Annotated in this window: 32 protein-coding genes (1 of these 32 running past the window's edge); 27 read left to right on the top strand and 5 right to left on the bottom strand. The window is 73.6% G+C overall.

Features of this window, described 5'->3' with window-relative positions; translation table 11 throughout:
• The 11 genes in view from AB0D32_RS00160 to AB0D32_RS00110 are tightly spaced (at most 30 nt apart) and all read left to right on the top strand, a layout consistent with a single transcriptional unit that may run on beyond the window.
• Positions 1-3,023, top strand: the 3' portion of a protein-coding gene (locus AB0D32_RS00160; RefSeq protein WP_357082337.1) for a beta-ketoacyl synthase N-terminal-like domain-containing protein. It extends 2,434 nt beyond the left edge of the window; 3,023 of the gene's 5,457 nt are visible here — the last part of the coding sequence; its start codon lies beyond the left edge, outside the window; the stop codon is at positions 3,021-3,023.
• Complete coding sequence (locus tag AB0D32_RS00155; RefSeq protein WP_357082333.1) at positions 3,020-9,346, top strand: AMP-binding protein; 6,327 nt, start codon at positions 3,020-3,022, stop codon at positions 9,344-9,346. Before AB0D32_RS00160 ends, AB0D32_RS00155 begins: the two co-directional genes overlap by 4 nt.
• Positions 9,343-15,897 carry an amino acid adenylation domain-containing protein gene (locus tag AB0D32_RS00150; RefSeq protein WP_357082330.1) on the top strand — a complete coding sequence of 2,185 codons (6,555 nt, stop codon included), beginning with the start codon at positions 9,343-9,345 and terminating at the stop codon, positions 15,895-15,897. Before AB0D32_RS00155 ends, AB0D32_RS00150 begins: the two co-directional genes overlap by 4 nt.
• Positions 15,894-20,429, top strand: coding sequence for a condensation domain-containing protein (locus AB0D32_RS00145; protein ID WP_357082327.1), 4,536 nt, complete (start codon positions 15,894-15,896; stop codon positions 20,427-20,429). The genes AB0D32_RS00150 and AB0D32_RS00145 overlap by 4 nt, the downstream gene beginning before the upstream one ends.
• Entirely contained in the window at positions 20,416-20,631 is a 216-nt protein-coding gene (locus tag AB0D32_RS00140; RefSeq protein WP_357082324.1) for an MbtH family NRPS accessory protein, read from the top strand. Before AB0D32_RS00145 ends, AB0D32_RS00140 begins: the two co-directional genes overlap by 14 nt.
• Positions 20,628-22,928 (top strand): lantibiotic dehydratase, encoded by a 2,301-nt coding sequence (locus tag AB0D32_RS00135; RefSeq protein ID WP_357082321.1) that lies wholly within the window; start codon positions 20,628-20,630, stop codon positions 22,926-22,928. The genes AB0D32_RS00140 and AB0D32_RS00135 overlap by 4 nt, the downstream gene beginning before the upstream one ends.
• Positions 22,925-23,680 (top strand): alpha/beta fold hydrolase, encoded by a 756-nt coding sequence (locus AB0D32_RS00130; RefSeq protein ID WP_357082318.1) that lies wholly within the window; start codon positions 22,925-22,927, stop codon positions 23,678-23,680. Before AB0D32_RS00135 ends, AB0D32_RS00130 begins: the two co-directional genes overlap by 4 nt.
• A gap of 30 nt (positions 23,681-23,710) precedes the next feature.
• Positions 23,711-24,658 carry a zinc-binding dehydrogenase gene (locus AB0D32_RS00125; RefSeq protein WP_357082315.1) on the top strand — a complete coding sequence of 316 codons (948 nt, stop codon included), beginning with the start codon at positions 23,711-23,713 and terminating at the stop codon, positions 24,656-24,658.
• A 5-nt stretch (positions 24,659-24,663) separates the two neighbouring features.
• On the top strand, positions 24,664-29,583 hold the full coding sequence (locus tag AB0D32_RS00120) for an amino acid adenylation domain-containing protein (RefSeq protein ID WP_357082312.1): 4,920 nt from the start codon (positions 24,664-24,666) through the stop codon (positions 29,581-29,583).
• On the top strand, positions 29,580-30,875 hold the full coding sequence (locus AB0D32_RS00115) for a hypothetical protein (RefSeq protein WP_357082309.1): 1,296 nt from the start codon (positions 29,580-29,582) through the stop codon (positions 30,873-30,875). The genes AB0D32_RS00120 and AB0D32_RS00115 overlap by 4 nt, the downstream gene beginning before the upstream one ends.
• A complete protein-coding gene (locus AB0D32_RS00110) occupies positions 30,872-32,152 on the top strand; it encodes an ATP-grasp domain-containing protein (RefSeq protein ID WP_357082307.1) in 1,281 nt (426 codons plus the stop codon). Before AB0D32_RS00115 ends, AB0D32_RS00110 begins: the two co-directional genes overlap by 4 nt.
• A gap of 8 nt (positions 32,153-32,160) precedes the next feature.
• On the opposite strand, the gene AB0D32_RS00105 is transcribed toward AB0D32_RS00110, so the two are convergent.
• Positions 32,161-33,243, bottom strand: a complete 1,083-nt coding sequence (locus AB0D32_RS00105; RefSeq protein ID WP_357082304.1) for an Lrp/AsnC family transcriptional regulator — start codon at positions 33,241-33,243, stop codon at positions 32,161-32,163.
• 96 nt (positions 33,244-33,339) lie between these two features.
• Between AB0D32_RS00105 and AB0D32_RS00100 the strand changes: the two genes are divergently transcribed.
• Genes AB0D32_RS00100 through AB0D32_RS00075 form a run of 6 tightly spaced genes read left to right on the top strand, consistent with a single transcriptional unit; the run spans position 33,340 to position 41,400 of the window.
• A complete protein-coding gene (locus tag AB0D32_RS00100) occupies positions 33,340-34,677 on the top strand; it encodes an alkaline phosphatase family protein (protein ID WP_357082301.1) in 1,338 nt (445 codons plus the stop codon).
• Between the two features lie 33 nt (positions 34,678-34,710).
• Positions 34,711-36,084: an extracellular solute-binding protein gene (locus tag AB0D32_RS00095; RefSeq protein ID WP_357082298.1), complete on the top strand. Its 1,374-nt coding sequence runs from the start codon at positions 34,711-34,713 to the stop codon at positions 36,082-36,084.
• Positions 36,081-37,037: a sugar ABC transporter permease gene (locus tag AB0D32_RS00090; protein WP_357082294.1), complete on the top strand. Its 957-nt coding sequence runs from the start codon at positions 36,081-36,083 to the stop codon at positions 37,035-37,037. Before AB0D32_RS00095 ends, AB0D32_RS00090 begins: the two co-directional genes overlap by 4 nt.
• Positions 37,034-37,894 carry a carbohydrate ABC transporter permease gene (locus tag AB0D32_RS00085; RefSeq protein ID WP_357082291.1) on the top strand — a complete coding sequence of 287 codons (861 nt, stop codon included), beginning with the start codon at positions 37,034-37,036 and terminating at the stop codon, positions 37,892-37,894. The genes AB0D32_RS00090 and AB0D32_RS00085 overlap by 4 nt, the downstream gene beginning before the upstream one ends.
• Positions 37,895-37,914: 20 nt before the next feature.
• The gene (locus tag AB0D32_RS00080) at positions 37,915-39,249 is read left to right on the top strand and encodes a Gfo/Idh/MocA family oxidoreductase (protein ID WP_357082288.1); all 1,335 of its coding nucleotides are present in this window, start codon (positions 37,915-37,917) and stop codon (positions 39,247-39,249) included.
• 3 nt (positions 39,250-39,252) lie between these two features.
• Positions 39,253-41,400, top strand: coding sequence for an alpha-N-acetylglucosaminidase TIM-barrel domain-containing protein (locus AB0D32_RS00075; RefSeq protein WP_357082285.1), 2,148 nt, complete (start codon positions 39,253-39,255; stop codon positions 41,398-41,400).
• Positions 41,401-41,529: 129 nt separating this feature from the next.
• Here the strand turns inward: AB0D32_RS00075 and AB0D32_RS00070 are convergent, their stop codons facing one another.
• Positions 41,530-42,921, bottom strand: coding sequence for an MFS transporter (locus AB0D32_RS00070; protein ID WP_357082282.1), 1,392 nt, complete (start codon positions 42,919-42,921; stop codon positions 41,530-41,532).
• Between the two features lie 93 nt (positions 42,922-43,014).
• Here AB0D32_RS00070 and AB0D32_RS00065 point away from each other — a divergent pair, with 93 nt between their 5' ends.
• The 9 genes from AB0D32_RS00065 to AB0D32_RS00025 all read left to right on the top strand — a co-directional run bounded on the left by AB0D32_RS00065 (position 43,015) and on the right by AB0D32_RS00025 (position 53,996).
• Positions 43,015-43,599 carry a TetR/AcrR family transcriptional regulator gene (locus tag AB0D32_RS00065; protein ID WP_357082279.1) on the top strand — a complete coding sequence of 195 codons (585 nt, stop codon included), beginning with the start codon at positions 43,015-43,017 and terminating at the stop codon, positions 43,597-43,599.
• A 102-nt stretch (positions 43,600-43,701) separates the two neighbouring features.
• Complete coding sequence (ispH, locus tag AB0D32_RS00060) at positions 43,702-44,646, top strand: 4-hydroxy-3-methylbut-2-enyl diphosphate reductase (RefSeq protein ID WP_357082276.1); 945 nt, start codon at positions 43,702-43,704, stop codon at positions 44,644-44,646.
• A gap of 172 nt (positions 44,647-44,818) precedes the next feature.
• Complete coding sequence (locus AB0D32_RS00055) at positions 44,819-45,682, top strand: helix-turn-helix transcriptional regulator (protein ID WP_357082273.1); 864 nt, start codon at positions 44,819-44,821, stop codon at positions 45,680-45,682.
• Positions 45,683-45,923: 241 nt separating this feature from the next.
• Positions 45,924-48,935 carry an amino acid adenylation domain-containing protein gene (locus tag AB0D32_RS00050; protein ID WP_357082270.1) on the top strand — a complete coding sequence of 1,004 codons (3,012 nt, stop codon included), beginning with the start codon at positions 45,924-45,926 and terminating at the stop codon, positions 48,933-48,935.
• Positions 48,935-49,693, top strand: coding sequence for a hypothetical protein (locus tag AB0D32_RS00045; protein ID WP_357082267.1), 759 nt, complete (start codon positions 48,935-48,937; stop codon positions 49,691-49,693). Before AB0D32_RS00050 ends, AB0D32_RS00045 begins: the two co-directional genes overlap by 1 nt.
• Positions 49,694-49,711: 18 nt before the next feature.
• On the top strand, positions 49,712-50,452 hold the full coding sequence (locus AB0D32_RS00040) for an N-acetyltransferase (protein WP_357082264.1): 741 nt from the start codon (positions 49,712-49,714) through the stop codon (positions 50,450-50,452).
• On the top strand, positions 50,452-51,501 hold the full coding sequence (locus AB0D32_RS00035; RefSeq protein ID WP_357082261.1) for a methyltransferase: 1,050 nt from the start codon (positions 50,452-50,454) through the stop codon (positions 51,499-51,501). The genes AB0D32_RS00040 and AB0D32_RS00035 overlap by 1 nt, the downstream gene beginning before the upstream one ends.
• Positions 51,502-51,635: 134 nt before the next feature.
• Entirely contained in the window at positions 51,636-53,360 is a 1,725-nt protein-coding gene (locus tag AB0D32_RS00030; RefSeq protein WP_357082258.1) for an acyl-CoA dehydrogenase family protein, read from the top strand.
• A 3-nt stretch (positions 53,361-53,363) separates the two neighbouring features.
• Complete coding sequence (locus AB0D32_RS00025) at positions 53,364-53,996, top strand: hypothetical protein (RefSeq protein ID WP_357082255.1); 633 nt, start codon at positions 53,364-53,366, stop codon at positions 53,994-53,996.
• Between the two features lie 27 nt (positions 53,997-54,023).
• Here AB0D32_RS00025 and AB0D32_RS00020 read toward each other — a convergent pair whose 3' ends face one another.
• On the bottom strand, positions 54,024-54,509 hold the full coding sequence (locus AB0D32_RS00020; protein WP_357082252.1) for a pyridoxamine 5'-phosphate oxidase family protein: 486 nt from the start codon (positions 54,507-54,509) through the stop codon (positions 54,024-54,026).
• A gap of 44 nt (positions 54,510-54,553) precedes the next feature.
• Positions 54,554-55,417: a 3-hydroxybutyryl-CoA dehydrogenase gene (locus AB0D32_RS00015; protein ID WP_357082249.1), complete on the bottom strand. Its 864-nt coding sequence runs from the start codon at positions 55,415-55,417 to the stop codon at positions 54,554-54,556.
• Between the two features lie 242 nt (positions 55,418-55,659).
• Between AB0D32_RS00015 and AB0D32_RS00010 the strand changes: the two genes are divergently transcribed.
• On the top strand, positions 55,660-56,892 hold the full coding sequence (locus AB0D32_RS00010) for a cytochrome P450 (protein ID WP_357082246.1): 1,233 nt from the start codon (positions 55,660-55,662) through the stop codon (positions 56,890-56,892).
• Between the two features lie 163 nt (positions 56,893-57,055).
• Here AB0D32_RS00010 and AB0D32_RS00005 read toward each other — a convergent pair.
• Positions 57,056-57,671: AfsR/SARP family transcriptional regulator (locus AB0D32_RS00005; protein ID WP_357082243.1), on the bottom strand; the 616-nt coding region annotated here is incomplete at its 5' end.

Below are 57,671 nucleotides of genomic sequence, written 5' to 3'. Positions count from 1 at the left end.
CCCCGGACTGGGCCGGAAGCCTGCCGACCGTACGCGCGGGCACCGACGAGCGGGACCATGTGCTGACGACCACCGGGACGTTGTGGGCCGCCGGGGTGCCGGTCGACCTGGCCGCCGTCCGCACCGGGCCGGCGCCCCGCCGGGTCGAGCTGCCCGGGTACCCGTACGAGCGGCGGCGGCACTGGGTCGACCCCGACCCGACCGCCCGGACCGTGGTGGCCGAGGCCGAGCAGATCCCGAACGAGCCGTTGCAGACCCCGTTCTACGTGCCGGTCTGGACCCAGGCGCCGCGCACCGCCGGGCCCACGGAGATATTCGGCGAGCACTGGCTCGTCCTCGGGACCGACCCGACCTTCACCGCCGCGGTCGCCACCGCGGCCCTCGCCCACGGCGCCACCGTGACCCGGCTCGACGCTGGCCCGGCGCTGACCGAGGACTTCGGCGTCTTCGAGGCCGACCCGGAGGACCCGAGCCAGATCCGGGCGGTCGTCGAGCAGCTGTGGGACAGCGGCCGGGTGCCGGACCGGGTGGTCGTCGGGTACGACGTGCCGGGCCCGCAGGGGCACCCGACCGGCACCGACCCGACCCCGGCGCACCAGTCGTACCGGCGGGCCGCCGTCCTGGCCCGCGCGCTGCTCGACGTGGTCCGCGACCCGGTGGAGCTGGTCGTGGTCACCAGCCGGCTCTTCTCCGTGGCCGGTGAGGAGGCGGTGCCGTTCAGCGCGACCGCCCTGGGGCCGTTCGGGGCGCTGCCGCGGGAGGCCTCGCGGGTGACGGTGCGTCACATCGACCTGGACGGCAACGGTTCGGCAGGGGTGCTCGCGACCCGGCTGATCGACGAGATCCGGCACCCCGCCGACGAGGTGGTCGCGCTGCGCGGGCACCGGCGGGCGGTCAGGTCGTACGCCACCCTGCGGCACGGGCCGGTCGAGCGGTCGGCCCTGCGCCCCGGTGGGGTCTACGTCATCACCGGTGGTCTCGGCGGCATCGGCGTCACCATCGCCGAGTCGCTGGCCGGGACGGAACGGGCCCGGCTGGTCCTGGTCGGCCGGACCGCCCTGCCGGAGCGGAGCCGGTGGGTGGAGTTGTCCGAGGCGGCGGAGACCGACGCGGCGGTGCGCCAGCGGATCGAGGCGGTGCTGCGGATGGAGCGCCTCGGCGCCCAGGTGCGGGTGGTCGCCGCCGACGTCGCCGCTCCCGGCGCCCTGGCCGCGGTCCTCAGGGACACCGTGGCGGAGTTCGGTGCCGTGCACGGCATCGTGCACGCCGCCGGGCTGTCCGGTGGACAGTTGCTCGCCCTGCACGACGAGGAGAGCGCCGCGAGGGTCCTACGCCCGAAGGTGGACGCGGTCCTCGCGCTGCACGACGAACTCACCACCGGGGACTATCCGGAGTTGGACTTCGTCGCGCTCTGCTCGTCCATCATCGCGATCACCTCCGCGTACGGCCTGTGTGACTACGCCGCGGCGAACCTCTTCATGGACGCGTTCGCGAACTCGGTGGCCGGCCGGCCGGGCCCCCGGGTCGTCTCCAGCAACTGGGTGGGCTGGCGCGAGGTCGGCATGGTGTCCGACCAGGGCGCAGCCCAGGGGGTGCAGGCGCTGCGGGCGATCAGCCAGGGCGGTCGCACGGAACCCCTCGACCACCCGTTCCTCCAGTCGGTCACCGTGAAGGCGGACGGCACCCATCGGTACCGGGGGATGCTCAGCCCGGACGGACACCGCGCCCTCATGGAGCACCGGATCGCCGGTGCGGCGGTGGTCCCGGCGACGATGCTCCTGGAGTCCGTCCGCGCGGCGGCCCACCACGCCCTGGGCGAGGTGCCGGTACGGATCGAGGACCTCCTCTTCAGCGACCCGATCGTGGTCACCGCCCCGCTCACCCTGGCCCTGTCGTTCGCGCCGGAGCGCGCCGCCGAAGGCGCCCCGTTCGAGATCACGGTCGGCGTGGACGACGCGGGCCCGAGGACGGTGCACTGCCAGGGTGTGCTGCGGACGATCGACAAGCACACCGGTGAGGCGGTCGACCTGGACCGGGTCCGGGCCGCGCTGCCGGCCGTCGACATCCGCCGGAAGTCCTCCGGGATGGTGGCCTTCGGTCCGTACTTCGACGTGGTCCGGGAGTACTTCCGCGCCGGGGACGCCGGGCTCGCCCGGCTCGTGGCCGACGACGCCGAGCGCCGGCTCTGGCTGCACCCGGCCCTGCTGGACCAGGCCGCCCACGGCCTGTCCGGCGCCGCGGCCAGCTACCTGCCGTTCTCGTACGCGGGAGTGCGGGTGTACGCGCCGATCCCGGCCGAGGCCTGGGTGTTGCAGACGCACCGCCAGGACCCGGACCGGCCCGAGTTCATCGAGGTCGACGAGACCATCGTCGACCGTGACGGGCGGGTCTGCGTGGTGGTGGACAGCTACGTCCTGCGCGCCCAGCCCGCAGCCGGGGCAGCCTCCGCCGCCGCGTCACCGGCCCAGCCGACGGCGGGTGAACCGGCGTCGGCCGGTGGGCCGACCGGGTCGCCGTCGGGCGGGTCCCGGATGCTGATCAGCAGCGAGCACGGGATCGAACTGTTCCGGCGGATGATCGCGGTGCCGGACCAGCCGCAACTGATCACCTCGGTGGGGCCGCTCCAGGCGCGGATCGACGAGATGCGGTCCTTCTCCTCCGACGCGGTCGCGACCCACCAGGACAGCACGGCCGGCGCGGAGACCGCCCGCTCGGCCAGCCTCGGCACGTACGTCCCGCCGGAGACCGACGTGGAGCACGCCGTCGCCGAACTGTGGTCACAGGCGCTCGGCGTCTCCCCGGTCGGCCTCGACGACGAGTTCCTCGTCCTCGGCGGCTCGTCGTTGACGGCGGTCCAATTGTCCTCCCGGACCCGGGAGCGGTTCGGCATCCAACTCTCCGTCGCCGAACTGTTCGAGCACGCCACGGTGCGCCGGCTCGCGGTCCTCGTCGACGCCCGGGTGGACGCCCTGCTGGACAGGCTCGTCGACCAGACCCCAGGCCCCGAGGACGGTTGGGCGTGAGCGGAAACCGGCCCACCCGGGCGGAGCTGCGGGCCCAGATCCTCGCCGGGCGCCGGTCGTCCATGGCGCCGGCCCCGTCGCGGCCGGCGCCGCGTTCCGGGTACCCGGACCTGTTGCCGATGACGGAGGCACAGCGGCGGCTCTGGTTCGCCGACCGGCTGGCCGGCCCGTTGCCGGTCTTCACGCTCAGCACGGAGATCGAGATCCGGGCGGACCGGGACGTGGTCGCGGCGGCCTGCCGCACCCTGCTCGACCAGCACGCCGCCCTGCGCAGTGCCGTCGTGGTCGAGGCGGGGGTGCCCTCGATCCGGCTGCGTCCCGCCGCCGACTTCCCGGTCTCCTACGTCGACCTGAGCGACCTTTCGGCAGCGGCGGCACAGGCCGAGCTGGCCCGGTACCGCGCCCGGGCCGCCGGGCACCGGTTCGACCTGGAGCACGAGCCGCTGATCCGCTTCACCCACCTGCGACTGCCGGGCGGGAAGGGTCGGCTGCTGATCTGCGTGCACCATCTCACCTGCGACGGAGAGTCGCTTTCCCTCCTGGTGGAGACGCTGAGCACGGGCCGGCCCACGTCGGAACGGATCGACTACCCCGACTACGCGCTCTGGCGGGACTCGGCGGAACAACGCGCCGCGCTGCGAGCCGAGGTCGACCGGGCGGTGGCGGCACTCGGCGACGCCCCCCATCCCGTACGGATCCCGGCCGATCTCGTCCCCGCCCTGGCGGACCCCGCGCCGGCCGACGCCTTCGAGCACGACGTCGCGCTGCCGGCGGAGCTGTACGACGCGGTCCGGAGGGCCGCGCAAGCCCGCCGGACGACCGACACGGTGCTTCTCTTCGCCGCGTGGGCCCGGGTGGTGGCGGCCTGGACCGGCCGTACCGACCTCGTCCTGGGCATGCCGGTCTCGTTACGCGACCACGAGGACGTGGCCCGGATCGTGGGGCTGTTCGTCAACACCGCCCTGGTCCGGGTCACGGTCGACCCGCACGCTCCCGTCGACGAGGCGGTGGCTGCCTGCACGGCAGCGGTGGCGAGGGCGCTCGGCACCGTCCAGGCCCCTCTCGAGGTGGTCCGGCGGGGCGTCTACGGCCCGGCCGCCAACCCGCTGACCGGTTTGGGCGTGTGCTTCAACAAGTTCTCCCTCGACCCGCGTCTGATGGATCTCGTCCCGCGACCGCCCTCTCCGGGCGCCGCCGAACTGCCGGTCGTGCTGGAGATCGCCGACGACAGCCGGCGCTACCACACCAAAATCGTCTTCGACCCGACCCTCTACCGCCCCGCCACGATCGCCAGCCTGGCCCGGGCGTTCCACGCCCAGTTGGCCGAGCTGACCGGCTCGACCCCACCCCCCGCCCTGCCCGACGAGGGCCGGCCCGCTCCGGCCGCGCCCGGCACCGGGACGTCCGACGTGGAGCCGGCCGGCTCCGAGCGGCCGACGGTCGACCCGGCCGGCGGGGCGGAACTGCTCGACGTCCTGCGCGGGCACGCGGTGGCCGACCCGACGCGTACGGCCGTCGACTCCGAGACCGGGACGCTGACCTGGCAGGAGTTGCGGGACGCGGTCGACGACCTCACCGGTCGGCTGCGGGCGGCCGGGGCGCGACCCGGCGACCGTGTGGTGGTGGACACCGAGCGGGGCGTGCCGGCCCTGCTCGGGCTGCTGGCATGCCTGGCCGCCGACGCGGTGTACGTGCCGCTGTCGCGGCGGCTGCCAGGTCCGCGCCGCGCCGCCGTCGCACAGCAGGCGGCGGCCACCTGGGAGATCACCGACGTGGGCGGCGACGGGCCGACGGTTCGACCGCTGCCGGGCCGAACCGGTCCGGAGCTGCCGACCGCCCCCGGATACCTGATCTTCACCTCGGGGAGCACCGGGGTGCCGCGCGGGGTCCACGTCGCGACCGGCACCCTGCTTAGCCACGCCCGGGGAATGGTCGACCGGCTCGCCGTCCGCCCCGCCGACCGGTACCTCCAGTTCGCCGAGCACGGCTTCGACGCGGCCGTCGAGCAGGTCGTCGTGCCACTCCTGGCCGGCGCCACCCTGGTGCTGCGCGGCGAGCAGCCGTGGGATCCCGCCCACTTCGGCCGGATCTCCCGGCGGCTCGGGGTGACCGTGGCGAACCTGCCCACCCCGTGGTTCGTCCAGTTCACCGACGCGCCGCAGGCGACCTGGTCGGACCTCGCCGGCAGCGCCCTGCGGATCGTCCTGGCCGGCGGGGACGCCCTCACCCCCGAGGCGGTCGCCCGGTGGGCGGCGTCGGCGCCGCAACACATCGCCCTGCTCAACGCGTACGGCCCGACGGAGTCGGTGATCACCGCGACCGTCGGCACGGTCTCCGTCGCCGCGGGCGGGGCGGTGCCGGCGTACCCGTCGATCGGCGCGGCCGTACCCGGCCACGAGGTCCTCGTCGTCGACGCCCGGCTGGGCGCGGTCGCCCCCGGGGAGGTCGGCGAGCTGCTCGCCGGCGGGCCGCTCGCCACCGGCTACCTCGCCGACCCCCGGGCCACCGCGTTGGCCTTCGTCCCGCACCCGACGCGACCGGGGCAACGGCTGTACCGCACCGGCGACCTGGTCCGCCACTCGCCCGCCGGCGGTGGGCTGGAGTTCCTGCGCCGCGCCGACGACCAGGTGAAGGTCCGGGGGGTCCGGATCGAGCTCGGTGACGTCGAGGCCGCGTTGCGCGCCCACCCCGACGTCGTCGAGGCCGTGGCCACGGTCACCGACGGCCCCGACCGGCACTTCGTGGGTTGGGTGGTGCTCCGCCCGGGCCGCGCCGTCGGGGAAGCCGAGCTGCGTACTGCGGCGTCCGGCCGGCTGCCGCAGGTCGCCGTGCCCCGCCGGGTGCACGTCCTGGACCACCTGCCGAGGGGCGCCGGGGAGAAACCCGACCGGCAGGCCCTGCGGGAGCGCACCACCGACCCGGCCGCGCCCACCGCCGCCGTGCCCGCCGCCTCCGCGCCCGCGCCCGCCGACGGCGGCGCCGCGACGGTGGCCGCCCTGGCCGGGGAGCTGCTGGGCACCAGCATCGCGGTGGACGGCGACTTCTTCGCCTGTGGCGGGGACTCGCTGAGCGCGGCGCAGCTCGCCGCCCGGTGCGCCGAGGCCTTCCACCGCGACGTCGACCTGGCCACGGTCTTCGCCCATCCCACGCCGGAACGGCTGGCCGCGGCGATCGGCGCGCTACCGGATGCCCCCTCCGGCGACACCGCCGCCAGCCGGCCGGTGCCCCGCCAGCCCGAGCCCGGCACCCGGACGGCGCTGACCCCCACCCAGCAGCGGTTCTGGTTCGCCGTACGGCTCCAGGGACCGGCCGCCCAGGTCGTGCCGATCCCGTTGCGGCTGGCCGGCCCGCTCGACGCGGACGCGCTGCGCGCCGCCCTGGTCGCCCTGCTCAGTCGGCACGGGGTGCTCCGTAGCCGGATCGCCGGGTGGGGCGACGGGGTGCGCGCCGAGGTGCACGACGTCGACGAGGCCGTTCTCGCCGGTCACCTCACCCTCCGCAGGGCCCGGGACGCGGCGGACGCCGACCGGGCCGTGGCCGCGGAGATCCTGCGGTCGTTCGACCTGCGCGAGTCGTGGTTCCGGCCGTACCTGACCGCGCTCGACGGCGGTGAGCACGTGCTGCACCTGGCGGTGCACCACATCGCGGTGGACGGCGACTCGGTCGGCATCCTGGTCCGGGAACTCCTCGACAACTACCAGCGGGCCCGCCGGGGCGAGCCGATCCAGCGGGACCCGGCGATCCAGTATCCGGACGTCGCCTGGTCGCAGGAAGGGACCCGGCGGGCGTCCGACCGGCTGCCCGACGCCGTACGGGCGCTGGCCGGCACGGTCGACCTGGACCTGTCGGCGGCCGACCCGGACCCGGGTGACGCAGCCGCCCGGCGGCTCACGGTGCCGGTCGACGCGCACCTCGCCGACACGGTGGCCCGGCGGCACGGCGTCACCCCGTACTCGGTGGTGATGGCCGCCTGGCAGCGGGCCCTGGCCCGGTGGAGCGGCTGCACCGGCTTCGCCGTCGGGCTGCCGGTGTCGCTGCGCGACGCGACGGGCACCGACATCCCGGGGCCGTTCCTCAACACGGCAGCCGTCCGCGCGGTGCCGGTCGACGGCACCCGCGCCGAGCATCTCGCCCGGGTACAGGAGAGCCTGACGGCGGCGTACGCGTACCGCTTCGTGCCCTTCGACCGGGTGGCGGCGCTCGCCGGCCAGCGGCGGGACCGGGCCGTCCCGGTGTTCCGGACGATGGTGGGCTGGGAGCAGGACCACGAGTCGGCGACCGTGGGTGGCCTGCGGGTGGACTGGTTCGAGCCCACCCCGCTCGGCCTGCCGGCGCCGCTGGTGCTCACCGTCACCGCCAACGGCCGGGCGCACACCCTGGCCGTCCGGTTCGACACCGGCCAGGTGGGCCGGCGCCGGGCCGCCGAGCTGGTGGACCTGCTGGTGGCGGAGCTGGGTGACGAGCCGGGCGTCGAGACCCACGGGGGATGGGCCGGGGTGGTCGACCGGTTCGCCGACCAGGTGGCGCGGCAGCCGGGCGGGCCGGCCGCCGAGCAGGGCGGGCGGGCGTACGACTTCGCGGAGCTGGACCGGCAGGTGGGCGCGGCGGCGGCCGGGCTGCGGGCGTCGGGTGTCGGGCGTGGCGACCTGGTGCTGGTGTCGCTGTCGACCCGGCTGGACACGCTGGTCGCGGCGTACGCACTGTGGCGGCTCGGCGCGGTGTACGTACCGCTCGGCCCGAACCCACCGGTGGACCGGGTACGCCGGATCGCCTCGGTCAGCGCCGCCGGATGGCTCGTCGCCGACGGGGACGCCGGGGAGGTCACCGCCACCGGGGGCGACACCGGCGGGGCGGAGCCGACCCGGATCGCCTGGCCGCTCGACACCCCCGCCGACCCGTCGGACCACGTCGGGTCGGGGCCCACCGGTCACCGCCCGCTGCCGTCCGAGGCGGCGTACGTCATCCACACGTCCGGCTCGACCGGCGAGCCGAAGGGCGTCGTGGTGGAGCACGGCCAGCTCGCCGCGTTCCTCGACGCCTTCGGCACCTACGCCCCGTGGGCGCAGGCCCGGTGCCTGGTCGGGCTCGCCGCGCCGACCTTCGACGCGAGCGTGCTGGAACTCTGCTGGCCGGCCCTGCGCGGCGGCCCGGTCGTCTTCCCGGCCGAGTCGGTCACCTTCGACCCGGCCTCGGTGGTCCGGGCACTCGGCACAGGACGGGGACACGGCTGGCCCACCGCGGCCTTCGCCACCCCCAGCCTCTGGCACGAGGTGCTCCGCCTGGACGGCGACGCCGTGCGTGACGTCGTCGTCGGCACCGGTGGCGAGCCGGTGTCAGCCGATCTCCTGTCCGCGCTGCACACGGCCGGCGCCCGGCCGAGCGTCTTCTACGGCCCGGCCGAGGCGACCGTCATCTGCACCGCCGTCCAGGCCGGTGTCGAACCCGGGTCGGCGATGGTCGGTGCGGCACTGTCGCAGGCCCGGATGCACGTCCTGGACGACGACGCCCGTCCGGCCGCCGAGGGCGAGGCGTACGTGGGCGGGCCACAGGTCGCCCGGGGCTACCTCGGCGCCCCACGGGACACCGCCCTGCGGTTCGTGCCCGACCCGGAGGGCACCGGGGCCCGGATGTACCGCACCGGTGACCGGGTCCGTCGCCGGGCCGACGGCGTGCTGCTCTTCGTCGGCCGCCGCGACGACCAGGTGAAGGTGCGCGGGGTACGGATCGAACTGGGGGAGGTGCAGGCGTGCCTGACCGCCCACCCCGGGGTCGAGGCGGCGGCCGTCGTCCTCGTCGGCGGGGGCGGGACCGCACGGCTGGCCGCCGCCGTGGTGGCCCGTGATCCGGCCGCCGTGCCCGGTGACCTGGCCGTCCAGGTGCGTTCCTGGGCCGAGTCGCGGCTCGTCCCGCAGGCCGTGCCGGTCGTCGTGCCGGTTGCGGCCCTGCCGGTGTCGGAGAACGGCAAGATCGACCGGAAGGCGTTGCTGGCCCGGCTCGGTGAGGAAGCCGCCGAGCCCGACCGGCCCACCGCTCTGGGCGACGACCCCGTCGTCCGGCTGGTCGCCTCGGTGTGGCAGGCGCACCTGCACGCCCCGGTCGCGTCGGCCACCACCGACTTCTTCGAGGCCGGTGGGCACTCGATCGCGCTCCTGCACGTGGTGGAGACCCTCGAGCGCATCTTCAGCATCGACTTCCCGGTGGCGCGGGCGTTCGAGGTGCGGACGGTCACGGCGATGGCGGACGAGATCCGCGCCATCGCCGGCGACAGTGCCGGGCCGACAGCGGGCATCGCGCTGGAGGTATTCGGAGGCAGCCCGCAATGACGTTGCAGCTCAACGACCCGGAGCGGATGGCCGAGTTCCAGCGCCGGTTGGCCGCCGCCGGGCTCGCGCCCCCGGCGAACGGGCCGGCCACGCCCGGCCCGTCGGCCCCGTCGCCCCGGCCGGCCGCCGAGGTCCCTCCTCCCGCCGCCGGGACCGGTGCCGGGCGGCGGACGTTGCAGCCCAGCGAGGCCGGGCTGTGGTTCCTCGACCGGCTGCACCCGGGCAGCCCCGAGTACATCGTGGCCGCCGCCGTCGCCATCCGGGGTGACCTGGACCCGGACCGGCTCGCCGCCGTGTTCGCCGGGCTCGTCGCCCGGCACCCCACGCTGCGTACCCGGTTCGCCGACTCCGACGGCACGGCGTACGCCGAGGTGATGCCGGAGCCGCAGCTCGCGGCCCCGGTCGTCGAGACCGCGCCGGACCTGGACACCTGGTTGTCCGTCGCGGCGGCGGAGCCGTTCGACCTGCGTACCGCCCCGCTGGCGCGGCTGCGGTTGGCCGGTGACGGCACCCGGACCGTCGCCCTGCTGACCGCCCACCACATCGTGGTCGACGGCGCCGCACTGGACACCTTGCTCACCGAGCTGTTCGCCGGGTACGCGGGCGTTCCGCAGGGCGCCGCGCCGGTCGTGCCCCGCGAGCGCCCGGCGCTGTCCCCGTCGCCGGAGAGCGCGGCCTGGTGGCGGGCCAACCTGGACGGGGTCGAGCCCGTCGACCCGCCCACGGTCGGCGCCCGCCCGGCCGGTCCCCGCCGCGGCCGGCGCGTCGGCCACCGCCTCGACGCCGACCTGAACGACGGGATCGACGCCCTCGTGCGGCGCTACGGGGTGACCCGGCCGGCGGTCTTCGCCGCCGCGTACCGGATCCTCCTGCGGGCCGTGTACGGCCACGACGACATCCTCGTCGGCGTCCCGGTCAGTCTCCGCGCGAGGCAGGACGCCGGGGAGCTGGGGAACTTCGTCAACCTGGTCTGCCTGCGCAACCCGACCCGGGCGGCGACCACCGTCGCCGACCTGCTGCGCGCCGAGCACCGGGCGCTGATCGAGGCGATCGCCCACCGGGACACCCCGTTCGACGAGGTGGCCGACCACCTCGCCGGAGGGGCCCGGGGCGGCGACCGGACGCCGGTCCGGGCGGCGTTCAGCCACCACCGCACGCAGGAGCGGGAGGCGGCCCGGGTGGCCGGGCTGGTGGTGGAACGGCTCGACGTCGACCTCGGTACGGCGAAGTTCGACCTGACCCTGCAGGTGGAGGACGCCGGTGCCGGCTCCCGGCTGTGGCTGGAGCACGACGTCGCGGTGCACCCCGCCGACATCGCCCGTTCCCTGCTGGACAGCTACCGGCGGGCGCTGGCCGCGGTGGTGGCCCGACCGGAGGCCACCCTGTCCGCGGTCTGCCTCGACGAACGCCGCCCGGCCGTCGCCCCCGGATGGACCGGGCGCGGGAACCGGGGCGTGGTGGGCTGGTTCGAGGAGACCGCCGCCCGCCACCCCGAGCGGATCGCGGTCGCCGATGGGACCACCTACGGCGAACTCGACGCCTGGGCGGACCAGATCGCCGCCCGGCTGGGCCCGGCCGGCCCGGACGCCCCACCGGTGGCCATCCTCACCGGTCGCACCACCGGGATGCTCGCCGCCATCGTCGCGGTGGCGAAGGCGGGCCGCACCTACGTCCCGCTGGACGCCGAGCACCCCAGGGACCGGATCCGCCAGGTCCTCGACCAGGCGAGGGTCGACACCGTGATCACCGACGCGAGCATCACCGAGGTGCCGCCCGTCGGGCAGGTCGTGGACGCCGACGACTGCCGGCGGTCACCGTGGCCGGGCACCGGAGGGGAGCGGGCGCCGATCCCGTGGTCCGCCCCGCTGTACCGGATCCACACGTCCGGTTCGACCGGCGCCCCGAAGGGCGTCGACGTCACCCACGCCAACCTCGGCTCCCTGATCGACGGGGCGCGGAGCCTGCTCGACCTGCGCCCCGACGACCGGTGGAGCGTGTTCCACTCGGTCGCGTTCGACTTCTCGGTGTGGGAGATCTGGGCGCCGCTGGTCGACGGCGCCACCGTCGTCCTGGTCGACCGGGACACCGCGCGAACGCCCCAGCGGTTCCTCCGGCTGCTCCACGAGGAACGGGTAACCGTCGTCAACCAGACGCCGACCGCGTTCGGGTCGCTGACCCAGGCGGTCACCGAGGACGCCCTCGGGGCGCCGGACTCGCTGCGGCTGGTGGTGTTCGGCGGCGAGGCGCTGCGGCCGGCCACCCTGGCGGGCTGGTTCGACCGGTGCGGTGACCGGACCCCCCGAATGGTCAACATGTACGGCATCACCGAGACGACCGTGCACGTGACGTGGCGGGACATCACCCGCGCGGACGTCGGCGTCGCGAGCCCGATCGGTCGCCCGTTGCCGACCCTGGCCACGGTGGTGGTCGACGCCGACCTCAACCGCCAGCCCGTCGGGTGCGCCGGGGAACTCATGGTCGCCGGCGCCGGCGTGAGCCTCGGGTACGCCGGTTCCCCGGCCCGTACCGCCCTGCGCTTCGTCCCCGACATCACCGGTGGCGGTGGCCGGATGTACCGCACCGGCGACCGGGTCCGGGAGCGCGCCGACGGCGACCTCGACTACCTCGGCCGCGTCGACGCGCAGCTCAAGGTACGCGGATTCCGGATCGAACCCGCCGAGGTCGAGCACGCCCTGCTCGCCCACCCGGACGTGACGGACGCCGCCGTGACCGTCGCCCGGGTCGGGCGGGCCGGCGTCGGGCTGATCGGTTTCGTGCAGGCCGGCGCGGCGGCCGACCCGGATGAGATCCGCGCCTTCGTCGCCGCCCGGCTCCCCGACCACATGGTCCCCCGGGTGCACCGGCTCGACCGGCTGCCCCGCACCGTCAACGGCAAGCTCGACCGGCGGGCCCTGCGGGACCTGGCCGCGGATCTGGCCCCCCAGCGGTCCGGCCCGGCCGACGGCGGCCACCCGGTCGACGACCGGGAACGGGCGGCCGTCGCGGTCTGGCAGGACCTGCTCGGCGTCGCCGACGTCCGGGTGACCGACAACTTCTTCGCCCTCGGCGGGGACTCGATCCTGGCGGTCCAGGCTGCCGCGGCGATGTCCGGCCGGGGACTGCCGGTCACCGTCGCCGACATCTTCGACCACCAGTCGATCCGGAACCTGCTCGCGGCCGTACCCGACACGACCGTGGAGCCGACGGAGGCCGGGACCGGGCCGGCCGCCCCGGCGGACCACCGGCACCTGCTCGCCCCCGCCGACTCCGACCGGCTGCCCGCCGGGGTGGAGGACGCGTACCCGCTGACCCTGTTGCAGCAGGGGATGCTCTTCCACCAGCTGGAACAGAACAGCTACCTGAACGTCACCACCACCCTCGTGCGGTGCGCCGCCTTCGACGGTGAGCTGCTGCGCCAGGCCTTCGACCGGGTCGTCCAGCGGCACCCCGTGCTGCGCAGCGGATTCGACCTCGCCACCTGTTCCGAGCCGCTGCAACTGGTCTGGCGGCACGTCGGCGTCGACCTGCCCGTGGTCGACTGGCGGGGCCGGGGCGACGCCGAGGTCCAACGGGACCTGCGGGCGTGGATGGCCGAGCAGCGTCTCCGGCCGTTCGACCTGACCCGCCCGCCCCTGATCCGGTTCACCGCCCATCGTGTCTCCGACACGGACTTCTGGTTCAGCGCGGTGGAGTGCCACGCCATCCTGGACGGCTGGAGCTTCACCTCCACCCTCACCGAGGTCCTGGAGGAGTACGACCGGGTGTGCGCCGCCGCCCGGGACGACCGGCCACTCGCCCGGCTCGTCCCGCCGCCGGACTCGTTCGGCGACCACGTCTGGCGGGAGCGGCGTGCCCTGGCCGACCCGGCGGCGGTCGAGCTGTTCCGGGACGTCATCGCCCGGGCCCGGCCGGTGCGGATCCCGAACCGGGCCGAGGGGGGCGCGTCCGGGCACCGGCAGCGGGCCCTGCTGCCGCTCGACCCCGAGGTGAAACGCGGGCTGGAGGCGGCGACGACCCGGCTGCGGCTGCCGATGAAGAGCCTGCTGCTGGCGGCGCACGCGGTGGTGATGTCCGTCCTGTCCAACGCGGACGTGATCACCCTGGGGATGGTGACCAACGGCCGGCCGGAGACGGCCGGCGGCACCCAGACCCGGGGCCTGTACCTGAACACCCTGCCGGTGACCGTCACCGTCGGTGGACGCGACTTCGCCGACCTGGCCCGGGCCTGCCTGGCCGAGGAGAGCCGGCTGCTGCGCTTCCGTACCTACCCGGGGGTGGCGACGGAGCTGGCGTTCGGCCGGCAGCCGCTGATGACGACCGCGTTCAACTACACCCGGTTCCATGCGATGAAGCGGGTGAGCAGCGGCGGCGACGTCCGCCGGGTGGGGCACCTGGAGGAGGACGCCCCCACCAACTATCCCCTGTACGTGTCGTTCGACCACGGCGCCGCCGACGACAGCGACCACCTGGCCCTCATTCTGATGGCCTCCCCGCAGCACTTCACCGATGCCGCCGTGGCGTCCCTGATGGCCTGCTACCGCACGGTGCTCACCGCGATGGCCGCCGACCCGAGCCTGTCGGTGGCCGATGTGACATGGTCGACGGGGAACACCCCGGCCGTCGCCCCGGCGCCGGATCCGGGCACCCTGGCGGGGCTGCACGAGACCGTCCTCGACCGGGCGACCCGCTGGCCGGACCAGGTCGCGGTGCGCGACGCCGGTGACGCCGTGCTCACGTACCGGCAACTGGCCGACGCGGTCGGGCGGGGCGCCGGTGGGCTGCGGGCGGCCGGCGTCGGGCGGGGCGACACCGTCGGCGTGTGCCTGCCGCGCGACCACCGGCTGGTGGTGACCATCCTCGCCGTCCTCAGCGTCGGCGCGGTGTACGTCCCGGTCGATCCCGACCTGCCGGTGGCCCGCCAGCGGGTGATCCGTGACCGGGCGGCCCTGCGGTACGTGGTCGCGGCCACCCCCACCCGGTCCCACCTGGACCCGGAACTCCCGGTCCTCGACGTCGACGACCTGGCGGCGCACCCCACGCCGGCCGGGCCGCCGGTCGCCACGCACCCGGGGGAGCTGGCGTACCTGATGTTCACCTCCGGGTCGACCGGGGAGCCGAAGGGCGTCATGGTCCCGCACGGCGCGTTGGCCGCGTTCGACGCCGCGATCGGCGACCGGTACGCACAGGGTGCGGTGATGCTGGCCGCCACCAACGCGTCGTTCGACATCTCCGTCGCGGAACTGCTGATCCCGCTGGCCCACGGCGCCGGGGTGGTGGTCTTCGACCGGGGCGGGCGCTTCGACCCGGACGACTTCGCCACGGTGGTACGCCGCGCCGGGGTGACCATGGTCCAGGCCACCCCCTCGCTCTGGACCGAGCTGCTCGCCGGGGACGCCGACCTCAGCGGGATCGAGGCGTGGACCGGCGGTGAGGCGTTGACCGCCCGGCTGGGACGGTTGCTGCGAGACCGGGCCGGGGCGGTGCACAACTGGTACGGGCCGACCGAGACCACCATCTGGTCCACCGTCCACCCGGTGACCCCGGACGACCTCGACCCGGCGGTGGTGCCGGTCGGCCGGGCGCTGCCCGGCGAGGCCGTCCACGTCCTCGGGTCGGGGCTGCGGCAGGTGCCCGACGAGATGGTCGGTGAGGTGTTCGTCGGCGGTGCCGGCCTGGCCAGGGGCTACCTCGGCGACCCGGCGCGGACCGCCCTGCGGTTCGTCCCCGACCCGTTCGGGGCGCCGGGATCGCGGATGTACCGCACCGGGGACCGGGCCCACCGGCGGGCCGACGGGGTGCTCCACTTCGCCGGCCGCGTCGACGACCAGGTCAAGCTCAACGGGTACCGGATCGAACCGGGGGAGATCGAGGCGGTGCTGGCCGGGCTCGCCGAGGTGGCCCGGGTGGCGGTCGCGGTACGACACGACCAACTCGTGGCGTTCGTCGTCCCGAGGCAGGACGAGCTCGACCTCGCCGCCCTGCGGGGGCGGCTGCGGGACCTGCTCCCCGCCCACCTGGTGCCCCGCCTGGTGCGTGCCGACGATCTGCCGCTGAACGCCAACGGCAAGGTCGACCGGGGGCGGTTGCCGGACGTCGTGTTCACCGAGGACGTGTCGACGGCGACGTTCGTCCCGGCGTCCAGCGCCGCCGAACGGACCCTGGCCGAGGTGTGGCGGGAGGTCCTCGGCGCCGACCGGGTCGGGGTCCACGACAACTTCCTCGACCTCGGCGGGGACTCGATCACCGCGTTGCGGACGGTCGCCCGGGTCAAGGCGCGGGGACTCCAGGTCGCGGTCGCCGACATGCTCGGCCCGCGGACCCTGGCGGAGGTGGCTGCGGGGGCGACCCCGGCTGCCGTCGCCGCCCCGGCCGGTGGCGGGGTGCGGGAGAACGCGGGCGGGGTCGTCGACCCGGCCGGCGAGCCGGAGCGGGCGGCCCGTCCCGCCACGTCGCTCGACGGCGTCGACATCAGTCTGGCCGGTCTCGACGAGGAGACCGCCCGTGCCCTCGTCGCGCGGCTGAGCAGCAACGGAGAGGAGCTTTCCCGATGAGCGGCCCGAGCCCGGTCGAGGCGATCTACCCGCTGACCCCGCTACAGGAGGGGATGCTGCTGGAGTCCCTCGACGCCGGCGATGCCCGTGCGTACCTCAGCCAGGTCCGCTACACCCTGCGCGGGGCGGTGGACGCCGAGGCGCTGCGCTCGGCGTGGACCGCGGTCGCCGCCAAGCACCAGGCGCTGCGGGCCTGCGTGGCGTACACCGGGCTGACCGCCCCGGTGCAGGCTGTGTACCGGCAGCCGTTCGACCTGGTCGAGGTCGTCGACGGGGTGCACGACGACGACGCCCTCGACGAGCACCTCCGGCGGGACCTGGACGCCGGGTTCGACCTGGAGCGTGCGCCCCTGCACCGGGTGCGGCTGCTCGAACGCGCCGACGGCACGTGGGAGATGGTGTGGACCTCCCACCACATCATGATCGACGGATGGTCCATCCCGATCGTGGTCAGTGACGTCTTCGTCGCGTACGGCCAGCGGTGCTCCGGGGTCCCGATCGATCTTCTCCCGACGGCCGACTACCGCGACTACCTGCGGTGGACCGCCGGACGCGACCGGGGGCAGGTGCTGGAGCACTGGCGGCGGGCGCTGCGGGGGTTCACCGAGCCGACGCCCCTGCCGGCGCCGGCGCCGGGTGCGGTCGCCCGGGGCCGCCAGGTCCTCGCCGCGACCCTGCCGGCCGCGGACTCGAGCCGGCTCGTCCAGCGGGCCAAGCAGGAACGAGTCACCCTCAACACCCTGATCCAGGCCGCGTGGACGGTCGTCCTGGCCCGGTTCAGTGGCCGCGACGACGTGTTGTTCGGCGCGACCGTCTCCGGCCGGCCGGCGGCCGTGCCCGGCGCGGAGACGATGGTCGGCCTGTTCATCAACACCCTTCCGGTACGGGTCCGGCTGCCCAGGCGGGTGCCGGTGGCGACCTGGTTGCAGGACCTCCAGCGGCGTTTCCTGGCCAGCCGGGAGTACGAGGAGGCGTCGCTGCGCGACATCCGGTCGGTGGCCGAGGTGCCCCGACAGCGGAGCCTCTTCGAGTCCATCGTGGTGGTCGAGAACTACCCGCTGATCACCGACGACCGGTTCGGCGACCGGCGTCCCCCGGTGGACATCGTCGCGGCCACCTCCCGGGAGGAACTCGCCCACCCGCTCGTACTCAGCGTGACCGGCGGCGGGGAGACGGCGGTCGAGTTGTTCCACGACGACGCCAAGGTCCCGGCTCTGGCGGCGCAGGCGATGCTCGACGGGTTCGTCGCGGTGCTCCGGACCCTGGCCGACGGCAGCGCGGCCGGCGTGTCCGACCTGCTGGCGGCGGTGCCGGCGGCGACGCCGCTGACCGGCGGGACGCCGGCCGTCGCAGAGCCGCCGCTGGTCCCGGCGGTCGTCCGGGCCATGGCGGCGGCGTCCCCCGACGCGGTGGCGGTGGTCGACGGTCCCCGTCGGGTGAGTTACGCGGCGCTGGTCGACGCCGCCGACCGGGGGGCCGGACGGCTGCGCCGGCACGGTGTCGTGACCGGCGCGACGGTCGCCCTGCTCGCCGATCGTGGCGTCGACCGGGTCGCGGCGACCCTGGCGGTGTGGTTCGCCGGGGGCCAGTTCGTGCCGCTGGATCCGGCCTGGCCGGCGGCCCGGACCACCGCGCTGCTGGCCCAGGTCGAGCCCGCCGTGGTGCTCACCGACGATCCGGCGCTTGCGGCCACCGACGCCCCGGTGCTGTCCCTGACCGGCCTCCTCGCTGACCCCGACCCCGATACCGGCCACGCGGCCGGGGCGGTCGCCGACGTCGACGCCGATGCCGGCAGCCGTGGCGGTGCCCACCGCGCCGTCGTGCCGGCCGAGCAGGCGTGTGGTCCGGTGGCGGCGGGCCGCACCGACGCGGCGTACACGATCTTCACCTCGGGGACCACCGGGCGGTCCAAGCCGGTCGTCGTCGAGCACGGGGCCCTCGCCGTCGCGGTGGCGGGGTGGGAGACGGCCCACTCGTTCGCCGCCCGCACCCGCAACCACCTGCATCTGGCCAACCCGGCCTTCGACGTGGCGATCGCCGAGGTGCTCCGGGCACTGTGCGCCGGCCGGACGGTGGTCGTGGCCTCCCGGGCGGCCGGGGAGGATCCGGCGGCGCTGCTCGACCTGATCCTCGACGAGCAGGTCGACGTCGTGGACGTCCCGCCCAGCCTGCTGCGTCCCCTGATGGACGAGGTCGAGCTGTCCGGGCAGCGCCTCGACCAGCTCAGCGCCGTCCTGATCGGCGGGGAGTCCTGGTTCGCCCGCGACTACGTCCGCCTCGCCGAGGTCGCCGGCGCGCGGACCCGGGTCGTCAACGCGTACGGCATCACCGAGACCAGCATCGACAGCGCGTACGCGGTCCTCGGCACCGTCGCCGGCCAGGCCGAGACGCTCTGGCTGGACGCCACGTACCCGGGGGTGGACGCGCTCCTCGTGGACGGCGCCGGCAGGCAGGTCCCGGTGGGGGCCCGGGGCGAGGTGTGGCTCAGCGGCCCCACGCTCGCCCGCGGATACGACCGGGATCCCGCCCGCACCGCCCTGCGGTTCGTTCCCGACGCCCGCCCCGGCCGCGTCGGCTCGCGGGCGTACCGCACCGGTGACCTGGGCACCGTCGACGGGCGGGGACGGCTGCACCTGCTGGGCCGGGTCGACGCGCAACTGTCGGTCAACGGGCACCGGATCGAGCCGCAGGAGGTGGAGGCGGCCCTCGTCCTGCACCCGGACGTGGCCGGCGCCGCGGTCACGGTGCGCGACGGACACCTGGTGGCGTTCGTGACCTCCCCGACGGCAGCCCTGGACACCGAGCAGGTCCGGGCCCACCTGCGCGCCCTGCTGCCGTCGTACGCGGTGCCGATGCTGGTCCGGATCGACGCTCTGCCGGTCACCGCGAACGGCAAGCTGGACCGCGCGGCGCTGCCGGCCACCGTGGACGGCTCCACCGCTGTCACCGGCCACGTCGAGCCGTCCACCCCGACCGAGCGGATCCTGGTCGACGTGTGGCGGGAGGTCCTCGGGGCCGAACTGGTCGGTGTCCGGGACAACTTCTTCGACCTCGGCGGCGACTCGATCGCCGGGCTGCGGGTCAAGGGCCGGGCCGCCGGGCAGGGCATCGACCTGCAACCGCGCGACGTGTTCACCTACCAGACGGTGGCCGAACTGGCCGCGTACGTGGACAGCCGGGAGTCCGACACCGCCGTCGCGACCCTGCACCACGAGGGCGAAGTCCCGCTGCTGCCGATCCAGCGGCTGTTCCTGGACCACGCCGGTGCGGATCCGGCCCACTTCGACATGGCCCAGGGCGTACGGGTGGACCGGGTCCTCGACCCGGCGACCGTCCGGGCGGCGCTGGAGGCGGTCGCCCGCCGGCACGGCGCCCTGCGGACCCGGTTCCGGCGCACCTCCGACGGCTGGCGGCAGTGGGTCGAGGCGGACCCCGACCCGCTGGTGACCTTCCAGGTGGTGGACCTGCGGGGGCGGCCCGACGACCGGGCGGCCACGCACCAGGCCCTGCTCGCCGGCCACCGTTCCGGCCACGACCTGGCCGGCAGCCCGCTCTGGTCCTGCCTGACGGTGCTCGACGACCAGGAGACGACCCTCTACTTCGCCGTGCACCACCTGGTCATGGACATCTACTCGTGGCGGTTGGTGGTCCAGGACTTCCTCGGCAACTACGCCGCCCTGACCGCCGGTGAACCACCCCGGGACACGCCGATGCCCGGCTACCCCGAGTACGCCCTCGCGGCGGCCGCGCAGATCGGCTCCCTGCGGGAGTCGGAGTCGGCCTGGCTGTCGACGATCGGCACCCCCCGGCCGGTCCCGACCACCCTGTCCGGCGGGGAGAACACCCTGGCCGGGGTCCGCAGCGTCGAGGGGGCGGTGTCCCCGGCGGCCACCGACACGCTGCACCGGCTGCGGGCCGGCGGCGGCACCGCCAGCCCGGTCCTGGTCACCCTCCTGGCCGGGTTCTCCCGCGCCTACAGCCGGTGGTCGGGGGAGGACCTGTACCTGTTCGTGGAGACCCACGGCCGGGACACCGCCCTGGGCGGGGTGGACACCAGCGCCGCCGTCGGGTGGTTCACCGCGCTGTACCCGGCGACGGTGCCGTACCGGCCCACCGAGTCCTTCTCCGACACCTGGTGGCGGGTGCGCCGGCTGGTGGAGTCCGTGCCCCGCCCGGTGTCGTCGTTCGGGCTGCTCCGCGACGCCGAGCCGCGCTCGGCGCTGGCCGACGTCCCGCTGCCACAGATCGCGCTGAACCACACCGGGACCATGTCGGCCGACGTCGACGGCTCCGACCGGCACGGGCTGAGCGTCGTGCCGGTGCCGTCGCTGACCGCCGACCCGACCACCCGCCGCGACCAGCTGATCGACGTGGAGACCGGCGTGGCGGACGGCCGGTTCCAGTTCGCCGTCAACTACAGCTCGGCGCACTTCGACCAGGCCGGCATCGAGAAGTTCGCCGCCCTGTTCTGCGAGGAGCTGGAGAACCTGCCTGACCACATCGAGGAGGAGAAGACCCATGGCGCTCTTTGACGAGGACGACGACACCATCATCTACGCCGTCGTGGTCAACCACGAGGAGCAGTACTCCGTCTGGCCGGTCGACCGGGACGTGCCGGAGGGGTGGCGTGAGGTCGGGGTGACCGGACGCGTCCGCGAGTGCCTCGACCACATCGAGAAGGTGTGGGTGGACATGCGCCCGCTCAGCCTCCGCCGGGCACTGGAACCACAGTGACCGCCACCGCCACCGCCACCGTCGCCCACGCCCCGCACGAACGGGCCGGCCCACTGCCCTACGGGCCGGACTGGGCGATCCTGCCGTCGGTCTTCGCCCGGGTGGCCGGCATGCCGATGGACTGGCTTCTCGTCGAGCCGGCGGCCGACCACGCCTCCGCACGGGCCGCCGGGGAACGGGCCCTGGCCGAGATCGTCCGGCAGCCCCTGTTCGCCGAGGCGTTGACCTGGCAGAACCGGGGCATGTTCCAGCAGGCGCGGCGGAACCTCGACTCCGCGCGCCCGTACCGGCGCCGCGAGGCGCAGCGTCGGCTCTGGGCGTACGCGGCCCGGTACTGCGCGAAGAACGACACCATCGGGTTCTTCGGGCCGATCGTCTGGGGAACGGTCACCACCGGCGCCACCGACATCGGTCCGGTGACCGGCCGGCTGCTGCGGCGTGGGGTGTTCTTCGAGCACTGGGCGCTGCGGGCGGCTGCCGCCGCGATCGAGACCCGGCACGGCCTCGACCCGTGGACCGTCCCGAGGCTGGCCGCCGGGGTGACCGTCGTCGTCGACGGGGTGCTGCTGGCCGACAACGCCCCGTTGCGGCTGGCGGCACTGCCGCGCCGGGTCGTCGAGGCGTGCGACGGCACCCGGACCGTCGCCGACGTGGTGGACGAACTCGCCGAGCACCCCGCGTCGGAGGTCGACGCCGCACTGACCCGGCTGCGGGCGATGGGAGTCCTCACCGCCGGGCTGGTGGTGCCCCGGCGGATCGACCCGGAGGCGCACCTGCGTGGCCAGCTCGCCCGGGTCGCCGACTCGCGACGCCGGGTGGCGGCGCAGGCCGACCTGGCCGAGTTGGTGGCGGCCCGGGACCGGGTCGCCGACGCCGCCGGGGACGCCGATCGGCTCGCCGAGGCCCTCGATGGCCTCGACCAGTCGTTCGTCGGGATCACCGGCGGCGCTCCCCAGCGCGGTGCTGCCGGCCAGTTCTACGCCGGGCGGGGAGTGGCCTACGAGGACTGCCTCGGCGATCTGCCGGTCCGCCTCGGCGCCGACGTGCTGGACCGGATCCGTCCCGCCCTGGAACTGTTGCTGTTCAGCGCGGCCTGGTTCATCCGCGCGGTGGCCCAGGAGTACGAGCGGTTCGTCGCGGACCTGGTCACCGCGAAGGAGCCGGCAACCGGCGCCGGGCTACCGCTGTCGGAGGTTCTGACGGCGGTGGCCGGCACCACCGGGTGGGGTGTCTGGTCCCCGGCCGACGCTGTCGCCGAGCGGCTGCGCCGGACCTGGCACACCCTCCTGGTCGGCGGATCCGACCCGGGCCGGCGGCGGATCCGGCACGACTCGGCCGCCCTGCGCGCCGAGGTCGAGTCCGCCTTCGCCCACGACGTGATGGGGTGGCGCGGCACCCGGCTGTACAGCCCCGACCTGATGATCGCCGCCCGGTCGGCGGCGGACCTGCGCGACGGGCGGTTCCTGGCTGTCCTCGGCGAACTGCACCCGGCCCACAACACGATGGACGTGGTGGCCGCCGACGCCTGGCACCCGGACCGCGACCGGTGGCACGGATGGCTGGACGGCAGTGCCCCCGCCGACCGGGTGACGCCCCTGTACCCGCTGGACCACGAGCAGATCAACTCCCGGACCGTCCCGCCGTCGGCGTACCTGTCGCCGTCCGCCACCTACCTGGGGCTGGGCTCCGGCGTGCCGTACCACCCGCGGGGCGCCCGGCTGATCCCGGTGTCGGCGCTGCGCGCGACCCGCGTCGGCGACCGGGTGGTCATCACCTCGGCGGTCGACCCGGAGTACGCCGCCGACGTGGCCACCGTCTTCGGCGAACTGCTGGCCAACGCGGCGGCCACCCGGTTCGGGCTCCTGCCGGCCGCCGACCACCGCCCCCGGCTGTGCATCGACGACCTGGTGGTGCAGCGGGAGAGCTGGACGATGCCCTACCCCGAGTTGCCCTCCCCAGGGCAGAGCCTCGACCCGGCGTACAACGTGATACGGGCGATCGGCGCGGCCCGGGACATGCCCCGGCACGTGTTCGTGACCGTCGGCGGCGAGCGCAAGCCGTTCCACCTGGACTTCGACAATCCGCTGTCGGTGGGGGTGTTGATCTCCCACCTCCGGCGACAGCGCCGCGTCGACCCGGCCGGTCGGGTCACCTTCGTGGAGATGCTGCCGGACCCCGACCAGCTCTGGCTGACCGACGCGGCGGGCCGCCGGTACACCGCCGAGTTCCGGATCACCTGCGTCGACCAGCGGAGCACCGGCAACGGGCACCCCTCGTCCCCGGGAGTGCGACGATGAGTGCCGCCCGTCTCGTTCCCGCGCCGGGCCCCGCCGACGACCGCCCGGTGCTGGTCGTCGTCCCGTACGCCGGCAGCGGCGTCGCGCCGTTCCGAACCTGGGGCCCCGAGCTGGCGAGCCTGGCCACGGTCACCGCCGTCCTGCTCCCGGGCCGGGAACAGCTGTTCGGCGAGCCGTTGCTGACCTCGATGACCGACGTCCTGCGCGGGCTGACCCCTCAGGTCGCCGCGCTGCGACCCCGGCCGGTGGTGCTGTTCGGGCACAGTCTGGGCGCGCTGATCGCCTTCGGCCTGGCCCGCGAGCTGCGCCGGGAGGGCGTTCCGCCAGCCGCTCTGATCGTCTCCGGAGCCGGTAGCCCCTGCCGCAGGGATCCCACCGACATGATCCATCTGCTCGGCGACGACGCCCTGCTGCAACGCACCGTCGACTACGACGGGATGCCTCCGGAGTTGCTGGCCGACCGCGACCTGTCGGCCATGTTCATCCCGATCCTGCGCGCCGACTTCCAGGTCCTGGAGACGTGGGTCGTGGACCCGCTGCCGCCGCTGGACCTTCCGGTGACGGTGCTGCGCGGGGTCAGCGACACCTCGGTCACCGACCACCAGGCCGACGGGTGGCGTACCCACACCGTCGCGCCGCCCGTCGAACGCTTCCTCCCCGGCGGGCACTTCTTCGTCCACACCGCGCGTGAGCAGGTGCTCCACGCCGTCCGCGACGTGCTGGCCGCCGTGCCCCGCCGCGCACACACCTGACCCCGCGACACAACGATAAGGAGAAGCACCTTGTACGCGATCTCTCTGACCCGTCATGGTCCCGAAGGCCTGGAGATCCACGACGTCCCGGTTCCCGTCGCCGTCGGCAGCCAGGTGCTGCTGAAGGTCAGCAGCGCGGGCGTCAACTTCTCCGACGTCCACATCGTCGAGGGGACCTACTCGCTCAAGCCGCCGCTGCCGTACCGCCCCGGGATCGAGGCGGTCGGCATCGCCCCCGACGGCCGCCGGATGCTGGGCCGGGCCAGGCAGGCGGCCTGGGGGGAGTTGTGCATCGCCGAGCAGCACATCGAGCTGCCCGACTTCGTCTCCGACCGGGCCGCCCTCGCGATGGCCACCCAGGGGTTCACCGCCTGGCACATCCTGCGCACCATCGCCCGGGTCACCCGTAGGGACACCGTCGCGGTGATGGCCGCCGCCGGTGGCGTCGGGTCGATCGCCGTGCAGCTCGCCAAGGCGTGGGGAGCCCGGCGGGTGATCGGCGCCGCGTCCACCCCGGAGAAGCGCAAGCACGCCGTCGCGCTGGGCGCCGACGAGACGGTGGACTCCACCACCACCGACATCGGCGCGGCCCTGGTAGAGGCGAACGGGGGCCACCTGGTCGACGTGATCCTGGAGATGCACGGCGGCAGGCAGCTCGACTCGGCCCTTGCCGCGCTGGCGCCCTGCGGGCGCCTGGTGTCCTACGGCGCGACCTCGGGGGAGCCCAGCACCCCGATCCGTCCCGAGTCGCTGATGGCCGGCACCCGCACCATCGCCGGTTTCTCCGCGTTCAACCTGGTCTCCGAGCGGATCGAGGTGTTCCCGGAGACGATGGTGGCACTGTTCGGCATGATCAAGAAGGGCCAGCTCGACATGGAGACGGGCCCCTCGTACCCGTTCCGGGACGTCGCGCAGGCCGTCACCGACATGCGGGCGCGGCTCACGACCGGCAAGGTCACTCTGGACTTCGCGGGCTGAGCCGGATGGAAGCCGTACCCGCCGGGATCCCCGCCGCCCTGTGTCACGCCGTGGCCGCCCACCCCGACCGCACGGCGCTGGTCGTCGCCGACGACGCTGTCACGTACGCCGAACTCGGCCGGCGGATCGACGCGGTGGCCGTCGCCCTGGCCGGGTACGGGGTGGGCCGGGGCGACCTGGTGGGCATCCGCCTGGACCGTTCCGTCGACATGGTGGTGGCCCTGTTCGGGGTGCTACGGGCGGGGGCGGCGTACGTCCCGGTCGACCCGGCGCATCCGCCCCGGCGCCAGGCAGCGGTCCTGGCGGAGGCGGGTGTCACCCGGCTGATCACCGAACCGGGCACCCCGACCGGCCTGGACGTCGTGGTGCCGGAGCTGGCCGAGGCGCTGCGCGGGACGGTCACCGCCGATGCCGCCGCGCTCGCCCGGCTGCCCGAGGTCACGGCTGCCGACCTGGCGTACGTGGTGTTCACCTCGGGAACCACCGGCCGGCCGAAGGGGGCGATGGTGCCGCACGGGGCGGTCCTCGCCCTGGCGGGCGGGCTCCTCGCCGGCGGGGCGGCCGGGCCGGGACACGACGTGGTGGCGTGGAACGCCAGCCTCTCCTTCGACGCCTCGGTGCAGCAGTGGTCGCGGCTGCTGCGTGGGGACACGGTGGTGCTGCTCCGCGAGGCCGAACGGCTCGACCCGGCCGTGTTCGCTGAGGTGCTGCGCACCCGTCGGGTCACCGACTTCGACATCACCCCCACCCACCTGCGGGCCCTGCTGCCGCACCTGGAGCAGGCCGGGGACCTGCGCATCCTGGTCGGCGGCGAGGCCATCGGGGGCGGCCTGTGGGCGGAGCTGGCCGCCCGGGCCGGGACGACGGCGTACAACGTCTACGGGCCGACCGAGTGCACCGTGAACGCGGCGGTGGCCCGGATCGGTGCGGCCGGCCCACCGGTGATCGGCCGGCCCCTGCCCGGCGTCGGTGCCCGGGTGGTCGACCCGGCGCTGAACGAGGCGGGGCCGCAGGAGTTGGGCGAACTGCTCCTCTCCGGCCCCCAGGTCGCCTGGGGATACCTGGGACGGCCGGCGGCGACCGCCCTGGCGTTCGTGCCGGACGCCGACGCCGGGCCGGGCGGGCGGGCGTACCGCACCGGCGACCTGGTGCGGCGGCTGCCCGACGGGGTCCTGGAATACCACGGCCGCCGGGACCAGCAGGTGAAGATCCGGGGGGTACGGATCGAGCTGGGCGAGGTCGAGCACGCGTTGCGCCGACTGCCCGGCGTGACCGACGCGGTGGCGGTGGTCCGCGACGACGCCGTCGTGGCGGGGGTGACCGGGCGGCCCGACCCGGGTGCCTGGCGCGCCGACCTGGCCGGTGTCCTGCCGGCCGTCGCCGTACCCACCGACCTGGTGGTCCTGGCGACGCTGCCGCGCAACGCCAGCGGCAAGGTCGACCGGACAGCTGTCTCCGCCCTGCTCCGCGACGGCCGTACGGCCCCGGTCGACCCGGCCCCCGCCGGGTCCGCCGCACCGCCGATGACCGATCGGGAACGCTACGTCGCCCGGCTCTGGACGGAGGTCTTCGGGGCCCGCGACCTCAGCGTGGACAGCGAGTTCGCCGCGCACGGCGGGCACTCCCTGTCCGCGATGGTCGTCGCCGGTCGGGTGGCCCGGGAGACCGGGCTGGCCGTCACCGTCGCCGACGTGCTCGCCGAGCCCACGATCGGCGGGTTCGCCGCCCTCCTCGACGTCCGGCCCGCCGCTGCCGCGCCACCGCGACCCACCCGCCCGGTCACCGGTGCCCGCCGCAGCGCTCCGCTGGCTCCCCAGCAGGAGGGGCTGTTCCTGCTCCACCAGATGTACCCGCACTGCTCCGCCTACCACGTCCCGGCGCTGCTGCGCCTGCACGGTCCGGTCGACCTCGACCGCCTCGACCGCGCGGTCGCCACTGTGCTGGGCAGGCACGCCGCCCTGCGGACCCGGGTCGGGACGGTCGCCAGCCGGCCGGTCCAACTGGTCGCGGACCCGCCGGAGGACGGCGGCCTGGTGGTGGCCGACCCCGCCAGCACCGTCGAGGACTGGGCGACCGAGGTGGTACGCCGTCCGTTCCGGCTGGACACCGGCCCGCTGTTCCGGGCGGAGGTGCTGGTCACCGGAGCGGACACCTGCCTCCTCGCCCTGGTCGGGCACCACATCGTGGTCGACGGCTGGTCCATCGAGGTGGTCCAGCGCGACATCGGTCGGGCGTACCGGGGCGAGAGCCTCCCCGAGCCGGTGCAGTTCCCCGCGGTCGCCGCCGCCGCCCGCTCCCCGGAGCACCGGGCCGTGGTGGACTCGGAACTCGCCTGGTGGCGGAAGCGGCTGGCGGACCTGCCCGCGCCGGTCCGGCTGCCGTTCGTCCGCCGCCGTCCGGTCACCCCCCGGTTCCGGGCCGGGCGGGTCGCCCACCGGCTCCCCGAACGGGTGGCCGGAGAACTGCGCGACCTCGCGGTACGCAGCCGGGTGCCGCTGTTCCCCCTGCTCGCCCTGGGCCTCGCGACGGTGCTCAACCGGTACACCGGCCAGGACGACCTGGTCATCGGCACCCCGGTCGCGGACCGGGACGACACGGACCTGGCCGACTCGGTGGGGTTCTACAACAACTCGCTGGTCCTGCGCCTGGCCGTGGACCGGAACCGGTCGGTGGGGGAGAACCTGCGCGTGGTGGCCGACGAGGTCGCCTCTGCCCTGGCCCACCGGCACGTGCCCTTCGACGAACTGGTCCGGGAACTCGCCCCGCCCCGGATCGCCTCGGCCAACCCGATCTTCCAGATCTGGTGCAACCTGCTGTCGTATCCGGCGACGCCGCTGGACCTCGGCCCCGGGACGCGGGTCGAGGTGCTCACCCCGCCGATGCCGGGGGCGTTGTTCGACATCTCGGCGTACTTCACCGACGACCGCGACGGTGTGGGGCTGGAACTGGTCTACGACCTGGACCTGTTCGACCACGACCGGATCGGGGCACTGGCCGCCGACTGTGTCCGGGTGCTCACCGACCTTCCTCGCGACGCCAGCCGGCTGCTCGGCGACGTCGGCCGGGCCGACGCGAGCCCGGCGCGGTCCCCGTGGCGGGCGTACCCGCCGGTCAGCTCGTCGTCGGCGGAACTCGGGCGCACCCTCCTGGCCGCCCTGCGGCGCACCGGGAGCCGTCCTGCGGCGGTGGCCGGCGACGAGGCGGTGTCGGGCGAGGGGCTCGCCGCGACCGTGGTCGACCTCGGGGCGGCGCTGGACCGCGCCGACCCGGGGCGACGGCGTGCGGTGGCGGTGCTGGGCGGCCGAAGCCCGGCGCTGGTCGCGGCCCTGGTGGCCGCGCTGGCCGGGGCCAGGACGTTTTTGCTGGTCGACGCCGGGCTGCCGCCGATCCGCCGGGAACGGATGCTGGCGACCGCCGGAGATCCGCTCGTGGTCGACGCCACCGGCGACCGCCCGGTCGTGCTCGTCGCACCGCCCGCCGACGACCCGTCGGACGGCACCCCCGCCGTCGATGCCTCGGCCGTCGGTGCCCGGGCGGGTGTGGCGGGGGCGGCATCGGTGGCCGGCCGGGGGGCGCTGCCCGCCGGGGCGGCGTACCTCGCGTTCACCTCCGGCAGCACCGGTCGTCCCAGGGCTGTGGCGGCCTCGGCGGCCCCGCTGGCGGCGCTGCTCCAGTGGTACCCGGCCGCCTACCGGCTCACCGGGGAGGACCGGTTCTCCGCGCTCGCCGGGGTCGGCCACGACCCCCTGCTCCGTGAGGTGCTGGTGGCGGTGGCGGTGGGTGCGCCGGTGCACCTGCCGGCAGCCTCGGAGGCGGCGTCGCCGACCGCGCTGCTCCGCTGGCTGGCGCTGCGGCGGATCACCGTCCTGCACCTGAGCCCCGCCCTGGGACGGCTGCTCGTTGCGGCCGGGCAGGCGGCCGGCACCCGGCTGGCCGACGTCCGGCTGGTCGCCTTCGGGGGTGGCGCGGTGGATGCCCGGGACGTCGCCGGCGTCGCCCAGCTCTGTCCCGGGGCACGGGTGGTGTCGCACTACGGTGCCACCGAGACGCCCCAGGTGGCCGCCACGATCGACCACGGCCACCCCCGCCCCCGGGAGAGTGCCGACGCTCGGCCGCTGATCGGTCCCGCCTCGCCCACCGCCGAGCTGCTGCTCACCGACGACAACGGGCGGCCGGTACCGGTCAACGCGGTGGGCGAGATCCGGGTCCGCAGCCCGTACCTGGCGCTCGGATATCCGGGGGACCCGGCTGGCACGGCCCACCGGTTCGGGCCGGACCCGCACGGTGAGGACGGCGTGCGGGCGTACCGGACCGGGGACCTCGGGATGGCCCGGCCGGACGGCACCATCGAGTTCCGGGGACGGGCCGACCGGCAGGTCAGCCTCAACGGCACCCGCGTCGAGCTGGGCGAGATCGAGGCGGTGCTGCGGGAGCACCCCGACGTGACCGATTGCCTCGTCCTCGCCGACGACACAGGCGGGGTCACCGCGTACGTCGCCGGGCTGCCGGAGCTGACCGCGGACGCGATGCGCCGACACCTCGCCGGCATGCTGCCGGCCACCATGCACCCCGGTGACCTGCGGATCCTGGCCGCCATGCCGCTCACCCCGAACGGCAAGCCGGACGTCGTCGCCCTGCGCGCGATGGCCGCCCCGGCACCCGTCCGCGCGGACGGGCCCATGGTGTCGCTGGTCGAGCGGGTCTGCGCCGCGGCCCTGGGCCGCGACAGCCTCGAACCGGACGTCAACTTCTTCGACGCCGGTGGTTCCTCGCTCGGGCTGATCGAGGTGGAGGCCCGGCTCAGTCGTGCCCTGGGCACTTCCGTCGGGCTGGCCACCCTGTTCCAGAACCCGACCGTCCGATCGCTGGCGGCGGCCGTCGACCGGGTCGGTGTCCGGCCATCGAGAGAGGGAGATCCGCGGTGAGCAGCCCGGAAGACCGACCGGCCCTGATCCTCGTCGGGTACGCGCAGAGTTGGCTGCCGTTGCTGCGCCGCACCGCCGACGACCTGCGGGTGGTCATCATCGAGGAGCCGGCCGTGGTGCATGCCCGGGGCGCCCGCGCCAACCTGGCCGCCCACTGGCCCGACTACGAGCTGTACGAGCTGGACTTCCGCCGCCCGATGGCAGCCGACCTGTTCCACGTCTGGCATCCGGACCTGCGGATCCGGGCGGTCGTCCCGGTCGACGACGCGGGGATGGTGTTCGCGGCGCGGTTGGCGGAGCGCCTCGGCCTGCCCGGCGCCGGACCGACGCCGGCGGAGATCCTCTACGACAAGTTCCGCCTGCGTCAGGTGGCGCAGGCTGGTGGCGTCGCGGGCCCGCAGTGGCGCCTCGTCCGCTCACCCGCTGACGCGGTGGCCTTCGCCGAACGGGTGCCCGGCGATCTGGTGCTCAAGCCGACCGCGCGGGCGGGCTCGTCCGGTGTGCAGATCCTCCGGGACGTCGCCGAGGTCGATGCGGGATGGGAGCGGATGGTAGCCCCGCCGTCGCACAGCAGCACGCGCCTGCCGACGGTGGAGTCCTACCTGGCCGAACGGCGCATGACCGGGCGGCAGTACAACGTGAACCTGCTGGTGCGTCGGGGTGAGGTGCTGTTCCGCAGCGTCGTCGCCACCGAGGTCGCCCCGGGCACTCATCCGGTGTCGTTGACCGAGACCATCGACCCGGAACTGCCGCCGGCACGGTACGCCCTCCTGATCGCCGAGGCGGAGCGGCTGGTCGGCGCGACCGACTTCGACACGGGGTTCATCCACAGTGAGTGGATCGTCGAGGACGGCGTGGTCCGGCTGGTGGAGTGCGCGGGCCGCCTCGCCGGTGGCCCGATCATGATGATGATCGGGCACGCGTACGGCTACGACATCCTCGCGGCGTACCTGGCCGTGATGGCCGGCGAGCCGCTGGAAGTGACCCCGCCGGCCCGGCCGCGCCTGGCCGTGACGCTGCTGACCAAGCACGTCCGGCCAGGGCTGGTGACGGCGGTCACCGGTGCCGAGGCCGCCCGGGCCCGGGTCGGTGTCCTGTCCCTGGAGGTCGCGGTCACCGAGGGAGACCGGGTGGGGGAGTTGGTCTCGCTGCCGAACGTGGCCGCCAAGGTGGTCGCGATCGGCCGTACCGTAGCCGAGGCCCGACGGTACGGCGAGGACGCCCTTGCCGTCCTCGACATCAGCACCGTCTGCCCTGGCGCCGAGGACGGCCGGAAGGGGAGTGCGGCATGAGCGCCGACCAGCAGCCCGACGTCATTCTCGTCGGGTACGGGCGGTCCTGGCTGCCCCACGTGCGCCGGCTCTGGGGGGACGTGCGGGTCCTGTTCGTCGTCGAGCCCACGGTGGCCCGGGCCTGGCGGGTCCGCGAGTACCTTGCCGCCGACTGGCCGCAGCACGAGCTGTACGAGCTGGACTACCGCCGGCCGCTGGCCGCCGACCTCTTCCACCTGTGGCATCCGGACCTGCGCCCCGGCGCGGTGGTGCCCATCGACGACACCGGGGTGGTCTTCGCCGCCCGGCTGTCCGAGCGGCTGGGGATACCGGGCGCGGGCAGCAGCCCCGCGGCGATCCTCGCCGACAAGTGGCGGCTGCGCCAGCTCGCGGACGCCGTCGGAGTGGGTGCTCCCCAGTGGCGGGTGGCCCGGTCGGTGGCCGACGCGGTGGCCTTCGCCGAGCAGGTCGGCGGGGAGGTGGTGGTCAAGCCGAGCGCGCGGGCCGGCTCGTCCGGTGTGGAGATCGTCGCCGATCCGGCGGACATCCCCGCGGCCTGGGACCGGTTGACGCGGGGCCTCCCGGACCAGGGAGTGGGTCGGCCGGAGCCCGAGACCTACCTGGTGGAACGCCGGGTCGTCGGCGCCCAGTACAGCACCAACACGCTGGTCGTCGACGGTGAGGTGCGGTTCGAGAACGTGACCGGCGCGCAGGTGTCCAGGGGGCGGCATCCGGTGCCGCTGACCCACGTGGTGGCACCGGACCTGCCGCCGACGCTGTCGGCCGAACTGAGGGATCAGAGCCGGCAGCTGATCGCCGCCACCGGATTCCGCACCGGGTTCGTCCACATCGAGTGGATAGTGGAGAACGGCACGCCCCAGCTCATCGAGGGAGCCGGGCGACTCCCCGGCGGCCTGATGGTGCTGCTGATCGGTCATGCCCATCTGGTCGACACGATGGCCGAGTACCTGGCGGCGATGGCTGGTCAGCCGGTTGCCCCGGTGGGTCCGCGCCCGCCGGTGCGGGCTGCCGTCGGGATGACGAAGGACGTGCCGCCGGGGCAGGTCACGGCGGTGACCGGGGTGGAGGCTGCCCGGTCCCGCCCCGGCGTACTGGAGGTGGCGGTCCTGGTCGCCGAGGGCGACCAGGTCCACGAGCTGGTGTCGCTCTCGCACGTGGCGGCGCGGGTGGCCGCGGTGGGGGAGACGGTCGAGCAGGCCAGCCGGGCCGCCGGGGAGGCGTTGGCGGCGGTGGAGATCACCACCCGTCCGGTCGAGGAGGTGGAGGCCGGCACGTGATCCCGCGCCTACCCCTGGTCCGCGCGGATGCGCGCTGGTCGGGTGGCGCCCGCATCCACTGACGGATCGCCCCGGGGCCGGGGCGGGTGCGGCAGGATCATACCCGCCCGCTTGACGGAACGCAGGGCGACGGCCACGTCCGCGTGTTGCAGGCCGGGCAGCTGGCCGATCGTGCGGGACAGGAACTCGTACAGCGCGGCGTCGCTCTCCAGCGCGATCTCGCCGCACAGGTTCCGGTCGCCGGTCGTCGCGGCGATCATGAGTACGGCGGGGTGCGCGGCGAGCAGTTCGCCGGCCTGCCCGAGCTGCGTGGGGTTGACGCTGAGGGTGATGAAGGCGTTCACGGAGAGCCCGACGACGCTGGGTTCGACGACCGTCCGCATCCGCAGGAATCCCGCCGCCATCATCGCCTCGGCCCGCCTGCGTACGGTGGCGGGGCTCGCGCCGCACCGCTCGGCGAGCTGCTGCCAGCCCTGCCGGCCGTCCGTGGCGAGGTTGCCGATGATCAGCTCGTCGAGCCGGCTGAGCCGCGACGGCGTTTCGACGGGTGTCTGTTCGTTCCACTGGTCCGTCCGCTGTGACCGGAGGTCGTCGACGACCTCCGCCGGCAGCAGTTTCGGGATCCAGTTGTGCGGCGTGGAGAACCGGCGGATCACCTGGTTGCTCCAGATGGCGAGGACGCCGTCCAGGCCGGGCAGCTGCTCGAACATGAGCTGGAGCAGGTGCTCGTTGGAGGTGTAGGAGACCTCGGCCAGGCAGTCGACGCTGCCCGTGAGCAGCTTGACCGACCCGGATTCCTGCCACCGGGCCAGGTGCTCGGCGGAGCGGCTGGCGGCGTCGGGGCGGCAGCGCAGCCGGACGAACAGCGATCGCGCCCGGCGGGTCGCCTCGCCGTCCATGACCCCGATGATGCGTACCGCGCCGCTGCGGAGAAGCCGCGGGACCCGCCGGGAGACGGTCGCCTCCGAGGTGAACACCGCCTCGCCGATCTGCGCGTGGGTGGCCCGCGGGTGAGCGAGCAGAGCGCCGATGATCTGCCGGTCGAGTTCGTCCAAGGATCGGCCGTTCCCGTCACCAGTGAGGTTTGCCATGCGGGTATCTTGCATCTCACGCTGAGATCTTGACAATCTCCCTCGTGTCTCCGGCAGACTCTCGCCCACGGGTCCGAGGGTTCGAGGAGGCAGAGAGTGGCGCATCCGATCAGGCGTTCGAGCGCGGCCAGGGCCGTCGCGGCGAGCGCGGTCGTCCTGCTCGCGGCGACGGCACTACCGGCGACTCCGGCGGCGTCCTCGCCGGCCGCGTCGGCGGGCGGGGACCGACCCGCGCAGCACGTGATCATGTTCGACTTCGACGGGTTCGACCCGCGATTCCTCGACGGGCGCTACGCCGACCTGGCGGAGCTGCCGAACCTCCGGGCGCTGATCGAGGCCGGCACCTACGGCGTGGCCGACGGCACCTACTCGTCGTACTCCAACTCGTCGCGGACGACGACCGCGACCGGCGCCTACCCGGCCGTGCACCGCAACACCGGCTACTACTACAACCACGACACCAACCGGGGCGTCTCCCAGGAGCGGTACATCGAGCCCGGCGTCGAGACGATCGCCCACTCGCTGAAGCGGCAGGACCGCACCTCGGCCTACCTCCAGTGGTACGCGGTGCAGAACTACGGCGCCACGTACGGTGACCCCGCCGCGCTGTACACCCAGCCGGGCGGCAACTGCGAGACCCGCGCCAACCAGGCGATCGCGCTGCTGCGTGGCGAGCCCGTCAACTCCGGCGGCACGATGGTCGACCTGCCCGCGATCCCGGACCTGATCACCGTCTACTGCGACGACGTCGACGGCGCGCTGCACGACGGCGGATTCTCCGACCCCGATCTGCCGGCCGCCCTGACCCGGGTGGACGCCCAGATCGGGCGGGTCCGCGACGCCGCCCGCGAGGCCGGCATCCTGGACCGGACGACGTTCCTCGTCACCGCCGACCACGGCGCCCGGGAGTGGACCGTTCCGCTGCTGCCCGAGGTGCTCGACCGGCTGTCCGGGACGGGCTTCAAGGTCCAGGTCATCTCCTCCTCGGGCGGCGTGCCGGACCCGGCGAGCGAGATCGTCGTCGTCGCGTCGCCGCGTACCGCCGACATCACCCTGCGTGGCGCTGCGGACACGGCGAAGAACGCGCGCCGCATCGCCAAGCTCGTCAGGGACATCCCGGGGATCGCGGCCGTCCGCGACCAGCACGACCTGCGCCGCCTGAAGGCCAGCGACAAGCTCGGTGACCTCGTCGTGGAGCCGGTCGAGCCGTACCACCTGTCCACGCTCGCCGACGGCGCACCGCGCGCCTCGCACGGCGCGCTGCCGGAGGCGCAGGTCCCGATGGTGCTCTCCGGCGCCGGGGTCCGCCGCGGCGTCCCGCTGCGCAACGTCGGCCTGGTCGACGTGGCCGCCACCATCAGCGCCCTGCTCGGTGTGCAGCCGCCGGCGAACTCGCAGGGGCACGTCATGCGCGGGGCCATCGAGCGGTCCTGACCGCCGCCACAACGTAGATCGAGGAGAGAAGAAGTGGGCCACCTGACAAAGCGCCGGTTGGCGGCGGCGATCGCCGCCGCGACCGCGCTCAGCACACTCGTCGCGTGCGGCGGGTCCGAGTCCGAGTCCGAGAAGGCCAAGGAAATCACCTTCTGGACGCCGCAGACGACCCCGCAGCGGGTCGCGGCGCAGGAGAAGGTCGCGGCCCGGTTCACCGAGAAGACCGGCATCGCCGTGAAGGTCGTGCCGCTCAGCGAGGCCGACCAGAAGCAGGCACTGGCGACCGGTGCCGCCTCCGGGGACGTGCCCGACGTGATGCTGCACACCTCCACCACCACGGCCGCCTGGCGGTCCCAGGGGCTGCTGAACACGAAGGCCGCCGAGGAGGTCGTCAGTGAGCTCGGTGCCGAGACGTTCAACGCGAACGCCCTGAAGGCGTTCAGCCTGGACGGCAAGGCCGGCGCCGTGCCGAGCGACGGCTGGGTGCACCTCCTGGTGTACCGCAAGGACCTCTTCAAGGCGGCGAACGTCGCGGTGCCGACCAACCTCGAGGAGGTGGCGAAGGCCGCCACCACGATGAAGGCGACCGGGGTGTCCGGCATCGCCCTGGGCACCCAGTCCGGCACCGCGTCGGGGACCGAGGCCATCTACTCGATGTTCCAGAGCGCGGGCTGCCAGCTCGTGCAGGATGGCAAGGTCACCATCGACTCGCCGGAGTGCACCCGGGCGGCCGAGCAGTTCAAGGTCCTGCGCGACTCCAGCACGCAGGGTGACTTCGACGTGACCAGCGCGCGGGCGGCCTACCTCGCCGGCAAGTCCTCGATGCTGCTCTTCTCGACCCACATCCTCGACGAGCTGGCCGGCCTGGACAAGGCGAACCCGCCGACCTGCACGCAGTGCAAGGCCGACCCGACGTTCCTCTCCAAGAACTCCGGGTTCATCACGGTGCTCGACCGGAACCACCCGGCGCAGTACGGCGCCACGCTCGGCTACGGCATCCCCGAGGGCGCCAACACGGCCGGTGCCAAGGAGTTCATCAAGTTCATGCTGGAGGAGGGCTACTCGGACACGCTCGCCTCCGCGACCGAGGGCCGGATCCCGCTGCGCAACGGCACCAAGGCCGACCCGAACGCCTACCTCGACGCGTGGGGCAAGCTGGGCGTCGGACCGGAGGCCAAGAGCTCCGTCGCCGAGCTGTACGGCCCGGAGATGGTCACCCAGATCCGCGACGGCGTCAACGCCGTGAGCCTGTGGGGCATGGGCACGAAGGACTCGCCGCTGGCCGGCGCGGTCACCGCGGAGAACGTGCTCGCGCAGTTCCTCGAGCGGCTCTACGGCGGGCAGTCGCCGGCCGACATCACGAAGGCGATGGCCGAAGAGGTCAAGAAGGTCCAGGCCGAACTGTGAGCACGCCGACAGTGCGGTCCTCCCGCTGGGAGCGGCTCAGCCGCTCCCAGCGGGAGAACCTCAACGGTCAGCTCCTCACCGGCCCGACGCTGCTGCTGCTCGCCCTGGTCGTCCTGCTCCCGTTCGTCCTGGTCGTCATCTTCGGGTTCTCCGACACGAGGCTGATCGACATCCCCCGGTTGTCGCCGTCCACCATCGAGTGGACCTTCGAGAACATCACCGACGCCTGGCGGTCGGACGCGTTCTGGGGGGCGCTCTGGACCACCGTCGCCTACGCGACCCTGACCACCATCGGGTCGATCGTCGTCGGCATGGCCCTCGCCCTCGCCCTGCGCCGCCCCTTCCGCGGCCGGGGAATCGTCCGCGCGCTGCTGCTGATCCCGTACGTGCTGCCGGTCATCGCGGCGGCGATGATCTGGCGCACGATGCTCAACCCCCAGTACGGCATCGTCAACGCGTTCGGCCAGGAGTATCTCGGCTGGGAGAGCCCCATCGGGTTCCTCAGCACCACCTCGACCGACGTGGCGGGGCTGCCCGTACCGGTGTCGCTGCTCGTCGTCGTCGCCTTCGAGATCTGGAAGTCGTTCCCGCTCGCCTTCCTCTTCGTCACCGCGCGGTTGCAGAACGTGCCGGGCGGGATCGAGGAGGCGGCGGCGCTGGACGGGGCCTCCCGGTGGCAGAACCTGCGACACGTCATCCTCCCCCAACTGCGGGGAGTGGTCCTGCTGCTGATGCTGCTGCGGTTCATCTGGTCGTTCCAGAACTTCAACGACGTCTACCTGCTGACCGAGGGCGCCGGCGGCACCCAGGTCATGGCGATCAAGGTCTACACCGAGCTGGTGACCCGGTCCGACATCGGCAGCGCGGCGGCGTACGGACTGCTCATGTCGCTGATCCTCTGCGTGCTGCTGGCCGGCTACGTCCTGCTCTCCCGGCGGAAGGAGTCGTTGTGAGTTCGGCGATGCGGCCCTCGCGCCCGGTCAACTTCCTGCGGTGGACGCTCATCACCGTCGCGCTCGTCTGCGCCGTGGGACCCGTGCTCTATGGGGTGCTGCTCTCGGTGCGCCCGTACTCCGCAGTCCTGATGGAACCCCTCGACGTGGTTCCCGGGTTCGGCGAGATCGACCTGTCCAGCTACGTCACGGCGATGAAGGACGAGTCGGCGGGTGGCTTCGGGCTCGGCCGGTTCGTGCTCAACTCCCTGCTGGTCGCCCTCGCCACCGTCGCGGTGTCGATCGTCGCGTGCATCTTCGGGGCGTACGCCGTGGCGCGCCTGCGGTACCGGGGCCGCCGCTTCACCAGCGGGATCATCCTCGCCGTCTACCTGTTCCCGGGCATCGTGCTCGCGGTGCCGAAGTTCGTCATCCTGAGCCGGTTGGGCCTCTCCCGGTCGCTCGTCGGGCTGCTCGTCATCTACGTCGCCGCCACCGTCCCCGTCGCGCTGTACATGATGCGCAACTACTTCCTCGCCCTGCCGGAGAGCGTCGAGGAGGCGGCGCTGCTCGACGGCTGCTCGCTGCCGATGATGCTGCGCAAGGTCGTGCTGCCGATCGCGCTGCCCGGCGTCGTGGCGACCGCTATCTACGTCTTCATGATCGCCTGGAACGAGTACTTCTACGCGTTGCTGTTCCTCGTCCAGGACCGTTCCCGGTGGACGGCTCCGCTCGGCCTCGCCCAGCTCACCGACTTCCAGGTGCCGGTGACCGTGCTCCTGGCCGGCTCCATCGCGGTGACCGTGCCGGTCATCGTCATCTTCTTCCTCGCCCAGCGCTACATCGTCTCCGGACTCACCTCGGGGGCGGACAAGTGAACACCGAAAGGATGATCGACGTGACGGACCCCGTGTCACCGGGATCGGGTCCAGTTCGACTGCTCGTGCTCGGCGCGGGAGGGCGCGGCGCGCACGCGTACGCCCAGTGGTGCCTGGAGCACCCCGAGGCGGCCCGGGTCGTCGCGGTCGCCGAGCCGGACGCGGAGCGCCGCGACGGCCTGGGTGACGCCCACGCCATCCCGGCGGCGCATCGGTTCACCGGCTGGCAGGAGGCGCTCTCGACCCGGGGCCCGTGGGACGCGGTCATCGTCGCGACGCCGGACCGCGACCACGTCGATCCCACCCTCCGCGCCCTCGAACTGGGCCACCACGTCCTGCTCGAGAAGCCCATCGCGCCGACCGCCGAGGACCTGCACCGGCTGACGGCCGCCGCGCGCGAGAGCGCAGGCACGGTCACCGTCGCCCACGTGCTGCGCTACACCCCGTTCTTCCAGACCCTGCGCCGCCTGCTCGACGAGGGCCGGATCGGCGAGTTGCAGGGCATCTCGCACATCGAGAACGTCGCGTACTGGCACTTCGCGCACAGCTACGTGCGCGGCAACTGGCACCGCGCCGACCAGTCGAGCCCGATGCTGCTGGCGAAGGCGTGCCACGACATCGACATCCTCCGGTGGCTGGTCGGGGCGCCCTGCACGACCGTCGCCTCGTTCGGCGAACGCCGCCACTTCCGGGCCGAGCACGCGCCGAAGGGGTCGACCGAGCGCTGCGTCGACGGCTGCGCCGTCGCGGACACCTGCCCGTACAACGCCGAACGCCTCTACGTCGACCAGCTCGCCGACGTCGACGGGCCGCCCGTCACGGTCGTCACCAACGACACGAGCGTGGCCGGCCGCCGGCGTGCCCTGCGGCTGACCGACTACGGTCGGTGCGTCTACCGGATGGACAACGACGTCGTCGACCACCAGACGGCGGCGCTGCGGTTCGGCAACGGCGTCACGGCGTCGCTGGTGGTCTCGGCGTTCACCGCGTGGAACACCCGGACGCTCACGCTGATGGGCAGCCACGGGCAGATCACCGCGGACATGCGCTCCGGACGGATCAGCCTGGCGACCTTCGCCGAGACCCCGCCCAACGTGGAGGGACGGCAGGCCGACGAGACGTTCCAGGTCGGCAGCGGCAGCCAGGGGGTCGTCGACGAGGTCATCGAGGCGTTCTCCGGGCACGGTGGCGGGGACGCCGGGCTGATGCTCGACTTCACCGGACGGGTCCGGAGCCGGCTGTCCGGCGAGGACGTCGAGGCGGCGCCGAGCTCGTTGGAGGAGAGCGTGGAGAGCCACTTCGTGGCCTTCGCCGCCGAACGGTCGCGGCTGAACCAGACCGTCGAGGAGCTGTGACAGGTGGACGAGGTTCGTGCTCTCGTGGCCCGCGTCGCCGGCACCGCCGACGACGTACGGGTGGAGCGTCTTCCCGCCGGCGATGACGCCGCCGTCGCCGGATACGAGTGCCGCGACGGCGTCCTGACGCTGCGCGGCTCGGATCCCGTCGCCGCGGCGTCCGCCTTCGGGCAGTACCTGAAGGCGTACGCCGGCCGGCAGGTGACCTGGGAACAGCCCCGGCTGGAACCCCGGCCGGAGCGCTGGCCGGACGCGCCCCCGACCCGACTGACCAGCCCCTTCCCGGTCCGCTACTACCTCAACGCCGTGACCTACGGCTACTCGACGGCGTTCTGGGACTGGGACCGCTGGCAGCAGGAGATCGACTGGATGGCGCTGCACGGCGTCACGCACCCGCTCATGCAGGTCGGTCACGAGGCGGTGCTGGCGGAGATGTTCCGGCGGGCCGGGCTCGACGCGGCCCGGATCGACGCGTGGATCGGCAGCGCGGCGCACTTCCCGTGGACGTTCATGGGCAACACCAACTCGTTCGGCGGGCCGCTGCCCGCGCGGTGGATCAGTCGCCACGTCGAGTTGGCGCAGCGGATCCTCGCCCGGCAACGCGCGCTGGGCATGACTCCGGTCCTGCCGGTCTTCGGGGGGCACGTGCCGCCGGAGCTCGCCGACCCGTCGGCCGGCGAGATCGAGTGGCAGGGCTGGCGTACCCCGATCCTCAGTCCCGACAGCGAGCGGTTCGCGGCGCTGACCGCCGAGTTCATGAGCGTCCAGCGGGAACTGTTCGGCACCGACCACCACTACGCGGCCGATCCGTTCATCGAGTCGGTGCCGCCGTCCGGCGAGCCCGACTACCTGGCGGCGGTCGGCCGGGCCGTCTACCGGGCGATGGCGGACAGCGACCCGGAGGCGACCTGGGTGCTCCAGGGCTGGCCCTTCCACTACCAGCGCGACTTCTGGCGGCCGGAGCGGGCCCGCGCGTTCCTCTCCGAGGTCCCGCAGGAGCGGCTCATCCTGCTGGACCTGTGGGGCGAGCACGCGCCCATGTGGCGCCGCGACGCCATGTTCGACCGGCGCTGGGTCTGGTGTGCGATCCACAACTTCGGCGGTCGCTTCGCGCTCTTCGGTGACCTGAGCGGGCTGCGCCGTGACGTCGAGGAGCTGAGGCGTACGCGGCCGACCCGGCTCGCGGGCATCGGGCTCGCGCCGGAGGCGATCGAGAACAACACCGTCTTCTACGAGCTGGCCACCGACCTGGCCTGGGACGTTCCGCAACTGGAGGACTGGCTGGGCTCGTTCGCGCGGCAGCGCTACGCGTCCGGGCACGACGACTTCGCCGAGGCCTGGCGGATCCTGGCCGACACGCTCTACGGGCCGGGCCGCACCCGGTCCATCCCGTCTCCCGTCATCGCCCGGCCGTGGTCGGCCGAGGCGCCGTTCGCCGCGCAGCGCCTGGCCGGCGAGTTCGTCCCGCAGAACGCGGAGCCGCAACGGCAGTCGGCGAACATCGACGCCGAGAACGACCCGATGGTGCTCGGCGCCCTGCCGCGGATCGCCGCCGCCGCGCGGCTGCTCCTCGCCCGCGCGTCGGCGGCGGGGGTCCCCGACCAGGTCGGGCGGGATGTCGTCGACCTGGTCGGTCACGTGCTGGCGCAGGGATCGCGGATCCACATCCGCGGCATGCTGGCGGCCTTCGCCGAGCGGGACGCGGACGGGATCCTGGAGCACTTCGGCCGGTTCCGGACGGACCTGCTCGACCTCGACGAACTCGCCGGTACGCGCGCCGAGTCGCGGGTCGGCCGGTGGATCGACGACGCCCGCGCTTGGGGCGGCTCGCCGGCCGAGGCCGACGTCATGGAGCGCGACGCCCGCAGTCTCGTCTCCGTCTGGGGACACCAGACGAGCGGGTTGCACGACTACTCCGGGCGGCACTGGGCCGGCCTCGTCCGGGACTACTACCTGCCCCGCTGGGAGCTGTGGGCGACCTGGTTGGCCCGGGCGGCGACGGCGGGGGAGGAGCCGGACGTCGACGTTCTCCGCGCCCGCGTCGTCGCGCACGAGGAGTCCTGGCGGGGGTCGGTCGGAGGCTGTCCGGCCGCGCCCGAGGGGGACACCCTCGGCGTGGCGGCGCGGATCCTCGGCCGGCTCGGACACTGACCGGCCGGGGCCGGCTGCCGGCGGGGACGGGCGTCCTCGCGGAAACAGCCCGGCCCGGCCGGTCGGTCCCCGGGACGGTGTCCGACCCGGTGGCCGGTGGGCGGGCCCCCACCGGCCACCGGGCCGGGGTCATTGGGCCGGCCGGGGAGTGAGGACGAAGGCCAGGACGGCGGCGACGACGGCGATGACGGCGCCGGTGGTGAAGCCGCGGGAGAAGCCGACGGTGCTGGTGCCCGCGATGCTCACCGCGGCCATGCTCGACACGACGGCGGCGCCGAGCGAGGCGCCGAACTCGTGGAAGGTGCTGACGATGCCGGACGCGAGGCCCGCCTCGTGCGGCGCGATCTGGCCGAGCGCGGTGGCGGACGCCACGACGAAGATGACGCCCGTGCCGGACGCGGCGACGCTCACGCCGACCACGAGCGCCACGGTCCCGTCGACGACGGCCGGGACCGCCATGCCCGCCGCCGCGACGAGCAGGCCCAGGCCGCCGAGGGTGCGCGCCCCAAGGCGACCGATGATGCGGCCGGCGGCGTTCGCGCCGAGCATGGTCGCGATCGCCACGGGCAGGAAGAGCAGCCCGGTGCGCAGGGCGCCGTAGCCCTGGTAGTCCTGGAGGTAGAACGTGCCCAGGAAGAAGACGGTGATCATCAGCGCGGTCGCGACGAGGATCAGCAGCGCACCGACCGCCACCGGCCGGCGGAGCAGGAGCCGTACGTCCATCAGCGGGCTCGCGGCGAGGCGCTGGCGGACGACGAACGCGACGTAGAGCAGGACGGAGGCCGCGAGCAGCGCCAGGATCAGGGGGCTGCCCCAGCCGATGTCGCCGGCCCGGATCAGCGCGTAGATCAGCGATCCGGTGGCCGCCGTCACCAGCACCGCGCCGGGCACGTCGAGTCGGGCCGTCGCACCGGTGGGCGTGTGGGAGGGAAGCTGCATCCGCAGGGCCAGCAGCAGGATGATCCCGACCGGCACGTTGACGAAGAACACCCAGGGCCAGCCCGGCCCGGCGGTGAGCAGGCCGCCGAGGAGGACGCCCAGGGCGGCACCGCCGCCGCCGAGCGCCGACCAGATGCCGAGCGCCTTGTTGCGCTCGTCGCCGTCGAAGATGGTGACGACGAGGGAGAGGGCGGCGGGGGAGAGGAGCGCGGCGGCGAGACCCTGCCCGACGCGACCGCCCAGCAGCATGGGGCCGCTGGTCGCCAGGCCCGCGACCAGGGACGCGACGCTGAACAGCAGGAGCCCCGCGAGGACGAGGCGTCGGGCGCCGAACAGGTCCGCGGCGCGGCCGCCGAGCAGCAGCAGGCCGCCGAAGGTGAGGGTGTATCCGCTCACCACCCACGTGAGGGCTTCCCGCTCCATTCCCAGGTCCGACCCCATGTGCGGCAGGGCGATCGCGACGACGGTGACGTCCAGGATCAGCATCAGCTGGGCGATGCCGACGAAGCCCAGGATCCGCCAGCGTTGTGGGTGCGGACTCTCCGGTGTGGGGGCTTCGGTTGCGGTCACAGGTTCTGCCATGGCTGCCAGGCTCCTCCGCTAAGTTGAACGGTAGTGTTCGGGTTACGGAGACACACTAACTCATGCAGGCCTGTTCGACTTAGGGGAAGTTCCATGACTCGCCCACTCGCCAAGCAGACCCGTCGGGCTGACGCCCAGCACAACGTGGAGAAGATCCTGGACGCGGCGGTGAACTGCCTGAGCCGCGACCCCGACGCCAGCGTGAGCGCGATCGCGCAGGCGGCGGGGGTGGGCCGGGTGACCCTCTACGGTCACTTCCCGTCGCGGGACGTCCTGGTCGAGGCCGCGCTGACCCGCGTGCTGACCGAGGGGGAGGAACTCCTGGCGGGCCTCGACCTGACCGGCGACCCCCGGGACGCGCTGCGCGTCCTGATCCGGTCGAGCTGGCTGCTGATCGCCCAGTCGAGCGCCGTCCTGGAGGCGGCGCAGGCGTCGTTGCCGCCCGGGCGTGTGCACGAGCTGCACGCCGAGCCCGCGCGGCGGGTCGACCAGCTGATCCGCCGAGGTCAGGACGAAGGGGCGTTCCGGGCCGACCTTCCGGCGAGCTGGCTGACCAGCGTCCTGCACCACCTCATGAAGGGTGCCGCCGCCGACGTGGCCACCGGGCAGCTGGACCGGGCGGAGGCCCCGCGACTCATCTCCGAGACGGTCCTCGCCGCCTACCGCGTCGACGGGTAGCGGCACCCGCCGGCGCGGGTCACCGCCGGGGCTCCACCCGGATGCCACCGGATTGCGAGAGGACGGCTCGATACTGCGGAGATGCGTGGGAAGGAGTGCGCGATGTCCGTAGCCGAGTCCGTAACGGTACTGCTCGCGGCACCGCGTGCGTTCTGCGCCGGTGTCGAACGTGCGATCGAGATCGTCGAGCGCGCGCTGGCCAGCCGGGGCAGCCCGGTGTACGTCCGGAAACAGATCGTCCACAACGCGCACGTCGTCGCCGACCTGGAGTCGCGTGGCGCCGTGTTCGTCGAGGAACTCGACGAGGTGCCCGTGGGCGCGACCGTGGTGTTCTCGGCGCACGGGGTGTCGCCCGTGGTGCGCGCCGAGGCCGCCCGGCTCGGCCTCGAGGTGTTCGACGCGACGTGCCCGCTGGTGGCGAAGGTGCACACGGAGGCGCGCCGGTACGCCGACCGTGGGGACACCGTGCTCCTCGTGGGGCACGCGGGGCACGAGGAGACCGAGGGCACCCTGGGCGAGGCGCCGGACCGGATGGTCCTCGTGCAGTCGCTGGAGGACGCGCGCACGGTCGCGGTGGCCGACCCGGACCGCGTGTCGTACCTGACCCAGACCACGCTCGCCGTGGACGAGACCGCCGAGGTGCTCGACGTGCTGCGCGAACGGTTCCCCGCGCTGCGCGGGCCGTCCTCGGCCGACATCTGCTACGCCTCGACCAACCGGCAGACGGCGTTGCGTGCGGTCGCCGAGGAGTCCGACCTCGTGCTGGTGGTCGGCTCGACGAATTCGGCGAACACGCAACGGCTCGTCGAGTTGTCCCGCCGCGCGGGCCGGCCGACCCACCTCATCGAGGACGCGGCGGGGATCCGGCCGGAGTGGTTGACGGGCGTCGCCACGGTCGGGGTCACCGCCGGCGCGTCCGCCCCGCCGCACCTGGTCTCGGGGGTGGTCGAGGCGCTGCGGGCACGCGGGCCGGTGACCGTGGTGGAACGTACGGTCACCCGCGAGACCATCGAATTCACCGTGCCGGGCGCCGTGCGCTCCCTCTGACGGTCACGCCGCCGCCTTTCTCGCGAGGTCGTCACATTGATCGAACAGGCCTGCGGCCATCGGTAGGGGAAGCTGCCGTGTTCCCGCCTGCCCCATGCGCGGGTAATTGCTCGCCACATCTGTCGGTAAGGCGTTGTTGAGGCCGGCAGACATTCATGTGCACGATTGTGTTGTGCGATACGAGGACGAGCAGTTGTCGCAGGTGGTCGGGACGCTCGCCGAGGTGGGCGCGCTGTCCGGGGAGGCCGTGGGTCGGCTCGTCGCCGACACGCTGGGAGCCGTGGTGGAGCCGGCCGTGCGGGTGCTCGTCGCCGCCGCGGAGGGGAACCCGCTGCTGCTGGCCGGGTTGCTCGACGGGGTGCGCGTCGAGGGCGTCGCCGCCGGGCCCGGGCGGGCACGGACGCCGGAGCGGGTCCAGGGCCTGGTCCGGGCCGCGCTGCACGGCGCGCCGACCGGATCCTGGCAGCTGCTGCGGGTGGCCGCCGTGCTCGGCCGGTCCTGCCGGTTGGCGGAGCTGGCGGCGATGACCGGGCGGAACACCGCCCAGATGCTGCCGGACCTGGACGCGCTGCTCGACGCCGGCCTGCTCGACTGGGCGGGCGACGAGCTCGCGTTCCGGCACGAACTGGTGTGGTGGGCGGTGCTCGACGCCCTGCCGCCCGCCGTGCGGCAGGCACTGCACGCCGACCGCGACCGCCTCCGCCGGCGGCGGGAGGTGACCGGTGCGCCCCGCGCCGCCGGGCCGGCGGCGGAGCCCGGAATGCCCGCCGACCTGCGGCGCAGGATCGGGCTGCGCTCCTCGGCCGTCGCCAGGGAACGCCGTCCCGACGGTGGCGGTGCGTGGGAGTCGTTCAGCGGCGTCGAGCGGGCCATCGCGCGGCTCGTCGCCGAGGGCATGACCAACCGGCAGATCGCGACCCGGGTCCGGCTGTCGCCGCACACGGTCAACTACCACCTGCGTGGCCTGTTCCGCCGGCTGGGCATCTCCTCGCGGGCGGAACTCGTCCGCCACGTGCCGGTCTCCTCCGCGGCGTAGGGGCCGTCCGGCCCTTCCCGATGCCGCCGCGACATCGCGATTTCCAACGCTGTGCGAGTCGAATTCGACGAAATTTCGATCATGTCGAAATGACTACCCTGATGAGTAGTGTCAATTCGTCCCGTGCTCATTCTGGTAGTCGGGGGAACCGCCTTCAGGCAGTAGTGTCCCCATTGCGAATTCGTTGGGTCAGCGGCAGGTAAATCCACGGGTACGACCGTGCTCACACCCGAGGGAAAACATGAACTTCCGTACGCAACCGCGTGTTCACGAACTCATCGCCGTCCGCGCGGCGGCGCAGCCCGACCGGACCGCGGTCGTGCAGGGCGACGCGCGCATCAGCTACGCGGACCTGGAGCGCCGGGCCGACGGCCTGGCCCGACGCCTCGTCGACGAGGGCGTCGGCGCCGACTCCGTGGTCATGGTCCACCTGGAACGCTCCGTCGACGCCATCGTCGGCCTGCTCGCCATCTGGAAGGCGGGCGCGGCCTACCTGCCCGTGGAACCGGGGCTGCCGGACAGCCGGGTCGAGGCGTTCGTGAAGGAGACCGGCTGTACGACCGTCATCACCCACGAGCGTGACGTGGCGCGGTTCGCCGGCCTGCCCGTCACGGCGCTCACCGCCACCGTTGCGGACGGCGTCGCGACCGCCCCGGCCGTGTCGGTGGGCGGCGGGGACGCCGCCTACGTCATCTACACGTCGGGCTCCACGGGTACGCCGAAGGGCGTGGTGGTGAACCACGACTCGCTGAGCTACCTGTGCGGGGAGCTGGCCGGCCGCTACGGCGTCACCCCCGACGACCGGGTGTTGCAGTTCGGCGCCCTCTCCTTCGACACCTCCATCGAGCAGATCACCGTCGCGCTGCTCGGCGGCGCGACGCTCGTGCTGCCCGAGCTGGCGTGGGCGCCCAGCGAGCTGCCGGAGCGCCTGCGGCACTACGGGATCACCGTGATGGACCTGACCCCCGCGTACTGGCGCCGCTTCCTCGCCGAGGTCGCCACGGGGGCCGGCGAGCTGCCGGTCCGGCTGGTGATCGTGGGCGGCGAGGCGGTCAACGCGCAGGACTGCCGTACGGCGCTGGAGCTGATGCCGGGGGTGCGGCTGGTCAACGCCTACGGGCTCACGGAGACCACGATCACCTCCTGCCTGATGGAGCTGACCGCCGACGTGCTGCCGGACCGTGGCGCCGCCCCGGTCGGCAGACCGCTGCCCGGCACCGCCGTGTACGTCCTCGACGAGCAGGGCCGGCCGGTCGCCCCCGGCGAACGCGGTGAGATCCACATCGGCGGTCGCGGCGTGGCGCGCGGCTACCTCACCGAGGACGTCGGGCGCTTCGTGGCGGACCCCTTCGCGTCCGAGCCCGGCGCGCGGATGTACCGGACCGGTGACCTGGGCGCCTGGACCGCCGCGGGCAACCTCGAGGTGATCGGGCGCATCGACCGGCAGGTCAAGATCCGTGGCTTCCGGGTGGAGCCCGGCGAGATCGAGGCGACGCTGGCCGCGCACGACGGCATCGACACGGTCGCCGTCACCACGTACGAGCACAACGGCCAGCGGCGCCTGGCCGCGTACCACACCGGCCCACGGCCGCTGGACGTCGCGGAGCTGCGCGAGTTCACCGGCCGCCACCTGCCCGACTACATGGTGCCGACGGCGTTCGTCGCCCTCGACGAGCTGCCGTTGAAGACCAACGGCAAGGTCGACCTGGCCGCGCTGCCGGTGCCGCAGGCCGCGACGGTCGGGCCGGACGGCGCGGACGACACCCCCGCCGACCTGGTGGAGCGCGGGATCGCCCGGCTCTGGGGGCAGGTGCTCGGCGTGCCCAGGGTGCTGCCGGACGACAACTTCTTCGCGCAGGGCGGCAACTCGATCCTCGCCGCCGAACTGCTCGCGAAGATCCGCGGCTCCTTCGGCGTGCTCATCACCCAGGTGCGTCCGCTGATCCGGCTGCTGCTGGAGGACGCGACGCCGCGCGGCCTGGCGCGGGCCGTGCGCGACGCCCGGGAGGGCACGCTCGCCGGCGACGACACCCGCAAGCGGGTGGACTTCGCCGCCGAGACGGAGCTGGACGTCCCGATCCGGCGCGACGTCTCCGACGAGCCGCGCTGGCAGGACCCCCGCCACGTGTTCCTCACCGGAGCCACCGGTTTCCTGGGCATCTACCTGCTGCGGGAGCTGCTGACCAGCACGGACGCGGTGGTGCACTGCCTCGTCCGCGCCGACGGGCCGGAGCAGGGCATGGCCCGCCTCCAGGCCAACGCGCGGCACTACTTCGGCGAGGACCTCGCCGGCCACCGGGCGGCGGGCCGGATCGTCGCCGTCCCCGGCGACCTCGCGGCACCCGGGCTCGGCCTCTCCGAGGCGACCTTCGACGAGCTGGCCCGCACGGTCGACGTCATCCACCACCCCGGCGGGACCGTCAACTTCATCTACCCGTACTCGCACATGCGGCCGGCGAACGTCGACGGCACCCGCGAGATCATCCGGATGGCCGCGCGGCACCGCAACGTCCCGGTCCACTACACGTCGACCATGGCGGTCGTCGCGGGCTTCGGCACCGCCGGGGTCCGGCACGTCGACGAGGACACCCCGCTGGCGTACGCCGACCACCTCTCCGTCGGGTACGTGGAGAGCAAGTGGGTGGCCGAGGCGCTGCTGCACCGGGCGGCGGAGCGGGGGCTGCCGGTGGCGATCTACCGGGCCGCGGACATCTCCGGCGACCGGGTCAACGGCGCGTGGAACACCGCCACCGAGATGTGCGCGATGAAGAAGTTCGTGGTGGACACCGGCACCGCCCCGATCGCGGAACTGCCGCTGGACTACACGCCGGTCGACGTGTTCGCCGCCGCCGTCGCGCACATCGCCAGGGCGTCCCGGCCCACCGGGGAGGTCTACCACCTCACCAACCCCGGGAAGGTCAACATCTCGGAGCTGGTCGAGCGCCTGCGGGCGCACGGGCACGACATCCGCGAGGTGCCGTGGGCCGACTGGCTCGACGAGATGGTGCGGGTCGCGGTCGAACAACCCGACCACCCGATGACGCCCTTCACGCCGCTGTTCATCGACCGCTGCGCGACGGGCCAGATGAGCGTCGCCGAGATGTACCTGGAGACGACGTTCCCGGTCTTCACCCGTACCAACGTGGAGGATGCGTTGCGCGGCAGCGGCATCGAGATCCCGACGGTGGACGCGGAGATGCTCGACCGCTACATCGGCTACCTCACCCGCACCGAGTTCCTGCGGGCCGCGTGATGGGCTGGGAGAGGATCGACCTCACCGACGCCCCCACCGAGGGTCCGGTCGCGTTCGGCGACGACCTGTCCGCGTCGGCGCTGCTCGACGCCTACCGGCACGGGCTGTTCCCGTTCCCGGCCGACACCGAGGAGCGGAAGATCGTCAGCGAGTTCACCTACGAGGCGGACGTCGCCGCCGGCCGGATCGCGGTGCTCGCCGGGAGCACAGACCCGTACGCCGTGGCCTGGTGCTCGCCCGACCCGCGCCCGTTGATCCAGGTCGACCAGGCACGCATCCAGCGCAGCCTGCGGCGACAGCTGCGCAACAAGGTCGAGTGGACGACGACGCTCGACGCCTGCTTCGACCGGGTGGTCCAGCACTGTCGCGTGGGCCGCGAGCCCCGGTGGCTGACCGACCGGCTCGTGTCGACCCTGCACGAACTGCACGCGGCGGGGCACGCCCACAGCGTCGAGGTGTGGGAGGGCGCCGAGCTGGTCGGCGGCACCTTCGGCGTACGGATCGGCGGCGTGTTCAGCGCCGACTCCCAGTTCGCCCTGCGTAGCGGCGCGGCGAAGGTCGCGGTCGCGTGCCTGGTGCGGCGCGTCGCGGACAGCGGCGGCGTGGCGGTCGACGTCCAGCACGACGGTGACCACGCGAAGCTCATCGGCGCGGTCCCGGTGCCCCGCTCCGAATACCTGGCACTGCTGCGCAAGCACGCCGACGAGTACTGCGCCATGTCCGTCGACCCGCTGCCCGCGCGCAGCCTGGCCGCCTGAACGCCGGAGGTGACACCCATGCGCGCGCTGACGCTCGCCGAGCGCCCGGACCTGCGGGACGGGATGCTCCACATGGAAGCCTCGTGGCCGGAGTACATCCCGCCCGAGCCGATGCTGATCGGCTGGGCCTTCGACCGGTACCCGGAGCACCAGATCGTCGTCGTCGACCCGGACGACACGGTGGTCGCCCGCGCGGCCAGCGTGCCGTTCGCGTGGGACGGCGACCCGGTGAGCCTGCCCGACACCGGCTGGGACGCGGCGCTCGAGATGAGCATGCTGGACACGTTCGCGGGCCGCGACCTCACCACGCTGTGCGCGCTGGAGGTGGCCGTGGTGCCGGGCATGCGGGCCCGCAACCTGTCCGGCGCCACCCTGGCGGCGGTCGCGGACAACGCCCGCCGGCACGGGTACCGCGACGTCGTCGTGCCGGTCCGGCCCAGCGGCAAGCACACCGAGCCGCACGTGCCGATGACCGGCTACGTGACCCGGACCCGCGACGACGGCCTGCCCGTCGACCCGTGGCTGCGCGTCCACGTCCGGGCGGGCGCGGAGATCCTCAAGGTCTGCCCGGCCTCCATGACGATCTCCGGCAGCCTCGCGCAGTGGCGCGCCTGGACCGGGCTGCCCTTCGACACCAGCGGACCGGTCGTCGTGCCGGGTGCCCTGACCCCGGTCGAGGTGAACGTCGACCACGACCACGCCGTCTACGTCGAACCCAACGTGTGGGTCCGACACCCCCTCGTGGAAAGGCACGCTTGATGACCAGCACCGTACCGGCCACGTCGGCCCCGAAGATCCGCAACCGCGCCGCGCTGATCGAGATCATCGGCGGCTACATGGCCTCGCAGGCGCTCGCGCTCGCCGCCGAGCTGAAGCTCGCCGACCACGTCCACGACGGCCGCACCACGAGCGCGCAGCTCGCCGAGGCGACGGGCACGCACGCGCCGTCGCTGCACCGGCTGCTGCGAACCCTCGTGGCCGTCGGCCTGCTGGCCGAGCCGACGCCGGGCGAGTTCCGGCTGACCGAGGTCGGGGAGCAGCTGCGCAGCGACTCGCCGGACTCGCTGTGGGCGTTCACCCGGTTCTTCACCAACCCCACGCTCTTCTCCTCGTGGCAGCAGGTGAGGCACACCGTCGAGACCGGCGAGTGCGCCTTCGACCACGTGCACGGCAAGAACATCTACGTGCACCTCGCCGAGCACCCCGAGCTGTCGACGCTGTTCAACGTGGCGATGGGACAGGAGTCGAGGGCGTCGGCCCGACTCGTCGCGGCCGGGTACGACTACTCCGGCGTGCGTACCGTCGTGGATGTCGGCGGCGGCGACGGGACGCTGCTCGCCGCGATCCTCGGCGCCCACCCGCACCTGGCCGGGGTGTGCTTCGACAGCGCGGCGGGCGTAGCCGAGGCCGCCGGGGTGCTGGCCGCGGCCGGGGTGTCCGACCGCTGCGAGATCGTGGCGGGCGACTTCTTCTCGTCCGTGCCGGGCGACGGCGAGCTGTACGTCATCAAGAGCGTCTTCCAGGACTGGGACGACGAGAACGCCCGGAAGCTGCTGAGCACGGTGCGCGCGCACATGCCCGCCGACGCGACGCTGCTCATCGTCGGGTCGGTGCTGCCGGACACCGCGGACACCGACAACCCGGTGATGTTCTACACGGACATCAACATGCTGGTGACCGCGGGCGGCCGGGAACGCACCGAGAGCGAGTTCCGGGCCCTGCTCGCCGAGACCGGCTTCACCGTCGAGTGGTGCGGCCACGGCGCCGCCGGCCCACTCTCCCTGATCAAGGCCGTGCCGGCGAACTGACCCGAGCAGGCCGGGGGCTTCCGGACCGGCCCTGACCCACGTCGAGGACGGACCACGTCCGCACCGCCCCGGGCGGGGCGGGCGTGGCCCGTCCGTGTCCCGATCCAGACCACCCGTCGACCGGGGAGGCAACGATGTCCAGACCGAGTTTCGGCAGCGAACTCCTGCGCGGCAAGCTGCGGGTCGACCTGCTCGACCCGCTGCCCGACGCCGGGCTCGACGCCGACGCCGAGGCGTTCCTCGCGCGACTGCGCGCGTTCTGCACGGACAAGGTGGACGGCCGGCTCATCGAGCGAGAGGACCGGATCCCCGACGAGGTGGTCGACGGCCTGCGCGACATCGGCGCGTTCGCGATCAAGCTCCCCCGCGAGTACGGCGGGCTCGGCCTGTCGGGGGTCTGCTACCACCGGGCGCTGATGATCGTCAGCACCGCCCACTCCTCGCTCGGTGAGCTGCTCGCCGCGCACCAGGCGATCGGCCTCATCCAGCCGTTGAGGCTGTTCGGCGACGACGCGCAGCGGCGCGAGCTGCTGCCGAGGTGCGTACGCGAGATCTCCGCCTTCGCCCTCACCGAGCCGGACATCGGCAACGACCCCTTCCGGATGCGGACCACCGCCACCCCCACCGACGACGGCGGCTACCGGCTCGACGGGGTGAAGCTGTGGACCACCAACGGCACCATCGCCGACCTGATCGTGGTGATGGCCCTGGTCCCACCGTCGGACCGTGGCCCGGGGGGCATGTCCGCGTTCGTGGTGGAGGCCGCCGCGCCGGGGGTGACGGTGGAGCACCGCAGCTCCTTCCTGGGCCTGCGCGGCCTGGAGAACGGCGTCGTCCGGCTGCACCGGGTCGTGGTGCCCGCGAGCCGCCGGATCGGGCCGGAGGGGCAGGGGCTCCAGGTGGCGCTCGCCGCGCAGGACACCGGCCGGCTGTCGATGCCCGCCGTGTGCGCCGCCGCCGCCAAGTGGAGTCTCAGGATCGCCCGCGAGTGGTCGGGCGTCCGCGTGCAGTGGGACCGGCCGATCGGCGAGCACGAGGCGGTGGCGGGCAAGATCGCCTACATCGCGGCGACCGCCTTCGCGCTGGAGGCCATGGTCGAGGTGTCCGGCCGGCACGCCGACGCCGGCCTGCTGGACACGCACACGGAGGCCGAGCTCGCCAAGCTGTTCGCGTCGGAGCAGGCGTGGCGGATCGCCGACGAGCTGATGCAGATCCGGGGCGGTCGCGGGTACGAGACCGCCGAGTCGGCCGCCGCGCGCGGCGAGCGTGGCGTCCCCGTCGAGCAACTGTTCCGGGACCTGCGCATCGGCCGGATCTTCGACGGCTCCAGCGAGGTGCTGCGGGTGTTCGTCGGGACCGACGCGCTGGCCGACGAGGAGCGTCCGGCCGACCGGTCCACGCCGTTCGTGCCGCCGCCCGGCTTCGGCGTGCTGGCCGGGCACCTGGCGTTCGTCGACGCGACGAGCGCCGAGCTGGCCGGACACCTCGCCGACGGAAGGGAACGGTGGGGCGAGGCGGTCGCCGAGCGGCAGCTGTTCCTCGGCCGCGTCGTGGACGTGGCCGCCGAGCTGTACGCGACGACCGCCTGCTGCGTGTACGCCAGGGCGCTCGGCGGCACGGCCGTCGAGCTGGCCGACGCGTTCTGCCGCCAGTCCCGTCAGCGGGTGGCCGAACTCTGCCGGCGGCTGTGGACGAACACCGACCACGACGATGTCGCGGTCGCCCGGCGGGTGCTGGGCGGCAGCTTCACCTGGTTGGAAGAGGGCGTGCTCGACGCGTCCATCGAGGGGCCGTGGATCGCCGAGCCCGCACCGGGGCCGGCGACCCGCCCGAACCTGCACCGCACGATTCGGAGGTGACCAGTGGACGAGCACGTGGCAGAGCTGGTGGCACAGGGCCGGCGATCCCTGGAGATGGCGCCCAACCGGTTCCTGGAGCAGTTGGAACGCGGTGAGGTGTCGACCGGCCGACTGCGCGCCCTGGCCGGCGAGCTGCACCACCTGGTGTCCAGCGACCGGAGCAGCTTCGCGTTCCTGGCGGCCCGCTTCCCCGAGCCGCTGTTCCTGGCGATGGCCGGCGCCGAAGAGGAGGCGTTGAGCCTGCTGCCGGCCTTCGCGGCGGCGGTGGGACTGGGGGAGAAGGAACTGCGGGCGCACGAGCCGCGACCGCTCGCCCAGGCGTACCCCGCCTTCATCGTCCGGACCGCCGTGTTCGGGCCGCGGTCGGCGATCCCGCTGGCGCTGCTGGTCAACGTCGAGGAGTCGGGCGGGTTCTACGCGCGGGTGGCCGATGCGCTCCAGGCCCGGTACGGGTTCCCGGACGAGGCGGTCGCCCACTTCCGCTACTTCGCGGAGACGCCGGACGAGGTGCTGGAGCAGGCGGCCGAGGTGGTGTCGACCGGCCTGGGGGCGGGCGACGACCCGGTGGAGGCCCTGCGCGCGGCGCGGATGGTGCACGCGTACGAGGCGGTGTTCTGGGCGACGATGGCCGGGTGACCCCGGGATCGGGGTGGATCCGCCTGGTCAGGGCAGGTCCACCTCGATCCGGCGGTCGATCCGGTCCTCCAGCCAGGTGCTCGTGTCGACGAGCCACACGCGGTCCACGGAGATCTGGTAGACGCGGTGCTCCGCCGGTGACAGCAGGGCCGACACGGGCAGCGTGTACTCCGCCCTGCTCGCCTCGTCCGGCAGCAGGGCGTCGTAGAAGGTCGCGTGGTGTGCGTGCACCTCGTCGGGGGTCAGCTCGCGGCAGGTGCCGGTGAACTGCGCGCCGTCGACCTCGGTGAGCCCGCCGCCGGCGACGAAGAGGGCCCCGCTCACCGTCGGGCGGGCCGCCACGTGCCGGCTGTGCCGGGACTGCGTCGCGGAGCCGAACAGCAAGCGCAGCGGGTCGGGCAGCCACGCGTACTGGAGCACCGCCGTCCACGGCCGTCGGTCGGGGGACACCGTGGACAGGGACAGGTACTTCGCGTCGGCGAGGACGCGGTGCAGACGGTCGACGAGGTCCATGGTTCAGCCCACCTCCGCGAGGGACGTCCCGGCGACGTACATGCTCAGCGCCCGTACTCGTAGAAGCCCCGGCCGCACTTCTTGCCGAGCATGCCGCCGGCCACCATGCGGGCGAGCAGCGGCGGCGGCGAGTAGTGCGGCTCCCGGAACTCCCGGTACAGCGACTCGCTGATCGCGGCCACGATGTCGAGCCCGATCAGGTCGACGAGACGCAGCGGGCCCATCGGGTGCGCGCAGCCGAGGGTCATCGCCTTGTCGATGTCGGTCACCGCTGCCATCCCGGACTCGAGCATCCGGACGGCGGAGAGCAGGTACGGGATCAGCAGTGCGTTGACCACGAAGCCGGCGCGGTCCTTGGCGCGGACGACCTGCTTGCCGAGCACGTCGGTGACGAACGAGTCGACCGTGTCGACGGTGCGGGCGTCGGTGCGCACCGAGCCGACGACCTCCACGAGCGGAAGCACCGGCGCCGGGTTGAAGAAGTGGATGCCCACCACCTTCTCGGGCCGGTCGGTGACGCCACCGAGCTTCACGATCGGCAGGGAGGACGTGTTCGAGCCGAGAATCGCGTCCTCGTCCTCGACGACCTTGTCGAGGGTGGCGAACACGTCGAGCTTGATCGACTCCTGCTCCGACGCGGCCTCGATCACCAACTGGCGGTCGGCGAAGTCGGTCAGGTCGGCGGTGAAGGAAACGCGGGCCAGTTCCGCGTCCCGGTCCGCCTCGCTCAGCTTGCCCCGGCTCACCGCCCGGTCGAGCGACGCGACGAGCCGCGCCCGGCCCGGCGCGACGGAAGCCGGTCGCGACACCGCGACGAGCACGTCGAGCCCGGCCCTGGCACACGTCTCGGCCACTCCGGCGCCCATGACCCCACAGCCGACGACGCCGATACGGCGAATGCTGTCCATGTTCTCTGCCTCCGCACACGCGTTCACGAAATGGTTTGCCGCGGAATTCGACGAGTAGGGCGGGATCGCCGCTGCCTGACGAGTGTCGTGAGAGAGACGATAGGGTGGTCCGCCAACCCGTCGCAATGATCTGCGCCTTTGTCCAGTCGGGTTCGTGGCGGATGCGAGAAAGTCGTTACTCGACAGTTGCCGATCGACCGTTACCTTTTTTTGCGTTCCCTCACAATCGTAGGAGGCGCACAATGATCGACTTCAGCGCTGCCCCCACCGCGGAGATCGACAGTCGCGGCGGCCGGTGCCTGTACGCGCAGATGGACGAGTTTCGTGCGGTGGGCCCGGCGGTGGCCGTCGAGCTGCCGGAGGGCATGTCGGCGTGGTCGATCACGCGCGGTGACGTGGTCCGGCTCCTGCTGACCCACCCCGGCGTTTCCCGCAACGTCAGGAAGAACGTGCCCAGCTACAGCCCCGGCGTCGTCAAGTGGCTGTCGCCGTGGGTGGACGTGGAGTCGATGTCCACCGCGGAGGGACGCGAGCACCAGCGCCTCCGGCAGCTCGTGGCGCCCGCGCTGACGCCGAAGCGGATCGACGCGATGCGCCCGCACCTGGAGGCCATCGCCGCGCGGCTGCTCGACGAGCTGGCGACCCGCCCGGCGGACGAGCCCGTCGACCTGCACAACGCGTACTCGCAGCAGTTGCCGACGAGGATGATCTGCGACCTGTTCGGCGTGCCGGACGACCTGCGGCCCGAGGTGCTGCGGATCCTGCGCGTGGTGCTGAACACCGACAACGTGCCGGAGGAGGAGTCGGCGGCGGTCTACACCGACATGAACGTCGCCATGCGTACGCTGATCGGGTTGAAGCGCCGCGAGCCGGCCGACGACCTCACGAGCTTCCTGCTGGCGGCGCGCGTGGAGGGCGAGGAGCCGCTCGGCGAGCAGGAACTGGTCGACATGCTGCTGCTGCTCATCGGCGGCGGCAGCCAGACGACCGTGTCGCTCATCGACCACACCGTACGCGAGCTGCTCGCCCACCCGGACCAGCTGGCGACCCTGCTGGCCGACCCGGGTCGCTGGCCGGAGGCGATCGAGGAGTCGCTGCGCGTGCACTGCCCGGTGGCGTCGTTGCCGATGCGCTGGGCGAAGGAGGACATCGACCTCGGCGAGGGGGTCGTCATCCGGGCGGGCGACGCCATCCTCATCAACTACCTGGCGCACGGCCGCGACCCGGCGGTGCACCAGGCCCCGGAGGTCTTCGACATCGAGCGGGGGAACAAGGACCACCTCGCGTTCGGGGCGGGCCCGCACTTCTGCCCCGGCGCCCGCCTGGCGCGGTTGGAGGCGGCCGTGGCGGTGCCGGCGCTGTTCGCGCGCTTCCCGCACCTCGCGCTGGCCGTGGCGCCGGAGGAGATCCGGGCGCTGCACTCCTTCATCGCGAACGACGTGGCGGCGCTGCCGGTGCTGCTGAACCACCGGTAGGCGGCGACCGCGGGCCCGGCCCGAAAGGCGGGTCGGGCGGCGGTGGGTCCGGGACCCTCGCGGCTGCCGCGGTCGCCGGTCGGCGTGCCCGCGTCCGCGCCACCGGGGGACGGCGCGGGCGGTACGGGAGGCGCGAGGCCCGCAGGGGCGCCGGCGGGTCGGGTCAGCCGACGAGTGCGGGGGTTTGGATGTTGGCGTCGTGTTCGAGGATGCGTTGGTGGAGTTCTTGGAGGCTTCGGCTGGGTTCGAGGCCGAGGTTGTCGATGAGTGTTTCGCGGGTGCGTCGGTAGACGCGGAGGGCGTCGACTTGGCGGCCGCTGCGGTAGAGGGCGAGCATGAATTGGTGGCAGAGGCGTTCGCGTAGGGGTTCGGTGGTGGTGAGTATTTCGAGTTGGGGGGTGATTTCGCGGTGTTTGCCGCAGGTGAGTTGGGCGTCGAGGTGGTCTTCGAGTGCGGTGAGTCGTTCGTCTTCGATGGCGGCGAGTTCTGACCAGTTGGTGCCGGTTTCGACGAGGTCGGCGAGGGCGCGTCCGCGCCAGAGGTTGAGTGCTTGTTGGAGGAGTTGGGCGCCGTGGTGGGGGTTGCCGGTGGTGGTGGCGTGGCGTCCTTCGCGGACGAGTTGGCGGAATTGGTAGAGGTCGATGGTGTCGGTGTTGATGCGGAGTTGGTAGCCGGGTGGGTGGGTGTGGAGTGTGGGGGTGGTGGTGGGGTCGGTGTCGGTGGTGAGGATGCGGCGGATGCCGGAGACGGCGTTTTGGATCATTTTGCGGGCGGTGGGG

Origin of the sequence: Micromonospora sp. NPDC048170 (genome assembly GCF_040652795.1) — a bacterium.
In the GTDB taxonomy this organism is placed as follows: domain Bacteria; phylum Actinomycetota; class Actinomycetes; order Mycobacteriales; family Micromonosporaceae; genus Micromonospora.
The sequence above is the reverse complement of the archived record's forward strand: the minus strand, read 5'-3'. Positions and strand labels throughout refer to the sequence as shown.

Coding starts and splice junctions, on each gene's coding strand:
- AB0D32_RS00150 (WP_357082330.1), top strand. CDS start 9,343: ATGACGTTGCAGCTCAACGACCCGGAGCGGATGGCCGAGTTCCAGCGC.
- AB0D32_RS00145 (WP_357082327.1), top strand. CDS start 15,894: ATGAGCGGCCCGAGCCCGGTCGAGGCGATCTACCCGCTGACCCCGCTA.
- AB0D32_RS00140 (WP_357082324.1), top strand. CDS start 20,416: ATGGCGCTCTTTGACGAGGACGACGACACCATCATCTACGCCGTCGTG.
- AB0D32_RS00130 (WP_357082318.1), top strand. CDS start 22,925: ATGAGTGCCGCCCGTCTCGTTCCCGCGCCGGGCCCCGCCGACGACCGC.
- AB0D32_RS00120 (WP_357082312.1), top strand. CDS start 24,664: ATGGAAGCCGTACCCGCCGGGATCCCCGCCGCCCTGTGTCACGCCGTG.
- AB0D32_RS00110 (WP_357082307.1), top strand. CDS start 30,872: ATGAGCGCCGACCAGCAGCCCGACGTCATTCTCGTCGGGTACGGGCGG.
- AB0D32_RS00105 (WP_357082304.1), bottom strand. CDS start 33,243: ATGGCAAACCTCACTGGTGACGGGAACGGCCGATCCTTGGACGAACTC.
- AB0D32_RS00070 (WP_357082282.1), bottom strand. CDS start 42,921: ATGGCAGAACCTGTGACCGCAACCGAAGCCCCCACACCGGAGAGTCCG.
- AB0D32_RS00065 (WP_357082279.1), top strand. CDS start 43,015: ATGACTCGCCCACTCGCCAAGCAGACCCGTCGGGCTGACGCCCAGCAC.
- ispH (WP_357082276.1), top strand. CDS start 43,702: ATGTCCGTAGCCGAGTCCGTAACGGTACTGCTCGCGGCACCGCGTGCG.
- AB0D32_RS00050 (WP_357082270.1), top strand. CDS start 45,924: ATGAACTTCCGTACGCAACCGCGTGTTCACGAACTCATCGCCGTCCGC.
- AB0D32_RS00045 (WP_357082267.1), top strand. CDS start 48,935: ATGGGCTGGGAGAGGATCGACCTCACCGACGCCCCCACCGAGGGTCCG.
- AB0D32_RS00040 (WP_357082264.1), top strand. CDS start 49,712: ATGCGCGCGCTGACGCTCGCCGAGCGCCCGGACCTGCGGGACGGGATG.
- AB0D32_RS00035 (WP_357082261.1), top strand. CDS start 50,452: ATGACCAGCACCGTACCGGCCACGTCGGCCCCGAAGATCCGCAACCGC.
- AB0D32_RS00030 (WP_357082258.1), top strand. CDS start 51,636: ATGTCCAGACCGAGTTTCGGCAGCGAACTCCTGCGCGGCAAGCTGCGG.
- AB0D32_RS00020 (WP_357082252.1), bottom strand. CDS start 54,509: ATGGACCTCGTCGACCGTCTGCACCGCGTCCTCGCCGACGCGAAGTAC.
- AB0D32_RS00015 (WP_357082249.1), bottom strand. CDS start 55,417: ATGGACAGCATTCGCCGTATCGGCGTCGTCGGCTGTGGGGTCATGGGC.
- AB0D32_RS00010 (WP_357082246.1), top strand. CDS start 55,660: ATGATCGACTTCAGCGCTGCCCCCACCGCGGAGATCGACAGTCGCGGC.